This window comes from Rhizobium altiplani (genome assembly GCF_001542405.1).
GTDB lineage: Bacteria > Pseudomonadota > Alphaproteobacteria > Rhizobiales > Rhizobiaceae > Rhizobium > Rhizobium altiplani.
Genome location: NZ_LNCD01000065.1, coordinates 57,188 through 112,724 on the forward strand (window position 1 = coordinate 57,188; position 55,537 = coordinate 112,724).

The window sequence follows — 55,537 nt, forward strand, 5'->3', positions numbered from 1 at the left end:
GTCGGCTTCGGCCTTGAGCTTGCGGGCATGCCCGAGGCCGAGCGCAAGAAGCGCGTGGGCGAACAGCTCGAACTGGTCAACCTGACCAAATGGGCGGACCGCAAGGTCAATGAATTGTCCGGCGGCATGCAGCAACGCGTTGGCCTCGCTCGTGCCTTCGCGACCGGTGCGCCGATCCTGCTGATGGACGAGCCGTTCTCGGCGCTCGATCCGCTTATCCGCACGCGCCTGCAGGACGAGCTTCTCGAGTTCCAGCGGCGGCTGAAGAAGACGATCCTCTTCGTCAGCCACGACCTGGATGAGGCCTTCCGCATCGGCAACCGCATCGCCATCATGGAGGGCGGGCGCATCATCCAATGCGGCACGCCGCAGGAGATCGTCAAAAACCCCGCCGACCGGTACGTCGCCGATTTCGTCCAGCACATGAATCCGATCACCATGCTGACGGCCCAGGACGTAATGCAGCCAGGCCTCGGCCACGCCGCCGCTGGCGCAAGCGTCAGCGGCACCGCGCGCGCCGAGACGCCATTGATCGACATTCTCGATGCACTGTCGCGCCAGCCCGGCAGTATCGGGGTGGTGGAAAACGGCGCGATCATCGGTACCATTTCGGCCCAGGATATCGTTGAGGGTCTGACGCAGCATCGCCGCAAAGAAGAAGCTTGATCCGACCGTCCGCTTCGGTCAGAAAAGTGGACATGAAAGATCAAGCTTCCGTTCTCAGGGAAACGGACGGAGAAGCCCGCAAGCTCGCGCGCACGCTTCTCCGCTCCGCCCGTTATGCTGCAATCGCCGTCCTCGATCCCGAGACCGGCTTCCCATTTGCCAGCCGGGTACTTCTCGGCACCGACATCGATGGCGTTCCCGTCATTCTCGTGTCGGGCCTGTCGACGCATACCCGCGCGCTCGACGCCGATCGCCGTGCGTCGCTTCTGACGGGCGAGCCCGGCAAGGGCGATCCGCTGGCCTATCCGCGCTTGACGACCCAATGCCTTGCCGAACCGGTCGAGCGCGACAGCGTCATCCATGCCCGGATTCGCAGCCGCTTCCTCAACCGGCATGCCAAGGCAAAGCTCTATATCGATTTCCCGGATTTCCGCTTCTTCCGGCTGGTTCCGCAATCCGCGAGCCTGAATGGTGGGTTTGGTCGCGCCTATCTTCTTGATGGAGACGACCTGACGATTCGATCCCCCGGCAACGAGAACGTGGCGGCGCAGGCCGATGCGATAGTGCAAGAATTACTAGGTACAAGCCCCGATCTCGCCGCCATGACCGCAGCGAGCTTGAAGGCCGGCAACGGCGGCGATTGGCGCATTTGTGGAGTGGACTGCGCCGGTTTCGATCTGATTTCGGGTGATTTGCTTCTGCGTTGCGAATTCGTTGCCGTCGCAGAGGACATCGAGGACGTTTATTTCCATATATCTAACATAAAATCCGCAATACCTGAAATTTAGCTATATACAATCTTGACGCCGTATTGATAGTTTTCGCCGTCCGGCATTGAGCGGGAACATGCGTTTTTGAAATTAGTTTCACATCGGGAAGAAGATATGGACACAATCGATTTAACCGCCAATGCGAATATTGCCGCTGCGCTCTTGTCCGCAATGGCAAACCCGAAAAGGCTTCTCATTCTCTGCAACCTCGTGAAGGGCGAAATCCCGGTCGGTGCGCTGGCGCAGGAGGTTGGCTTGAGCCAGTCCGCGCTGTCGCAGCACTTGTCAAAGCTGCGCGCCCAAAAACTGGTGAAGACGCGCCGCGACGCCCAGACGATCTACTACTCCAGCAACTCCGAGCCGGTCCTCAGGATCCTCGAAGCCCTCACCGACATCTACTCTGTTCAAAGCCAGGCAAAGTCCGCGGCGTAAGGACAAGCTGACATAATGTCAGCCGATAAGCCCCACTGCCGTGAAATGCATCCGGAATAGTGTGGCAACCTCATTTCAGCACGTTTACATACTTTTAGACCGGCAGCGATGCCGGTCTATTTTTTGCGCGTATCTCCGATGCAGCGGCCTGACGGCAATGTCAGCGGCTTGACGCCCGAAGAACCGCTGATAATTTGACCAGGCAGTAAAAAAACCGCATCAGCCAATACCGGGAACGGCCTCCGAAACGGCCATGGAGAACAGCATGTCCAATCGCCTCAATACCACGCCAAACGACCTTCGGGCCTTTTGGATGCCCTTCACTGCGAACCGCCAGTTCAAGAAGGAGCCGCGTCTTTTCGTCAGCGCCAAGGACATGTACTACCAGACCCATGACGGCCGTCAGGTGCTCGACGGCACCGCCGGCCTCTGGTGCGTGAATGCTGGCCACTGCCGGCCGAAGATCACCGAAGCGATCCGCGAACAGGCTGGTGAGCTCGACTACGCGCCGGCCTTCCAGCTCGGCCACCCCAAGGCGTTCGAACTCGCGAACCGCCTCGTCGACATCGCGCCCGAAGGCATGGACCACGTTCTCTACACCAATTCGGGGTCTGAATCGGTCGAGACGGCGCTGAAGGTCGCCCTCGCCTACCATCGTGTGAAGGGGAACGGCTCGCGCTTCCGTCTGATCGGCCGCGAACGCGGCTATCATGGGGTCAACTTCGGTGGCATCTCCGTCGGCGGCATCGTTTCCAACCGCAAGATGTTCGGCACGCTGCTGACGGGCGTCGACCACATGCCCCACACGCATCAGCCGGGCAAGAACGCCTTCACCCGCGGCCAGCCCGAGCATGGCGGCGACTTGGCGACCGAGCTCGAGCGCATCGTCACGCTACACGACGCTTCGACGATTGCCGCCGTCATCGTCGAGCCGATTGCCGGTTCGACCGGCGTGCTGATCCCGCCGAAGGGCTACCTGCAGAAGCTCCGCGAAATTTGCACCAAGCACGGCATCCTGTTGATCTTTGACGAAGTCATCACCGGCTTTGGCCGCCTCGGCGCGCCGTTCGCTGCCCAGTACTACGACGTCAAGCCGGACATGATCACCACCGCAAAGGGCCTGACCAACGGTGTGATTCCTATGGGCGCGGTCTTCGTGACTGCAGAGATCCATGACGCGTTCATGAGCGGCCCCGAGCACATGATCGAGTTCATGCACGGTTACACCTACTCCGGCAACCCTATCGCCTGCGCCGCAGCACTCGGCACGCTCGACACATACAAGGAAGAAGGCCTCCTGACCCGCGCCGCCGAGCTCTCGGATTACTGGGCCGACGGGCTGCACTCCCTGAAGGACTGCCCGAATGTCATCGACATCAGAAACACCGGTCTGATCGGCGCGATCGAGCTCGATCCGATCGCCGGCGAGCCGACCAAGCGCGCCTTTACCGCCTTCCTGAAGGCCTATGAGAAGGGCCTGTTGATCCGCACTACCGGCGACATCATCGCGCTCTCGCCGCCGCTCATCATCGAAAAGCACCACATCGACGAGCTCTTCGGAAAACTGCGCGAAATTTTGCAAAATAACATCTAAACGACGCGTTTTCGGGGCCCGCTTTTGTCAAATCAGGCAAAAGCGGGCCCTATTTCTTTATCTTCTTGCGAAATCGACGGTAAATTCCTAAGAAACTTGCAAAGCGTCCGTCGAAGCCAAATATGGAGGGCGGGTGTTTCGGCGCGCGGCTGCTCATCGTCTTTTGGCGCATCCCCCTGCAAGGGCTGTTGACGATCTGGGCTCGCCGCCGCGGCACTTAAATCGCGGGTTTTGATACCCACCCAAGGAGAAAGAAAATGAGTCTGAAGACTTTGTCGGCGGCCCTCGTCGCCTCGCTTGCCTTTGCGCCGCTCGCCCATGCTGACGTCACCATCGGCCTCATCGCGCCGCTGACTGGCCCCGTTGCCGCCTATGGCGATCAGGTGAAGAATGGCGCGCAGGCTGCTGTTGACGAGATCAACAAAAAGGGCGGCATCCTCGGCGAGAAAGTCATCCTCAAATATGCCGACGATGCCGGCGAACCCAAGCAGGGCGTTTCCGCTGCAAACCAGCTCGTCGGCGACGGTATCCGCTTCGTCGTCGGCCCGGTCACCTCGGGCGTCGCGATCCCGGCTTCCGACGTTCTTGCTGAGAACGGCGTGCTGATGGTCACCCCGACGGCAACCGCACCAGACCTCACTAAGCGTGGCCTCGCCAACGTCCTGCGCACCTGCGGTCGCGACGACCAGCAGGCCGAAGTCGCCGCCAACTACGTCCTGAAGAACTTCAAGGACAAGCGCGTTGCGATCATCAACGACAAGGGCGCCTACGGTAAGGGCCTGGCCGATTCATTCAAGGCCACACTGAATGCTGGCGGCATCAAGGAAGTGCTCGACGACTCCCTGACCCCTGGCGACAAGGATTTCAGCGCGCTGACCACCCGTCTGAAGGCCGAGAACGTCGATGTCGTCTATTTCGGCGGCTATCACCCGGAAGGCGGCCTGCTGGCCCGCCAGCTGCATGACCTGTCCGTCAAGGCCGTCATCATCGGCGGCGACGGCCTCTCGAACAGCGAGTTCTGGAACATCGGTACCGACGCAGCCGGCGGCACGATCTTCACCAATGCCATGGATGCGACCAAGAGCCCGGATTCGCAGGCAGCTGCCGATGCGCTGAAGGCCAAGGGCATCCCGGCCGAAGCCTTCACGCTCAACGCCTACGCCGCAGTCGAAGTCCTGAAGGCAGGTATCGAGAAGGCTGGCAGCGCTGAGGATTCCGAAGCAGTCGCCAAGGCGCTGAAGGGCGGCGAAGCGATCCCGACGGCAATCGGCAAGCTGACCTACGGCGAAACCGGCGACCTGACTTCGCAGAGTTTCGCGCTCTACAAGTGGGAAGCTGGCAAGATCGTTCCGGCCGAATAAGCCTTCGATCTCCCGATTTCGATCGCCGGGCGTCCCTCTGGGGCGCCCGGTTTTCGTTTGTGGACCGGCCGACAAAGCCGATCTCGCTTTGTCAGACACATGGGCTATAACTGGTGAAACGCCAGCACGAGGATGCCATGACCGCCAATCTCGAACGCCTTATCGACCAAGGGACGGGCCGCCTGCCCGCCGACATCGTTCTGAAAGGCGGACGCTTCTTCGACCTCGTGACCGGCGAACTGGTGGCATCCGATGTCGCGATCGCACAGGATCGTATCGTCGGCACCTGCGGCAGCTACGACGGCGAAACCGAGATCGATATCTCTGGTAAGATCGTGGTGCCGGGCTTCATCGATACGCATCTCCACATCGAGTCGTCGCTGGTGACGCCGCACGAATTCGACCGCTGCGTCCTGCCCTATGGCGTAACGACAGTCATCTGCGACCCGCACGAGATTGCAAATGTTCTCGGCACCGAAGGCATTCAGTATTTCCTCGATTCGTCCCTCGAAACGATCATGGACATCCGTGTCCAACTCTCCTCCTGCGTGCCCGCCACGCATCTGGAAACATCGGGCGCAGATCTGCCGATCGAACGTCTCCTTCCATTTCGCCATCATCCGAAGGTCATCGGCCTCGCCGAGTTCATGAACTTCCCCGGTGTGATCCACAAGGATCCCATCTGCATGGCCAAGCTCGATGCCTTCCAGGGGCAGCATATCGACGGCCACGCTCCCCTGCTCTCGGGCAATGACCTGAATGGCTACCTCTCCGCCGGCATCCGCACCGAGCATGAATGCACCAGTGCTGCCGAAGCGCTAGAAAAGATGCGCAAGGGCATGCATATCCTCGTGCGCGAGGGTTCCGTGTCGAAGGATCTGGCGGCCCTGATGCCCATCATCACCGAGCGCCTGTCGCCGTACCTCGCCCTTTGCACCGATGACCGCAATCCCCTCGACATCGCCGAGCAAGGCCATCTCGACTACATGATCCGGACCGCGATCAAGAACGGCGTCGAGCCGCTGGCCATTTATCGCGCCGCGTCGATCTCGGCTGCCCGTGCCTTCGGCCTGAGGGACCGCGGTCTCGTAGCCCCCGGCTGGCGTGCAGACCTCGTGGTCATCGACAGCCTCGAAAACTGCCGCGCAGATCTCGTTTTTGCCGCTGGGCGCCAAGTGACCCCAGAGCTTTTCGCCACGCGCAAGCCCGTCGAACCGGTCGGCCTTGATAGCGTCAAGGCCCGGTCCGTCAACGCCGCGCACTTCGGCGTTCCCGTCGCCGACGGCGAAACCCCTGTGATCGGCGTCACGCCCGGCAAGATCATCACCGAACATCGCCGCTACCGGCTACCGGTGAAGGGCAACCAGACTGACGTCGATCTCGGCAATGACATCATCAAGGTCGCCGTCATCGAGCGGCACGGCAAGAACGGCAACCATGCCAATGGTTTCGTCCAGGGCTTCGGCCTGAAGAAAGGTGCGATCGCCTCGACCGTCGGGCATGACAGTCACAACATCTGCGTCGTCGGCGTCAGCGAGGATGACATGGCCCTCGCCGCCAATCGCCTCGGCGAAATCAACGGCGGCTTCGTTGTCGTCGAGGATGGCAAGGTCACCGGCGAGATCGCCCTGCCCATTGCCGGCCTGATGAGCCTCGAGCCCTACGAGACGGTGCGCGACACGCTCCACCATCTACGCAAGGCCGCCTACGCGCTCGGCACGACGCTTGAGGAACCCTTCCTGCAGGTGGCCTTCCTGCCGCTCCCGGTCATTCCGCACCTGAAGATCTCGGATCGCGGAATGGTGGACGTCGACAAGTTCGCCTTCATCGGGTGAGCGTCTAGCCAGCCACCCGTGCGCAGAGTGCATCGAGTGCGGCCAGCTTGATTGGACCGGTTCCGGCTGCCGCCGCGAAGCCCGGTATCGCCAGCCGTTCTCCGATCACCATTCCGGCCGGCGGGATGAACTGCGCGGGCTTGCGCGTCAGGTTGAAGACGAAGAGCAGCTTCTCGCTTCCCTTGCTGCGCGTGAAGGCGAGAAGGTCCTGATTGGTGCCGATGAATTCCATAGTGCCGTTGAGCAAAGCCGGGTGGCTTTTCCGGAAATTGAGCGTCTGCCGGTAGTGGTGCAACACGGAATTCGGATCGCTCTCCTGCGTATCGACGGAAAGCGCCGCCTGCTCATAAGGCACCGGCAACCATGACTTCTCGGCGCTCGTAAAGCCGGCATGCGCCTTGGCAGCCTCCCAGGGCATCGGAGTGCGGCATCCGTCACGTCCCTTGAACGCCGGCCAGAAGCGGATGCCATAGGGATCACGCAGATCCTCGAAGGCGAGCTCGGCCTCGGGAAGCCCAAGTTCTTCTCCTTGGTAGAGGCAGATCGAGCCGCGCAGCGTCGCCAGCACAGACATGGCGAGCTTGGCGATCACGGGCCGCTCTGCTGCCGTCTTGGCAAAGCGGCTCAGATGACGGTTGACGTCGTGGTTCGAGAACGCCCAGCATACCCACCCATCGGCAACCGATTTCTGGAAGGCATCGACGCAGTTTCGAATATGCGTCGCGGTAAAGTCCGGTCCGAGCAGGTCGAAGGTGTAGCACATGTTCAGCTTGTCGCCGCCGCCCGTATAGGCGGCGACGGTCTTCAGCGAGCGGGCACCGTCGCCGACCTCGCCGACCGTCGCGCGCGCCTCGTAGCGATCAAGCAGCGCCCGGAACCGCCGGAGGAAGCCGACATTCTCCGGCTGCGTCTTGTCGTAGAGGTGGTTCTGCATGCCGTACGGGTTGGTATCCGGCGCATCGAGACCGGTATCGCTCTCATCGGGCGCATGCGGAGGGTTGTCGCGAAGCAGCCTGTCGCAGAAGTAATAATTGACAGTGTCGAGGCGGAAGCCGTCGACGCCGCGGTCGAGCCAGAACTTCACGGTGGCAAGCACGGCATCCTGAACCTCCGGACTGTGGAAGTTGAGATCCGGCTGCGAGGTCAGGAAGTTATGCTGGTAATACTGCCGGCGCACGCCGTCCCATTCCCATCCTGGTCCACCGAAGATCGAGAGCCAGTTGTTGGGGGCCGTCCCATCCCGTTTCGGGTCCGCCCACACATACCAGTCCGCCTTGGGATTGGTCCGGCTCGAGCGGCTTTCGACAAACCAGGGATGAACATCGGAGGTATGGGAAATGACCTGATCGATGATGATCTTGAGGCCGAGCCCATGGGCGGCCGCCATCATTTCATCGAAATCATCAAGCGTGCCAAAGATCGGGTCGACATCGCAATAATCCGAAACATCGTAACCCATGTCGGCCATGGGTGACTTGAAGAACGGCGACAGCCAGATCGCATCTACGCCAAGGTTGGCGATATAGGGCAATCTCCGGGTAATGCCCTTCAGGTCTCCGAGACCATCTCCGTTGGTATCCTGAAAGGATCGCGGATAGACCTGATAAATGACAGCACCCCGCCACCAGTCCGCCGTCTTGCCTGCAACCGACATCAGCCAATCATCTCCCGCATCACGCAATCATGCCAAGACTAAAGCGGGCGCGCCAAAAAACAACCTTCAGCCGGGATCCGTCGCACATCCAAGTTTCTGCATTCTGCGCTTTATCTTGTCGCGGCGCTTGATGTCCTTGCTCGGTAGCTTGCCGCCCACGGAGTTGCGCTCCTGCATGGCGAGTGTCTGGCAATCCATCTTTCGGCCCTTGCCTCCGCCGCGTGCGAAAGCGGGAATAGCTGAGAGGGATAGTCCCGCGACAAGTGAAATGGCGATCAGAGAAACTGGGATCTTCTGCATGAACATATCCCCATAGCTACGCGGGTCATTATGCGCCCCGTCCACACGGTCAACAAATCCGGCCTAATGCCGCAGACACATGCCGCTCGCGGCTTGTCAGGAAGGTGCTCTGCGCGTATCAGCGAAACGGGAAAATTCAGGGAGGCTTTCTGTGAGCGGGCGTTTTTTATCGATCGGTGAATGCATGGTGGAGCTTTCGCAGGCAGGCGCCGGATTGCTACGCAAGGGCTTTGCCGGCGATACGCTGAACACCGCCTGGTATGCCCGCGCCTGCCTGCCGGCAGATTGGTCGGTGGAGTATTTTACCGCGCTCGGCGACGAAGCCATGTCCGATGAGATGATCGCCTTCTACAAGCAGGCTGGCATCGGCACGGAATTTATCAGGCGCATCAAGGGTAAGGCGCCCGGTCTCTACATGATCAGCCTCAAGGACGGCGAGCGCTCCTTCAGCTACTGGCGCGACAACTCGGCCGCCCGCCAGCTGGCAGCCGATGCGGAGCTCCTGCGCGAGGCGATCGAGGCATGCGACGTCATCTATTTCTCCGGCATCACACTTGCGATCCTGTCTCGCAATGACGCCGATACGTTGCTCGCCGAAGTCCGTCGCGCCAAGGCCGCCGGCAAGATCGTGGCCTTCGACCCCAATATCCGCCCGCGGCTTTGGTCCGGCTATGACGTGATGCATGCGACGATCAGCGAAGGTGCGCGCGCCTCGTCCCTGGTGCTGCCGAGTTTTGACGACGAAGCAACGCACTTCGGCGACGTCTCGATCGCTGCGACGATCCAGCGGTATCGCACGCTTGGCGCGACCGATGTGGTCGTTAAGAACGGCGCTGAGGGAGCGACCCTGAGCTTCGACGGCGTCGAGAGCTTCGTCCCAGCCGAAAAGGTCGAACAGGTCGTCGACACGACCAGCGCCGGCGACAGTTTCAACGGCGCATTTCTCGCCCGCTATCTCGAAACGAAGGACGCCCCTGCTGCAGCGGCGTTTGCCGCGAAGGTCGCCGCACGCGTGGTTAGCGAACACGGCGCCCTCGTCGCATGGGAAAAACTCGGCATCGACAAGACCTGAGCAACATCGAACGATCGGCGCAGTGCGACTGTAATATTTCCATCATCGACGACCGCCAGAATGTGAGGCGCGGGAATCGAGTCTCCGGGTCAGCCGGGAATTGGGCCGGCGCCCCCGCGGGCGCGGCATGGATGGGATTGGGGCGTGCTGCAACATATGTCGGATGTTGGAGGCAACGAAGGCCGGTATGCATCTCGGCTGGGCATGGCGGAACGGCTCGTGATTGTCAGCGATGCCTGGCATCCGCAGGTCAACGGCGTCGTCCGTTCGATCGAGAACACCAATCGCGAACTGGCGAAGATGGGCATTGACGTGGCGATGGTGACGCCGCAGGGCTTTCACAGCGTGCCCTGCCCCACGTATCCCGAAATTCGTCTCTCGATAGCGAGCTACCGCCGCGTCGCGCGCGAGATCAAGAAACAAATGCCCTCCTACGTTCATATCGCGACGGAGGGCCCGTTGGGACTGACGGCGCGGCGCTGGTGCCTGAAGAATCGCATGCCTTTCTCCACCAGCTACCACACCCGCTTTCCGGAATACGTTTCGGCTCGCCTGCCCATACCGAAGAGCTGGCTTTACGCCTTCGTTCGCTGGTTTCACAACTCGGGCGCCGGTTGCATGGTCGCGACCCCAAGCCTCGCGCGCGAACTCTCCGAAAAGGGCATTCGAAACCTCATGCCGTGGAGCCGCGGCATTGATGCCGATCATTTCCGCCCCATGCCCCCGGAAGATGCGCCGTTCAGCCTTACCCGCCCGATCTTCATGACAGTCGGCCGCGTTGCCCTGGAAAAGAACCTGCCGGCCTTCCTCGATCTCGACCTGCCCGGATCGAAGGTCGTCGTCGGTGACGGGCCGGCCCGCACGGAACTCGAGAAACGCTATCCCGATGTGCATTTCACCGGCCTAAAAGTCGGCGAGGAGCTGGCAAAGGCCTATGCCCAGGCCGATGTCTTCGTCTTCCCGTCGCTGACGGATACGTTCGGCAATACGATCCTCGAGGCCCTCGCGTCAGGCGTTCCCGTGGCCGCCTACCCTGTCACCGGCCCGTTCGACATCATCGGAGACGACAACGAAGTCGGAGCACTCGACGACGACCTGAAAACGGCCTGCCTGACGGCATTGTCTGCTTCCCGCGAGAAAGCACGCGAACTCGCGCTTCAATATTCCTGGGAAGCGGCAACCACGCAGTTCATCAACAACATCCGCGCTGCCAACGGTGTCATTACGCCGAAATGGAAAAAGGCCTGGCAATTTGCCGCCAAGTCGCTGCCAAGAACGAAAAAGCCCGGCGAAGCCGCCGGGCCTGTCTCTTCGGGAACCTGAAGGCGTTACTTGCTGAGCGCCTCGCGCAGCGTCTGGCTGGCGACCGAGACCGCGCTGCGCACTGCCGGTGTCTCGGCAATGGCGTTCAGAAGCACGAAGTCATGGATCGTACCGTTGTAGCGGATGGAGGTTACCTTGACGCCGGCTTGCGTCAGCTTGCGGCCATAGGCCTCGCCTTCGTCGCGCAGCACGTCGTTCTCATCGGTAATAATCAATGCCGGCGGCAAGCCCTTCAGTTGGTCGAGCGATGCCTGGAGCGGCGAAGCGGTCGGCTCCTTGCGCTTGGCTTCGTCAGGCAGATAGGCGTTCCAAAACCACTTCATGGCCTCCTTGGTCAGCCAGGGACCATTGGCGAACTGGTTGTAGGAGCCGGTCTCGAAGTTGGCGTCGGTCACGGGATAGAACATGACCTGCTGATCGATTGCGGGACCGCCCCGCTCCTTGGCTAGAAGGGTCACTGCTGCCGTCATGTTGCCACCGACGCTATCGCCGGCCACTGCCAGGCGGCTCGCATCGACGTTGAATTCCTTCTGATGCTCAGCGACGTATTTCGTAGCGGCATAGGCCTGCTCGATCGCGATCGGATAGCGTGCCTCAGGCGAGCGCTCATAATCAACGAAGACGACGGCGGCCTTGGCGCCGTTGGCGATCTCGCGAACGAGCCGGTCATGCGTCTCGGCATCGCCGAGAACCCAGCCGCCACCGTGGAAATACATCACGACGGGCAACTTGCCCTTCGCGCCTTCCGGACGGACGACGCGCAGCTCGATGCTGCCGGTCGGACCAGCCTTGATCGTGAGGTTGTCTTCCTTGGCGGCGAGTTTCTTGACAGCGCCCTTCTGCGCTCCGGCAAGTACGTCGCGGGCGTCGGACGGAGACAGCGTGTAGATCGGCTTGGCGCCGGCCAGCGCGTCGATGAACTTCTGCGTCGTCGGTTCCAATACCGGATCGGCAGCGGCGCCGAATGTGGTGGCTGCCAGGATCGTGGCTGCGGAGAGTGCGGTCTTGATGGTCGACATTGTCCAGTCCTCTTGGTTGCGGTTCGTCGTGAACACGCAATTTGTTTATCGCACGATTGTTTATCGCACGATAAATATTCTGGCATAGCTCCTATGCAACAAACTTGGTTGCGATTATTTATTGCGCGATATAACTAGATCAATTTCGGAGAACACGACATGAGCGACGATCTCAACCTCGACGATTTTATGTGCTTCGCCCTCTACACCGCGAACCACGCGATGAACCGCGTCTACAAGCCGATGCTTGACGCACTGGATCTCACATACCCGCAATATCTGGTAATGGTCACTCTCTGGAAGGAAGACAGACAGACTGTCGGCGGCATCGGCGAGAAGCTGCATCTCGAGTCGAGCACCCTTACCCCCCTCCTCAAACGCCTGGAAGCGACCGGCTACATCAAGCGGCAGCGCGGCAAGGAGGACGAGCGTGTCGTCATTATTGGCCTGACTGAGGAAGGCCGCGAACTCAGGAAGCGTGCGGCATCCATTCCCGGCTGCATTCTGGATGCATCGGGCCGGGAATTTGCAGAACTGAAGCGGCTGGCGGCAGATGTCATCACACTACGCGATACGCTGTCGCGTTATGAGACGTAAGATTGCTCGCTTGATCAGCTCCGTCTTTTCTTCGATTCGTACGGATTTTCGGGCGAGCGGTAGTGAATGCGGATCGGCACGCTCGGCATGTCGAAATCGTTGCGCAAGCCATTGATCAGATAACGCGTATAGGATTCCGGCAACGCGTCCGAGCGCGTGCAGGAGATCATGAAGGCCGGCGGGCGAGCCTTCACCTGCGTCATATACTTGAGCTTGATACGGCGACCGGAGACTGCCGGTGGCGGATGCTGAACCTGCTGCTGCTCCAGCCAACGGTTGAGGCGAGCGGTCGAGATGCGCTTGTTCCAGACCTTGTCCGTATCGATGATCGACTGCATCAGCTTGTCGAGCCCGCGACCCGTCTGGCCGGAGATCGGTACGGCGCGGATTCCTCGCGCCTGCGGCAGCAGCCGGTCGGTCTTTTCGCGCAGGTCCCCGAGAACCGCCTGCGGCTCCTCGATCATGTCCCACTTGTTGAAGGCGAGCACGGCAGCCCGGCCCTCGCGCAGCACGAGATCGACGATGTGCAGATCCTGTTTCTCGAAGGGAATCGTCGCGTCAAAGACGATGACGACAAGTTCGGCGAAGCGGATGGCGCGGAGCGTATCTGCAACCGAAAGCTTTTCCAGCTTCTCGATCACCTTGGCCTTGCGGCGCATACCTGCCGTGTCGAACATCTTGATGGTGCGGCCGCGCCAGTCCCATTCAACCGAGATGGAGTCGCGTGTGATTCCGGCTTCCGGTCCGGTCAGCAACCGGTCCTCACCCAGGAAGCGGTTGATCAGGGTCGACTTGCCGGCATTCGGGCGGCCGACGATCGCCACACGCAGCGGCTTGGTGTCGTCGTATACGGCTTCTTCCTCTTCCTCGCCTTCCTCGCCGGACGACTGAGGGATATCGACGTCGGTGACGGCGACATCTTCCTTCGGCGGAAACGCCCGGTCTTCGCCAAGCGCGGCAACGATCGCATCCCTGAGATCGAGCATCCCCTGCCCGTGCTCCGCCGAGATCGGAGTCGGCTCGCCAAGGCCGAGCGAATAAGCGTCGTAAAACCCAGCGTCCGAGCCGCGAGCTTCCGACTTGTTGGCCACGAGCACGACCGGCTTGCCGCGGCGACGCAGCATTTCCGCGAGCGCCGTGTCGACAGGCGTCAGGCCCGTCTTGGCATCAACGACGAACAGAGAAAGGTCGGCTTCATCGATCGCCGCTTCGGTCTGGGCGCGCATGCGGCCCTGCAGGCTCTCTTCATGGGCCTCTTCAAGACCGGCGGTATCAACGATGGTGAAACGCAGGTCGACGAGCCGCGCCTCGCCGGGGCGACGATCGCGGGTGACACCCGGCGTGTCGTCGACAAGCGCCAGCTTCTTCCCAACCAGGCGGTTAAAAAGCGTCGACTTGCCAACATTCGGGCGACCGACGATGGCGACCGTGAAGCTCATTGATAGTCCTTACTTTCAGCCCTGTGCGGCGGGCGCCTTGCCGGATGCGGTGATGTTATCAAGCATCATCTGGGCGCGATTGGCAACATTGCGCGGGCTCTGCACGTCGTCGACGATCGCCTGGAACCACTGGCGTGCCTGCGGCATGTTGCCAGCCTTGTAGGCAGCAAGGCCGAGTGCTTCGCGGGCGGAGTGACGGAAGGCGTTGCCGGGAACAGCCATTTCCTCAACCTGGGCCGAGACCTGTTCGTAGGTGCCACCTTCGATCAGCAGCCAGCCGGCGCGCATTCTGGCGGCATCGCGCACAGCTGCCGGCGCGGCGTTATCCTTGCCGATCACCTCAAAGGCCGCCACAGCACCCGCCGTATCGCCCTTCTGGGCGAGAACGCTTGCGGCACGCATCCGCGCGAGGATCGGATAGGCTCCGTGGCCTTCCTTTTCGAGCGTCTCAAGCGCTGCCAGCGCCTCGTCGTGCTTGTTCTCGTCGGCGAGTTTCATGGCAGCGATAAACTTGTCACCCGCGCCGGAGGACTGGTTGTCGTCCCAATATTCATAGACCTTGTAGCCGACGGTGCCGAGAACGATCAGGACGGCGAGCGCGATCAGGTAGCGGCCGAACCGGCGCCATGCGCCTTTCACCTGGTCGGAACGCAGTTCCTCATTAACTTCACGAATGAAGCTGTCGTCGTTGAATGCCATTCTCGTCTCCGGCCGCGGATATGCTTCGGCATGCGGGTTGCACGCACATTGTGGGGCCTTCTACCCCATTTTTCAGCAGTTGTAAGGGGGATTGGAAAGATTCGTCACATAACGATCGGAGCCACGCCAATCAATAGCTCGTGTAGCTTGAACGTGATGAGCGCCCAGGCGATCGCGCCGATGATGACGGCATAGAGATCATACTTGCCCGAGACGAACGGACGAAGGGTGAGCTCGCCGGCGCGCTCACGACGCTTCAGCGCAATCCGCAGGATCACACCCCATGCCAGGAAAGCACAAAACAGCAGTACCGAAGAGGTCTCGCCATTGGCCAGCGGGTGCGAGAAGGCCCAGATCTTCACCGAAAGCACCATCGGATGCTTCGCCTTGACGGCGATATACCCCGCCGGCAGCAGCGAGGCGACCAGACAGATCATTGCGAGCAGCATCAGGGTCAGGGTGATGTGCGCCATCCAGACCGGCGGCGTGTAGAGCAAGCCGGTCACCTGACGGGCCTGACCAAAGCCGTAAATCAGCAGGATCAGCGCGAGAATGCTGACGATGGAATACGCCAGCTTCCAGCCGTTCTCGCCGAGACTATCGATCATGGACTGGCGAAAGCCGGGCGCGATGACGCGTATGAGATGAAGTCCGAGGAAAATGATGATGCCGACGATAAGCAATGTCATGGCGATCTCCTGTGCGTTTTCCGAGACTTAGCCGGAGCCGCGCAAAAACGCCAGCGTCACCGCAGCTTCGCCGCATTTCTGTAACAGGAAAGCCGCAAACAAATTTTCGTGGTGTCCATGTTTCGTTCTTTTTTCCAGGCCTCCCTCGCCCTCTCTTTGTGTATTCCAGGCACAGCGGGCGCTGTCGACCAGCCGAAACAGCTGGTGATGATCTCGTTCGACGGTGCGCACGACAATGCGCTCTGGCAGAAAAGCCGTGAGATGGCCGCCAAGAACGGCGCCCGCTTCACCTACTTCCTCTCCTGCACCTTCCTGATGAACCAGGCGGCCAAGAAGGCCTATCAGGCGCCGCACCAGAAGCTTGGCAAATCCAATGTCGGCTTTGCCCAGGGCGACGACGAGATTCGCGAGCGGCTCGGCAACATCTGGCACGCCCACCTCGAGGGGCACGACATCTCGAGCCACGCTTGCGGCCACTTCGACGGACGACAGTGGAGCGAGGCAGATTGGGGCAAGGAGTTCGCCACCTTCCACGCCACCTTGAAGAATGCCTGGAAGAGCGTCGACCTCGAAGAACCGAAGGGCTGGCAGGACCTGGTCGACCATGGCATCCACGGCTTCCGCGCGCCCTATCTCTCGGCAACGCCGGGCGCCGATATGATCGCCGCGGAAAGGAAGGCCGGTTTCACCTATGACGCCAGCCTGGTGACCAAGGGGCCGACCCTGCCGGTCGAGGAAAGCGGCATCATCCGCTTCGGCCTGCCACTGATCCCCGAGGGCCCGCGCGAAAAACCGATCATCGGCATGGACTACAACCTCTTCGTTCGCCACTCCAACGGCGAGGAAGACAAGGCCGATTCGAAGGCATTCGAAGACCGCTCCTATGCCGCCTTCAAGGAAGCCTTCGACAAGCAGTATTCAGGCAGCCGCATCCCGCTGCAGCTGGGCTTTCACTTCGTCGAGATGAACGGCGGCGCCTATTGGCGCGCGCTCGACCGGCTGGTCAGCGATGTCTGCCGTCGCGCGGACGTAGCCTGCGTCAGCTATTCGGAGGCGATCCCGATGATCGAAGCGCGGGGTAAGCTGCAGGACCAGACGCAAACATCGGGTCTGTAAGCAGGCATTGCCATCCCTTCCGCCTTTTGCCGGCGCGGCCATCTGGTCCGTTTGCAATTAGCGCTTACGCGACTACCTTCTGTCCTACGCCACCCTCCTCGTAGTGGCGGAGAGAAGACGACCGGGAGCTAGTCATGTGTCGGAATATCAAACCCCTCTTCAATTTCGATCCGCCAGCAACGGACGAGGAGATCCATGATGCGGCGCTTCAGTTCGTGCGGAAGCTGAGCGGAACGACCAAACCATCGAAACGCAATGAGGCGGCGTTCGAACGTGCGGTCAATTCGATCGCGAAATGCGCCCACGAGTTGCTTGATTCACTGGAGACTTCCCAGCCTCCTCGTGACCGTGAAGAAGTGGCCGCAAAGGCTCGCGCGAGAACAGCGATGCGGTTCGCCTAGGAGGGCCTCACAGCCGACGACTCTAGCCGTCGGCGTGAACGATGCCAGCCTCGCGCTCCAGATAGCGTTGGTCGATATCCGGCAGCGGCTCGCCTTCGATCGCGGATTCGAAGGTGCGAAGGCGCTTGTAGATCGACAACAGCTCGACGATGGTCGTCCAGGAATTGACGAGATACTGGAACGAGCCGCGCACCTGGTCGAAGACGTTGTTGATCTGCGTCATCAAGCCGAGCGTCAGCTTGCCGGCGACGATCGACGGCACGAGCACGATCAGGCTGAAGAGGTTATCCGCCTGCAGATAGAAGATGCGGGCGACGTTGAAATACATGTAGTGGAAATAGAGCCGGAAATAGTTGCGGCGCACATTGGCGAAAAGCTCGGCGACAGTCGGCGGCGTCGCGCGGTCGGCATGGTCTTCGCCGTAGACGAGTTCCTTGCGGTAGGAGGCTTCGACGCGCTGGTTGCGGAACTCGAGGCCCGGCAGCTTGATGCCGACCAATCCGAGGAAGACTGTTCCGAAGATCGACCAGAAGATTGCGGCCCAGACGAGCGCGTGCGGCACCTCGCCGATCAGCGGCAACTCGGTGATATTAGCGCCGATCTTGAATAGCACCGGCAGAAAGGCGATCAGCGTCATGACCGAGCTGACGAGGCTGACGCCGAGGCTTTCGACCGTGGAGGAAAAGCGCATTGTGTCTTCCTGGACACGCTGCGAGGCGCCCTCGATGTGCCTGAGCTTCGGCCAGTGCGCCATGTAGTATTCGTTCATCGCCGTGCGCCAGCGGAAGATCCAATGGCTGACGAAGAAGAGGTTGAGCACGCCGACGGTGATCGCCACGAAGGCGATGCCGGCAAAGCCCAACATGCCGAGGTAGAGTTGCATTGCGGTCACCGGCGCCGTCTTTGCGAGCGCCTGCTGGATCAGGTCATAGAACGGTCCATACCACGCATTGATGGCGACGCTCACCTGAACCGAAAAGTAGGTGTTGAAGATGATCAGTGCCGAGCCGAGCACCGACCACATCTGCCAGCGATGCGGGCTGTAGGTAAACCAGAAGGCGGCGAAGAGCGCCACGGCCAAAGCATAATAGATGTAGAACCACAGGAACGGAGCCGACCAGAAGACCGAAACACCGATTGGAGCCTCCGCCCCTGGAGCCAGCGGCGGGAGGCCGATCACCGAGCCGAGGCCGGAACCCACGAAATACCAAAAGAGAACGGCCAGAAGTGCCCAAGCAACAGCTGAGATGAAGAAAAGCCTGGGCCTGGGGAAATACGATACGAACACGGGAGAGCTTGCTTTCCTGAACTGGAGTCTTCGGTGTCTCTAAACAGACAGATTGCGGCGAAAACTACGGCAGTTCGCAAAGAGCGGCAATGGCCTCACCCCATTGTTACGCACTTGTAACGCGCTATGACAGCTTTTTGGCGACCGGCATCACCAGCATTGCGCACACCAGCAGCGCCGCCGCGGCAGCGTAAGTCGGCGTCGTAAAGCTGCCGGTTCGCTCTGCCATCCAGCCAGCAACAATGGGGCCCACAATCTGCCCGACTCCGAATGCTGCCGTCATCGTCGCCAATATCCGGCGCGGGCTGGCCGGCGAAAGTTTACGGCCGATCTGCAGGCCATAGGCGGTGATCGCGAGGAAGGTCGCTCCAAACAACGCTCCCCCAATCAGCGGCGCAACAGAGTGCGGCAGTAGAACAGTCGCCAACACACCGACCGCCTCGATAAACAGCGCCGCCACGTAGACCCAGCCCAATCCTAGCGGACGGACGAACGGCTTCCATGCAAAAAGCGCGACCGAAGCTGTCAGGCCGGCGATGAACCAGCAGAGAAACTCAACCATCGGCCCGGCGGCATCCATGCGCGCGATCGTCACCAGAAATGTGCCTGTAATCACATAGCCGAACCCGAACAGGCCATAGGACGCCGTGACAAGCAGCATCGGCAGGCTCCAAGCGATCCGCGGTTCCTTGCCGGTCTGTGCCGCGGCAGCCGGGCCCGACGGCAGCAGCCACCAGACTGCCAGCAGGCTGAGAGCCGAATAGATCGCGCCTCCAACCCAGGACGCCCGCCAGGCGTCGCTGCTTCCATCAAAGAACAACCCGACCAGCAGCACCATCACCGATGAAAGCGCGATGCCGGCACCCGGGCCGCCGAAATGGGCTGCCTGCACATGGTCGTTACCGGCCATGGCTCCGTGGCTAAGTACGATCTGCGAACTGAATACGAGAGCAAAGGCACTCGCAACACCCGCCAGGAAGCGGATGACTGCAAAGACCATGACGGATGTCGTCGTCGCCATCGCAGCAAGAAGCAATGCTGTCGCCGCAAGCGCAAGGAGTGCGACCTTGCGCTCACATCCTGTTGCCCACCCGTAGGCGGCGAGAACAGCGCCCACCAGATAGCCGACGAAGTTCGCAGAGGCGATGAAGCCGGCATCGGCGGCCGAGAGCGGCACGCCGCTGATCATGCTCGGCAGGATCGGCGTGTAGGAAAAGCGTCCAAAGCCCATCGCGGCGGCCATGGCGATGGCGCCTGCAAGGCCAGTTCGAAACAAGTTTTCGGGGAAAGTTTCATTGCGTGCCAACATGGCGTGTTTATCGCGCTGCAGCACGGCGCCGACAATCAAGAATTTCTGATCGATTGATCAATCTCACGAAATGATACCGCCAGCCCTTGAAAGGGACCATCTTACGATATATGTTTTACGACATAGTGAAAGATACATCTAAGGAGTGACCTATGAGAGGTTTTAGAGGCGGAATGATGGGTGGTGGCGGTTTTCGCATGGGGCGGAAATTCGCATCAGGCGACCTGCAACTGGTGATCCTGGCCCTGCTGGTGGAGCAGCCCCGCCACGGCTACGAGTTGATCAAGCTCTTGGAAGAGCGTTCGGGCGGTTTCTATGTTCCAAGCCCCGGCGTAATCTATCCGGCGCTAACCTACCTGGAAGAAACCGGCCTTGCCGACGTGGAGAGCGAAGGCACCAAGAAGCTCTACCGGATCACGGAGAGCGGCCGCCGGCTCGTCGAGGAGAACCAGTCGATGATCGACATGACGCTCGGAAAGCTGGAGAAAATCGGCGCGAAGATGGCGCATGTCCGCAAGATTTTCGACCCAGAAAGCCGCAATGGCGATCGGGACGAGGACGCATTTCCGGAAGACAAAAGCGAAGTCGCAGCTGCACGAATGCTGCTGAAATCGGCCCTCCGGCTCCGCTATCCCTGGTCGAAGGACGAGGCCAAGCGCATCGCCGGCATTCTGGAGCGCGCGGCCGGCGAAATTCTTGCCGGCGGACGTTCGGGCGAGTGAGGCCTCAGCCTTCCGGCAGCGTCAGGATCAGCGGGCCATTTCGCGTGGCGACGACCGTGTGCTCGTATTGCACGGTCGGGGCCTCCGGGTCCGCGTAGAGCGTCCAGGCGTCGTCGCCGCCTTCCGCCCATGTTGCGCCGAGCGAGAGGAACGGCTCGACCGTGAAGACGAGGCCTTCCGTGATCATTCGCTTCTCGGACGGATCCGGCCAGGTCGAGAGCTCGGCCGGCTCCTCGTGCAGCGAACGGCCGATCCCGTGGCTCGCCAGATTGGCAACGAGCGTATAGCGATTCTTCAGGGCGAAGGCGCCGACAGCCTGCCCGATCTTGGCGAGCGGCTCGCCCGGTTTCACCTGGTTAAGCCCAACCCACAGCGCCCTTTTGCCGTCGCGGCAGAGCTTTTCGATCTTGGACCTGTGCGGCGGAACACTGAACGACGCGCCGGTGTCGGAAAAGAATCCGTCCTTCTCCGCTGAGACATCGATATTGACCAGATCCCCCGGGCGAATGACGCGCGGGCCTGGAATGCCGTGGGCGATTTCCTCATTGACGCTGATGCAGGTCGCACCGGGAAACTGGTAGCAAAGTTCGGGCGCAGAACGCGCACCGGCATCTTCCAACACTTTGCGGCCGATCTGATCGAGCTCCAGGGTCGTGATACCCGGTTCAAGCGATGCGCTCATCACTTGCAGGGCATTGGCGCAGATTCGCCCGATTTCCTTTAGCTTGAGGAGTTCGTCTTCGCTTTCAATGATCATGAATGTCTACCCGGCCTTCTTCGGCCGGTCGGCCGGCTCTCGATCAGGATGAGAGCACGACGGCGTTCAGAATCCAATTCATCCTTTACGGCATCATGCTCCAGCTTCAGGCGGTGGCTTTCGCCTCTTCGTCGCTTTCAGTCAATGCCTTTCTGACGAGCGGCGCGACTTTCGTGCCGTAGAGTTCGATCCCGCGCATGATCTGGTCGTGGGGCATCAAGCCGATCGCCATCTGCAGCAGGAAACGGTCGTTCTTGAACAACCGATGGTGCGCGATGATCTTCTCCGCGACCAATTCCGGATCGCCCACGAAGAGCGCGCCGCTAGGTCCGCGGGACATGTCGAAATGCGCCCTGTTCGTCGGCCCCCAGCCGCGCTCGCGGCCAATTCGGTTCATGACCTCGGCCTGCGGGCCGTAGAACTGAGCGGCAGCAGCGTCCGTCGTATCGGCGATGAAGCCGTGCACGTTGATGCTGGTCTTGAGCTTCGATGCCTCCTGCCCGGCTCGGCGAGCCGCCTCGCGATAGAGGTCGAACAGCGGCGCGAAACGGCGCAGCTCGCCGCCGATGATCGCCAGTGCCACTGGCAAGCCCATCGCGCCCGCGCGCGCAACCGATTGCGGCGTGCCACCAACGGCGATCCACAAGGGCAAGGGGTCCTGCAGCGGCCGCGGGTAAACGCCACGCCCATTGATCGGCGCACGCAATTCACCCGACCAGGTGACCACTTCCTCGTCGCGGAGGGCCATCAGCAGGTCGAGCCTTTCCTCGAACAGTTGGTCGTAGTCCTCGAGATTGTAGCCGAACAGCGGGAAGGACTCGATGAACGAGCCTCGTCCGGCCATGATCTCGGCACGCCCGTTCGAAAGCAGGTCGAGTGTTGCGAACTGCTGGAAGACCCGAACCGGATCGTCTGAACTCAGCACGGTCACTGCGCTGGTCAGCCTGATGTTCTTCGTTTTCATCGCAGCGGCCGCGAGAGCGACGGCCGGAGCCGAGGCCGCATAATCGGGCCGGTGGTGCTCGCCCAATCCGAATACGTCGAGCCCCACCTGGTCCGCGAGTTCGATTTCATCGATCAGATGCTTCAGCCGCTCGGCCCCTTCCTCACCCTTGCTTCGGCTCGGGTTCGGGTTCACGTCGGCAAAGGTGTAGAGGCCCAGTTCCATCGCTCGCATCCCGTTGTATCTACTGATGGAGATAAGGACTGAGCGGCCTCAGGGCAAACATAAATTCTGGAACCGATCGTTCGAAAAATATCGATAAGCAGTACCGCCGCGACCTGGGATCGCGGCGGAACTTTGATTCTGAAATCAACGGTTTCAGCGCCTGAATGGAATCATTTTCCGAACGGCTTCGTATCTGAGATAAAGGCCACCCCATGCAATGAGCCCGAGATAGCCGCCGAACAGCAGATGGGAAAAGACCGGGCTCCCGACACGCAGATGCGTCGCGATCGCGCCTCCGAGCAGACCGGTGAGTAGGATTGCGCCGAGCACCGACGTCCGCGGAATTGCATAGAGCAGCGCGCACAACAGCGTCAGGGAACCGAGGCCACGAGCAAGCATCGGGTCGCCCGAATAACCGAGCGCCGCCATAGTCTCCGTGACCGGCACGATCGGCACCAGCTTGATCGCGCCGTCGAACACCAGGAAGGCCACGATCAGCCCGCTCATGACAGTGCCGGTGACGGTCTGCCAGCGCGGAAGCCCGGCAGTTGAATCAACAATTGCAGACATGCCTCTATCCCCCTGTTTCGATTCTAGTCTCAGATCGCGGGCAGCAGCTCGGCGAGCTGGTCGGCGCATTTGCCCCAACCTTCGTGGAAGCCCATCTGCTCGTGCTGTTCCTTGTCGGCCGCAGTCCAGTGCCGCGCCTTCGCGGTATATTTCGTCCGGCCGTTGCCGAGGTCTTCGAGCAGGATGATGCCGACGAAGAACGGCTTTTCGGATGGCACCCAGGCGCTGGTGAACGCATCGGTGAAGACGATCTTCTCGTTTTCGACGATCTCCAGATAGACACCGCGGTTCGGAAATTCCTGGCCCTCGGGGCTGCGCATGACGATGAGGTTCGAGCCGCCCGGCCGTGCATCGACTTTCACATCAGCAAGGGTCCAGGGACGTGGTACGAACCATTCCTTCATCAGGACAGGATCGGTCCAGGCCTTGAAGATCTTCTCGCGCGGAGCGTCGAATTCCCGGACGAGAACCAGTTCGTGTTGGGCTTCTGCGGTCATCTCGGCATTCCTCCTATTGAGTGAAACCTGTTTTCGATCAGGTTGTTACAAGGACGTGGGAGGTTTTCCGGTTCCGACAACCCGGCGCAATTATTTCTGGAATTATTTGGCGATCGGCTGCGCGGCCCCATGGGCGAGGCTGTCGATCTGCTGGCGGATATGCGCGGCTTCCGCTGCCGAATGAGCAAGTGCTATGGCGCGATCGAAGGCCTCGTGCGCCTCGCGGGCACGACCGATCTGCTTCAGCAGACCGCCACGCAGGCCGTGATAGTAGAAGTAGCCATCGAGCTTCTCGCCAAGCGTTTCGACGAGTGCCAGCGCCACGTCCGGCCCTTTGAGTTTGGAGACGGCGACGGCGCGGTTGAGCGTAATGACCGGCGACGGTTGAACACGCTCCAGCGCCCGATAGAGCAGCTCGATCTCTTCCCAGTCCGTATCCTCGGCGCGCCTGGCCCGCGAATGCAGGGCAGCGATCGCCGCCTGCAGCTGGTAAGGCCCCGGTTGGCGATGACGGATCGCCTTGTCGAGCAGCGCCAGCGCCTCGTTGATCAGCTCGCGGTTCCACAGCGAACGATCCTGATCCTCGAGCAGCACGATATCGTCCTCACCGTTGAAACGGGCCTGGCGCCGCGAGATCTGTAGGAGCATCAATGCGAGCAGACCCATCAGTTCAGGCTCGCCGGGGAAGATGCGCAGCTGGAGCCGCGCGAGCCGGATCGCCTCGTCGCTGAAGGCACAGGCGTCGTGCTTCGGATCCGCCTGGCTGTAGCCCTCGTTAAAGATCAGGTAGATCATCGTGCTGACGATCGAGAGCCGCTCGGCCCGCTCCTGCGCGTCCGGCGTCTCGAAGGGCACGCCGGCCTTGGCAACGCGAGCCTTGGCCCGCGTGATCCGCTGCTCCATCGCGCTTTCGCCAACAAGAAAGGCACGCGCGATCTGCTGTACGGACAGGCCCGAGACGATGCGCAGCGCCAATGCGATCTGTTGCGTCGCCGGCAGATCCGGGTGGCAGCAGATGAAGAGCAGCCGCAAGATATCGTCGCGATAGTTGGAATCATCAAGCCGTTCGGCAATATCGCTCTCGGCATCGCTGGTATCGGAGATCAGTTCTTCATCCGGAAGTGCCTGCGTCTTCGAACGCTTGCGCACGGCGTCGATGCCACTGTTGCGGCCGACGAAGATCAGCCATGCCGTCGGATCGCGCGGCGGCCCCTTATCCGGCCAGGTGCGGATGGCGCGCAAACAGGCCTCCTGGAAGGCCTCCTCCGCGATATCGAGATCGCGGAAGTACCTGAGCAGCGCACCAAGCGCTTTCGGTCGGGCCGAAGCAAGCGTCACGTCGATCCAGGCAATGTCTGTCATGCCGAAGAAACTCCCGGTCGGAACACGTAGAACGGCCGAATTTCGTAAGAGGTAGAACCCGGGTTGACCGTGGAGAGCTCCTTGGAGAACGCAACGGCCTCCTCCAGACTGTCGAAATCAACCACGTAAAAACCGAGGAGTGCTTCCTTCGTTTCTGCGAAGGGGCCATCGAGAACGAGCGGTTCCTCCTTGCCCTTGCGCACGGTGGTCGCCGCCGTCGTCGGCATCAGCCGGCCGACAGGACCAAGCTTGCCGCGCTCGGCCAGAGGTGCCTGAACCGCATAAAGCTTCGCCATTACGGCGTCTTCCTCCTCCTTGGTCCAGGAGAACACCGTCTCTTCATTGGCGTAGCAAAGGATTGCATAAAGCATGTCTTACTCCTCTTCCTGAATGACGAAGGAGTAGCGCGACATCCGACAGGACGCAGCAAAAAATTGCAGCGCGCAAAAGGAGATGCCGCGGTTCCGCCGGCAGCGGTCGGCGTGCCGAATGCTGCAAACGGACAACGCCTTTCGCAAGCCCTCCTTGCTAAAACGGTCGGGCCTGAGGAGCGCCAGCTATCTCCGCTCCATCCAGTCAGCCTGATTCGACGCTGATGGCCTCCTGTACGGCCAGCTCCGCCATCGCCAACGCAGCCTCGCGAGTCTTGGCTGCGGCGACGAAGCGGCCGTTGTGGCAGAAGGTTGCGCCCTCGACGCCGCAGACGGCCTCCAGTTCGTGATTGGTCAGGCCGGCCCAGGCAGCAGGCAGATCCGCGCGAAGTGCGAACCCCTCGTCCCCGCGGCGAATGCCGGTGACGCACCAATCCCTTTCTCGCGGATGAACGACAAAGAGCAGGTGATCGGCGCCCGCCTTGACGATCGCGGGACGGAAAGGCATTCCCATCGGAAGTTCGAGTACGCGCCCCTGACCCGTACGCTCTATTGCCTGAAGCACGAGTGTCTCGGCCCGCAATTTGGCAGCGCTTTGGGCGACCTTCGCCTCGACAAAGCTGCGGGCGATGGCGACGGCGTCCTGAAATCTGCGATCATCGGCATTCGCGTCCGTTTCGTCGAACACCGGCTTCAAGGTTTCCAGCAAGGTCGGCAGCGTCAGTCCTGCCAGCGGTCCCGACGGGCTGAGCGCACCATTGTCAGTCAGATCGATCGGCAACACGAAGGAAAGGTCGAACGAGGCATGCAATGCCGCGACGTGAGCCTCTGGAATGCCGGTGACAACAAGATAGTCGTGGCCGTAGTGCTTCCAGACCAGGCCGAACGAACTGTAGGGCTGCCCATCGTCACGCAGCGGTGCGCCACGCTGATGGTGGTCGAAGATACGCTGAGAGGCATCATACGCGCCGCCGACGTCATAGATGATGCGGTCGGCGCCCGGCCTGATCCACTCCGGCGCCCTGCTGCGGATCACTCGAGCCTGCGGGAAGAGCCGGGTGAGGATGACGCTCGACAGCACCTCATCCGCATGGAAGCCACCGGAATGAGTGACGAGGAACTCTGGAGTCATGCAGGATGCGCCCTTGTTGGTTTGCGGAAGCCGCTTGCGGTCGGCAGCTCATAGCCCTTGCTGGCGGTCATCTCAACCCGTCACTGCCCGTCGTGCCCGCTTCAGTTCCGGCTATAGGGCCTAGTCTAGGCGGCATGCTCAATCGAAACTGCAACCCCACGCCCCAGCGAATTGGCGACCATGCAGACCTCCTTCGCCCGTTCGATCACACGTTCGGCGCCGTCGCCATCCTGCTTTTCGCAGAGAACGGTCATCTCGGCCGATTTGGCGAGCTGCGGGCTCCCCTCGAGCTCCAGGACTACCGAGACCGCAATCCTGCCAAGCAAGACGCCCATCTCTTCGGCGACATAGCGCAGGTCGTTGCAGAAGCACCCGCCGAGCGCCAGCGCCAAAAGCTGCGCGCCGTTGAAGCCGAGCCCCTGCCCACCGGCCTTCCCCTCCGGACGATCGACAACGATGGTGTGCGAACCGGCCCACCCCATCGCCGCTTGCGTACCCTCGACATTCCGCAGCTCCACCGTGATCGCAACCATGCCAACTCTCCGTGACTGAAACAGGCAAGTCCGAACACGCCGCAGTTTCGCGCGACCTGACGGGAAACTCGGTGCATATTATCCGCATCGATCCGACGGGAGACAAGGACATGACGCCTCCACCGTATTTGAATGACCCCAAGGTCTACATCGATACCGACACCTTCATTGACCTCGTCAGCAAAAAGACACGGTGCCTGATCTGCTGCGAACCCCTCGACAGTAAAGTGGTCAACCGGGAACACGTCCTGCCCAAGTGGATCCTGCGGAAGTACGACCTCTACGACAAGGAGGTCAGCCTGCCGCACGATTACCATGGCCGGCGATACGGTCGCCACACGATCCCCTGCTGCAAGGACTGCAATTCGATGCTCGGAAGAAAGCTTGAACAGCCGGTGCGGCGATTAATGGAAGGCGGACACTCGAAACTTCTGCGCCATCTCGACGGTGACGCACAACGCCTGCTGTTTGCCTGGCGTTCCTGGATCTTCCTGAAGTTCCTGATCAAGGACGGCGCCATCCCGATCAACCCCGATCACCGCGTGGAAGCGGTGATGCAAGACAAGAACACCGACTGGGCGACGCTGCATCACATTCATTGCCTCGCCAGATCCCCCTACACCGGCGCGCATATCGCGCCAGAGGTGTTGGGCTCGATCGTCATCCTCGCGATTGACGACGATCGCTATCGTGAGGACTTCGACTTCGTCACCGTGCACGAAACGCAAACCATCATGATCCGTCTCGGCGATCTCGCCATCATCGCCAACCTGAGCGACAGTGGCCGCTCGATGGACATCATGCACCGGTTTGTTCTGCCCACAAGACAGGAGAGGTTTACGATCCTGCAGGCGCTTGAAATCTGCGCCGACATGTCGGCAACGACAACGCGGATCAAAGGCAAGCCAGTCTATTCCACGCGCATCGAACAGGCCACGGGCCGCCCCTCGATCCACGCGGACCTACCCGTCTACGAGGCCAACCCTGTCGATCCGGGCACACGCGCCGCAATATTCGAACTCGTTTACCGAGAGCATCTGCCACACCTGAAGATAGCGGGCAGCGACATGTCCGCCCTGCAAGCCATCAAGGAGAACCGTTTGACTTTTCTCGAGCATCGCATAAGCCGAGCCGCTGGCGAGATCGAGGAATAGCCGACCTACCTGCACCCTCAGCGAACGGGACCACGCTCGTCAGACGTCGGCAAGCGTGCGTTTGATGGCACTCCGCCATCCCTTCAGCTTCGCCGCACGCGTCTTCTCGTCCAAGCTTGGTTCGAAACGGCGGTCGCGTTTCCAACTCTTGGCAAACCCAACGCGGTCCGGCCAGACACCGGCCTTGCTGCCGGCAAGCCAGGCAGCGCCAAGCGCCGTGGTTTCGAGAATGACGGGCCGATCGACAGGCGCGTCGAGAATGTCCGCAAGCCGCTGCATCGTCCAGTCGGAGGCGACCATGCCGCCATCGACACGAAGGACGGTGCTCTCCACGCCGCCCTTCCAATCCTTGTGCATGGCATCGAGCAGATCGCGGGACTGGTAGCAGACCGCCTCGAGCGCGGCCCGAGCGAATTCCTTCGGCCCACTGTTGCGCGTCAGGCCAAAGATCGCCCCACGGGCGTTGGCATCCCAATGCGGCGCGCCGAGGCCGGTGAAGGCGGGAACCAGGTAGACCTCTTGTGTCGGATCCGCGGCATCGGCCAGCTCGCCGGTGCGCGAGGCGGTATCGATGATGCCAAGCCCGTCGCGAAGCCACTGCACCGCGGCTCCCGCGATGAAGATCGAGCCTTCGAGCGCGTAGGTGGTCTCGCCATTCAGCCGATAGGCGATCGTCGTCAACAGCCGGTTCTTCGAGCGAACCATGTCGCTGCCGGTGTTGAGCAGCGCGAAGCAGCCGGTGCCGTAGGTCGACTTCATCATGCCCGGCTCGAAGCAGGCCTGCCCGATGGTCGCGGCATGCTGATCCCCGGCGACGCCGAGGATCGGGATCTCCGCTCCGATGATTGCTTTCTCGGTCGTGCCGAAATCGTCGGCGCAGTCCTTTACCTCGGGCAGCATGGCGACCGGAACGCGCAGGATGTCGAGGAGATCCCTGTCCCACGTGTTGTCGGCAATGTTATACATCAGCGTGCGAGAGGCGTTCGTCGCATCGGTCGCGAACACCTTGCCGCCGGTCAACCGCCAGATCAGGAACGTATCGACCGTGCCGAAGCACAATTCGCCCTTGGCGGCGCGTGCCCGTGCGCCCTTGACGTTCGCGAGCAGCCACGAAAGCTTGGTGCCGGAGAAATACGGATCGAGGAGAAGGCCGGTTTTCTTCGTAAAAGTCTTTTCGAGATCCTGTCTCTTCAGCTTGTCGCAATAGCTTGCGGTGCGGCGATCCTGCCAGACGATCGCGTTGTGGATCGGCTTGCCGCTCTCGCGTTCCCAGACCACAACCGTCTCGCGCTGGTTGGTAATGCCAAGCGCCGCAATGTCCTTTGCCGTGATCCTGGCCTCACGGATCGCCATCTTGATCGTCGAGATGACGGAATCCCAGATTTCCTCTGGATCGTGCTCGACCCAACCGGATCGCGGATAGATCTGGCGGAACTCCTTCTGGCCCGCACCGGCGATCTTCATCTCGCCGTCGAAGACGATCGCCCGTGTCGACGTCGTCCCCTGATCGATTGCCAGAACATACCCGCTCATGCCAGCCCTCCCGCTGATCGTGATTGTCGGGAGAAATCAATAGGACAGGAGGGCGATTGAGGAAAGAACCCGCCATCGCTTCGACACAGGAGTTTTGCCTTGACCGCAATTGCCAGCAGAGATGCTTTGCGCATAACCTCAGCTCTATTGCGTCGCAAAACACCCTGAGGAGAAGCGCATGGCCAGAACAGTCGTCGTCACCGGATCCACCAGCGGCATCGGGCTTGCGATCGCGACAGCCTTTGCCGGCAAGGGCGACAACGTCGTCATCAACGGCTTCGGAAAGCCCGAGGAAATCAAGGCGATAGTCGAGAAGCTTGAATCAGTCTCGGAGGCAAAGGCGATCTACCATCCGGCAGACATGACAAAGCCGACCGAAATCGCGGATCTGATTGAAACGGCCGCCAAGACCTTCGGCAGTGTGGATGTGCTGGTCAACAACGCGGGCATTCAGCATGTCGAGAAGATCGAAGACTTCCCGATCGAAAAGTGGGACCAGATCATAGCCATCAATTTGTCCAGCTCGTTTCACACGATGCGGGCGGCGATTCCGTTGATGAAGGCAAAGAAGCTAGGCCGCGTCATCAACATCGCCTCCGCGCACGGGTTGGTCGCCTCACCCTTCAAATCCGCCTATGTCGCGGCAAAGCATGGTATATTGGGCCTGACGAAGACCGCCGCGCTCGAACTTGCCGAATTCGGCATAACCGTGAACGCGATTTGCCCAGGCTACGTGCTGACGCCCCTCGTCGAGGAGCAGATCCCGGATACGGCCAAGGCGCGCGGCATCACCGAGGAACAGGTCAAGACCGAGGTGATCCTAAAGGCGCAACCAACGCATGAATTCGTCAAGGCCGAAGAGATTGGCGCGCTCGCTCTCTACCTCGCAAGCGACGAGGCTCGGCAAGTGACCGGGACCCACATCTCGATTGACGGAGGCTGGACCGCGGCATAACCATTCAAAACAAAGATAAAAACCAGGGAACAATATGAACGACAGCATCCGCTTCATCCTGAATGGCGAGGACATCACGCTTGGCGATGTCCGGCCGACCGAGACGCTTCTCGATTATCTCCGGTTGAAGCGCCGGCTGACCGGCACGAAGGAAGGATGCGCGGAGGGCGATTGCGGCGCCTGCACCGTCCTTGTCGGACGGCTGATAGACGGCAAGCTACACTATGAGTCCGTCAACGCCTGCATTCGCTTCATGGGGTCGCTGAACGCCACCCATGTCGTCACTGTCGAGCATGTGGCCGCCAAGGACGGCACGCTTCATCCGGTACAGCAGGCGATGGTCGATTGCCATGGATCGCAATGCGGCTTTTGCACGCCGGGCTTCATCATGTCGATGTATGGCCTCTGGCTTTCCAACGACAAGCCGAGCCGCGCAGACATCGAAAAGGCACTGCAAGGCAATCTCTGTCGTTGCACCGGCTATGAGCCGATCGTGAAGGCGGCCGAGCAGGTGAGCCACACCCGCCCGAGCGCGCTCTTTGATCCGCTGGAGAAAACCCGCTCCGAGATCATCTCGCGCCTCTGGGCGATGCGAAACAGTGAGACCGTCACGATCACCACGGTGGAGGGCCGACTGATCCTGCCCGGATCACTGGACGCGCTGGCCCGTGTGCTGTCCGAAGAGCCGAACGCCACGATCGTCGCCGGATCGACCGACGTGGGCCTCTGGGTAACCAAGCAGATGCGTGCCCTGGACCCCGTCGTCTTCATCAACCATCTGACCGATCTGCAGTCGATCACCGCTGGCGACGGCGGCTTCACGATCGGCGCGGGTGTCACCTACAGCCGCGCCTTCGAGACTATCGCCGGTAAGGTTCCGACGCTTGGCCGCCTCATCAACCGCATCGGCGGCGATCAGGTGCGCAACATGGGTACTATCGGTGGCAATATCGCGAATGGTTCGCCGATCGGCGATATGCCACCACCGTTGATTGCCCTTGGAGCGACGGTGAAGCTGCGCTCCCTGGCCGGAACGCGCATGCTGCGGCTGGAAGATTTCTTCATCGACTACGGCAAGCAGGATCGGCGCCCCGGCGAATTCGTCGAGAGCATTTTCGTGCCCTACCCGGCAGAAGAAACCCAGTTTGCGGTCTACAAGATCACCAAGCGCCGCGATGAAGACATCACGGCGGTTCTCGGCGCCTTCTATCTGACGCTGGACGGCGAAGGCGACGTTAACGACATCCGCATCGCCTTCGGCGGCATGGCCGCAACGCCGAAGCGTGCGCGCAACGTCGAGAATGCGCTCATGGGCCGGCCATGGAACGAACAAACGATCGAAGAAGTGCGTGCAGAGTTCGACGCCGACTTCCAACCGCTGAGCGATTGGCGCGCAACGGCCGAGTATCGCCAGTTGACGACGAAGAACCTGTTGACGCGCTTCTTCCTGGAAACATCCGGCGCACCAGCTGAGCTCCACCGCTTCGAGGAGGTGGCATAATGGACAAGTCGACTTTCGCCGATCCCAAATTCATCATCAACGGCGCGATGCACGATGCCTTGCGCCACGATTCCGCGCACAAGCATGTGACCGGATCGGCCGACTACATCGACGACCTTCCGGAGCCCGCCGGCCTGTTGCACGGCGCACTCGGCCTGTCCGAACGGGCGCACGCCGAAATCGTCAGCATGGATCTCTCGGAGGTCACGGCGACGCCCGGCGTTATCTGGGTTCTCACCGGCAAGGACGTTCCCGGCGTCAATGATGTCAGTTCCAACGGTAGCCACGACGAGCCGCTGCTCGCCGAGAAGAAGGTCGAATTCCACAACCAGCCGATCTTCGCCGTCATCGCCGAGACGCGCGAGATTGCCCGGCGGGCCGCCCGCAAGGCGAAGATCGAGTATCGCGACCTGCCGCATTGGAGCGATATTGACGGTGCGCTCGAGAACGGCAGCCCACTCGTCATCACGCCGATGACCCTGCAGCGCGGCGATGCGAAGGCGGAAATGGAAAATGCCCCGCGCCGACTGAATGGCCAGATGCGGATCGGCGGCCAGGAGCACTTTTATCTGGAAAGCCATATCGCCGTGGCCATCCCCGGCGAGGACGACGACGTTGTCATCTGGTCGTCCACCCAGCATCCGAGCGAAATCCAGCATATCGTGGGTCACGTGCTGAATATTCCGTCGAATGCCATCACCGTCAATGTCCGCCGGATGGGCGGCGGTTTCGGCGGCAAGGAAACGCAGGGCAACCAGTTCGCGGCCCTGGCAGCGATCGCCGCCAAGAAACTGAAGCGTGCCATCAAGTTCCGACCTGATCGCGATGAGGACATGACGGCCACCGGCAAGCGCCATGACTTCCTTGTCGACTACGAACTCGGCTTCGATGATGACGGCCGCATTTACGCGGTCGACGCGACCTATGCGGCGCGCTGTGGCTTTTCTTCCGACCTTTCAGGCCCGGTCACGGACCGCGCTCTTTTTCATGCGGATTCCAGCTACTTCTATCCGCATGTTCATCTAAGCTCGAAACCGCTGAAGACGCATACGGTCTCCAACACTGCCTTTCGTGGTTTCGGCGGACCGCAGGGCATGCTCGGTGCCGAGCGCTTCATCGAAGAAATCGCCTATGCGACTGGAAAGGATCCGCTGGAGATCCGCAAATTGAATTTCTACGGCCAGCCCGGCTCTGGCCGCACGCTGACGCCTTACCACCAGGAAGTCGAAGACAACATCCTCGAACGCATCGTTGGCGAACTGGAAGAAGGCGCCGAGTACCGGGCGCGCCGCAACGCCATCATCGAGTTCAACCGCAATAGCCGCTACATCCGCAAGGGCATTGCCCTGACGCCGGTGAAGTTCGGCATCTCCTTCACCATGACCGCCTTCAACCAGGCGGGCGCGCTCGTGCATGTCTATCAGGATGGCTCGATCCATCTGAACCACGGCGGTACGGAGATGGGCCAGGGTCTTTACACCAAGGTCGCGCAGGTGCTGGCCGACAGTTTCCAGGTCGATATCGAGCATGTGAAGATCACGGCGACGACAACAGGCAAGGTGCCGAACACCTCGGCGACGGCAGCCTCCTCGGGTTCCGACCTGAACGGCATGGCCGCCTACGATGCCGCGCGCCAGATCAAGGAACGGCTGGTCGCATTTGCCGCCGACAAGTGGGGCGTCCCTCCAACGGACGTCGTCTTCCTGCCAAACCGCGTGCGCGTTGGCGACAAGGAGTTCGCATTTGCGGATTTCGTCAAGCAGGCATACCTCGCCCGCGTCCAGCTTTCGGCTGCCGGTTTCTACAAGACCCCGAAGATCCACTGGGATCGGGCCGCCGGCCGCGGCACGCCCTTCTACTACTATTCCTATGGCGCAGCCTGCTCGGAGGTATCGATTGATACACTGACGGGCGAATACCTCATCGACCGCACCGATATCCTGCACGACGTCGGGCGTTCTCTGAACCCGGCGATCGACATCGGACAAGTCGAGGGCGCCTTCGTGCAGGGCATGGGTTGGTTGACGACGGAAGAATTGTGGTGGGATGAAAAGGGCCGGCTGCGCACGCACGCACCATCAACCTACAAGATTCCGCTCGCCTCTGACCGACCGAAGGTCTTCAACGTACGGCTTGCCGAATGGTCGGAGAATGCCGAGCACACGATCGGCCGCTCCAAGGCAGTCGGCGAACCGCCTTTCATGCTGGCGATTTCGGTGCTCGAGGCCATTTCGATGGCTGTCGCCAGCGTCGCAAATTACAAGGTCTGCCCGAAGCTCGATGCACCGGCAACGCCCGAGCGGGTGCTGATGGCCGTCGAGCGGATGAAGAGGGCCTGACATGACGGGCAGCACGTCGCGGTGCTGCCATCGTTCCCATCCCGGGCCCTACCGCTAGAACTCCCTGTCGTAGCGCGGCTCGCGTCCATCCATGAAACCAAGGTCGCGCTTCACGCGATCCGGCATACCCTCGAGCTCCAGCCTGTCCCATTCCGAAAGCCGGCGCAGCAGCCTTCGGCCAAAGCCGGAGAGCCAACTGGAAGTCCCGGCAGCCCTTGCATGGCTCTCTTGTTCGATAACGGCGCAATCCATAACTTCACCTCAATAATCTGATCCGTTGAGTTGCAGATTGCGCCAATAAATGCTGCAATTCCAATCGAACAATCGTCGGAACACATAAAGAGAACTTATCCATGAAGCTGTCGAAGCAGTTTCCGTTGAACGCCCTGCGGGTCTTCGAGGCGGTCGCGCGGCTCGGCAGTTTTACGCGCGCGGGCGAAGAACTCGGCATGACTCAGACTGCCGTGAGCTACCAGATAAAGCTTCTGGAGGAGAATGTCGGCGAGCCGCTGTTCCTGCGTCGTCCACGTCACATCAGTCTGACCGAGACTGGAGAACGGCTGGCTCCACAGGTCACAGAAGCCTTCGAAATGCTGCAACTCGCGATGGCCGAGGCACGCGGCGAAACGGAGGTAACGCTACAGATCACCTGCCTGGCGACATTCGCGTCCCAATGGCTTGCGCGTAAGCTCGGCAATTTTCAGCTCGCCAATCCGAATATCGCCGTACGGCTCAGCACTTCGGATTCGCTGGTCGATTTCGGCCGCGAAGCGGTCGATGTCGGCATACGCTCAGGCAGGGGCGAGTGGCCCGGCCTGCGGGCGGACAAACTGATGGACGTCTACTTCACGCCTATGCTGAGCCCGGCACTCGCGGAAAGCATTGGCGGCATTCATGAGCCCGCCGACCTATTGAAGCTTCGGATTTTCGATCCCACTGATCCTTGGTGGCACCAATGGCTGGAAGCAGCTGGTGTACTGATTCCCAGCCTCGAGAAGCGAAGCACAAGCTTCTACGGCGCCCAGGCCTATGAGGCCGCGGCTGCCGTCGCCGGCCAGGGTGTCGCGATCCTGACGCCCGACTTCTATCCGGAAGAACTTGCAAGCGGGAAGCTGATCCGCCCATTCGAACTGCAATGCACCGATGGCCGAGGCTATTGGCTCGCCTATCCGGAGAACCGTCGCAACGTCCCTAAGATCAAGGCATTCCGAAATTGGATTCTTGCGGAAATGAACGCCGCCGGGATCGACGGCAGCTAATAGCCCATCTGTGGCGCGTAGAAACAGCGCGGCGTATCCTCGTTCGGGAACAGGCAGAGATGGTAGTCGCCATCGCCCGAACGCATCGCCTTGCCCATGGGAAGAAGGAACACATGCGCATGCGTGACAAGCCGGTGATCCCCCGGCAGCAGCGTCACTCGATAGCCGTGCGGCGTGATCGCTACGCTCTTTGGTGGGATCATCTGGCAGTCGCCGGTCTCGCTGTCACCATTGCAACAGAACGGCTCATAGCTCCAGCCCGACGGCGCATCATGCGCGTAAGCACAGGATGCGAATGCAATCATCACACACACAAGAATGCTGCGCATGGGCATCATCTCCGTTGATGAAAGCGCCGCCGGGACGAAGCGGTTTCCACCTCAGCCCGACGGCCTCAAAATGAAATTGTAATCGAAACGTGACATTTCAAGCCACTTTCCATGCTGCACAGCGGCGCTGACAGCCCCCTTTGTTCGGGGGCGCCGTACCATTTCGCGCGCCCACCTCTCGACAGCCGGCAAGCGGTCTCTAGAGTGCCGAGCGTCGCCGGCACAGAGAGCATCCAATGAAAAAACGTCGACATGTTGGCCTAGTATGCTTTGTCTCGATGCCGCTCGCGCTGCATGCCCAGGAGCGCAGGCTTCAGGTAGAGGATCTGATGGCGATCGACGTCGGCGAGGTCCGCAAGGTGAGCAGCCCGTAAAACGGCGTTGATATGGTTTATGTATTGCAGCCTTATCAGGATCGGGTTTTCTTCGCGTTCGAGGGCCGGGACAGCTCAATGAGACACTCGACACGATCGGTTACAAGGGCAACGAAGGCAGTTGGGCGGTGCTGTCCATCACCGGCTCCCACGTCGACATGCTCCGGGTAGGTCGCTCCCGCAACCTTGATCTCCTCAACGAACATGAAGGGAACCACCTGGCTCTACCGGCAGGTTTCGAGCCTCGAGCGTGCGCGGACGGATCGCACGCCGCCTTTTCAAAAGTTCGTTACCGTGATCGGCTCTACGTTATTCTCGGCAATAGCTCCGAGTAACCGCAATCCTCTTTCCTCCGGGCGCGTCTTTCTGCAAAGTGACGAGTCGAGGGAAGAACAGGGGAACTCTATGTATGAATATGCCATAGCGTGGGAATGGTTGGCTTTTGCGGCCCGCTGGTTTCACGTCATTACCGCGATTGCGTGGATCGGCTCGTCCTTTTATTTCATTGCGCTCGACCTCGGCCTAGTGAAGCGGCCGCACCTTCCGCCCGGCGCCTATGGCGAGGAATGGCAGGTTCACGGCGGCGGCTTCTATCACATCCAGAAGTATCTGGTGGCGCCCGCGCAGATGCCCGAGCACCTGACCTGGTTCAAATACGAAAGCTATTTTACCTGGCTCTCCGGCTTCCTGATGCTCTGCATCGTCTACTATGGCGGCGCCGATCTCTTCCTCATCGACCGCCATGTGCTCGACATTACCGCTCCGGTCGCGATCCTGATCTCGCTCGCCTCGCTTGCGGTTGGCTGGGTCATCTACGACCTCTTGTGCAAGTCGCCGCTCGGCAAGAACACCTGGGGCTTGATGGCGGTTCTCTACGCCGTGATCATCTTCATGGGCTGGGGCTACACGCAACTCTTTACCGGCCGCGCCGCCTTCCTGCATCTCGGCGCCTTTACGGCAACGATCATGTCGGCCAACGTTTTCATGACCATCATCCCGAACCAGAAGATCGTCGTCGCCGACCTGATCGCCGGGCGCACGCCCGATGCCAAGTACGGCGCGATCGCCAAGCAGCGCTCACTCCACAACAACTACCTGACGCTGCCCGTGATCTTCTTCATGCTGTCGAACCACTATCCGCTGGCCTTCGGCACCGCCTATAACTGGGTAATCGCCGCCCTCGTCTTCCTGATGGGCGTCACCATCCGCCACTGGTTCAACACGACGCATGCGAGGAAGGGCCGCCCGACCTGGACCTGGATCGTCACCGTGATCCTTTTCATCCTGATCATGTGGCTGTCCACGGTGCCGCAGGTGCTAACCGGCGAGAAGGATGCGCAAGCGGTTGCCCCCGCCTTTCAGCAATTCGCCGGCGACCCGCATTTCCCCGCGGTCAAGCAGCTTGTCGGCACGCGCTGTTCCATGTGCCATGCCGCCGAACCGGTTTATGAAGGGCTAGCGCGGCCGCCAAAGGACGTCGTCCTCGAAACCGATGCGGAAATTGCCGCTCATGCGCGCGAGATCTATATACAGGCGGGCCGCAGCCACGCCATGCCGCCCGGCAACGTGACCGATATCACCCCGGATGAGCGCGAGCTGCTCGTCGCCTGGTTCGAAAGCGCAGTCGAAGGCAAACAGGAATGATCTCAGCCGCCCTTCGCGCCCTGCTCCTCGCCGCCACCCTGACCGCCTGCGGGCAGAGCGGAGCGGATGCTTCGGGATCGGAGGGCGGCGCGGCACCAGCCGCTGGCAATTTTTCCGGCGATCTGAACGCCCTTGGCACCGAGCCCTTCTGGGCGATCAAGATCCGCACCGACGGGCTCACGTTCAGCCGTCCAGGTATCGAGGACGTCAAGAGCGCCAACTCCGGTCCGGTCATCGAGAACGATCGCGCCACGTGGACGATCGCCGACGGGCCGGCACCCTTCAAGCTGACGCTGACCAAAGGGGATTGCTCAGACGGCATGTCCGATCGTCACTACACGCTGAACGCGGTTCTGGCATTCGGAGACAAGACCATGTACGGCTGCGCCGACACTCCGGCGGCCATTGCCGCCCAGCCGGCGCCCTGACGCCAACGGCGCAACAAGAAGACAATCGACAGAGACAGAAAGCCATGACACATACCCTCCTCCGCGGCCGCCTGCTTTCCTTCCTGCGCGCACCCCAAGATCTTAGCGATAGTGGAAGCTATCTCTACGAAAGCGACGGCGCCCTCCTGATCAAGGATGGCCTGATCGTTGCCTGCGGCGCCTATGACAAGGTGAGCCCGCACGCCCCCGCCGATGCCGTAACCGTCGACCATCGTCCGCATCTGATCATGCCTGGCTTCATCGACATGCACCTGCATTTCCCGCAGATGCAGGTCATTGCCTCCTATGCGGCAAACCTGCTGGAATGGCTGAACACTTATACTTTCCCCGAGGAATGCCGCTTCGTCGAAAGCGATCACGCCCAGCGCATCGCCACGCATTTCTACGATGAGCTCGTGCGCCACGGCACGACGACGGCCGTCGCCTACTGCTCCGTCCACAAGACCTCCGCCGACGCCTTTTTCGCAGAAGCGCTGAGGCGCAGCATGCGCATGATCGGCGGCAAGGTGATGATGGACCGCAACGCCCCGCAGGGGCTGCTCGACACACCTCAGATGGGCTATGACGAGACCCGCCAGATCATCGCAGACTGGCACGGCAAGGCGCGCTGCCACGTCGCCATCACCCCGCGCTTCGCGATTACCTCGACGCCCGCACAGATGGAGGCCACCCAGGCGCTTGCCCGCGAGTTTCCCGACCTCCACATCCAGACTCACCTCTCCGAGAACCACGACGAGATCAAGTTCACCTGCGAGCTTTATCCCGAGGCGATCGACTACACCGACATCTACGCGCGCTACGGCCTGCTCGGCGACAAGACGCTCTTCGGCCATTGCATCCATCTTTCGGATCGCGAGGCCGATGCGATGAGCGAAGCAGGCTCGGTCGCGGTGCATTGCCCGACGTCGAACCTCTTCCTCGGCTCGGGTCTTTTCCCGCTGAAGGCGCTTGCGCGCCGCGAAAAGCCGGTGCGCATCGGGGTCGCGACCGACATTGGCGGCGGCTCCAGCTATTCGATGCTGCGCACGATGGATGAGGCCTACAAGATCCAGCAGCTGCTCGGCGAACGCCTGAACCCGTTGGAGAGCTACTACCACATAACATTGGGCAACGCCCGGTCGCTGTCCCTTGCCGACAGGATCGGTACGCTCGATGTCGGCTCCGACGCCGATATCGTCGTCCTCAACGCCGCCGCAACGCCCGCCATGGCGCTCAAGATGGAGGTCGTGAAGACGCTGCCGGAAGAACTCTTCCTGCTGCAAACCATGGGCGACGACCGCGCGATCGTGGAGACCTATGTGGCAGGCGTCGCCGCCAAGAGTGCCATCTGAGATCTGCCCGTTGAGGTCGGCATCGGTCCGCAGCGAGCAGGCGAATTTCGTATGCCTCACCCCCGGTAGCGAAGCGCATTGACCAGCAGGGCGAAGGCCGGCGACGTCTGCCGGCTGCTCGGATAATAGAGATGATATCCGGGGAACGGCGCACACCAATCCTCAAGGACGCGAACGAGCCGTCCATCGGACAGTGGCTGCCACACCAGCGCCTCCGGCATAAACGCCAGACCGAGGCCAGAAAGCGCTGCGTTCAGCCGTAACTGCGCGTTGTTGAACACCAACTGCCCCTCCACCCGCACCTTTACCTCTCGCCCTTCTTTCTCGAACTCCCAGGCATAGACCCCGCCATAGGTCGGCAGGCGCAGGTTGATGCAGTTGTGGTCGGTGAGGTCGGCAGGCGCCTGCGGCTTGAGCTGCCGGTCGAAATAGGCAGGCGCTCCGACGACAGCCATCCGCATGTCCGGCCCGATGCGCACAGCGATCATGTCCTTCGCCACCTGCTCGCCAAGGCGGACGCCGGCGTCATAGCGCTCGGCGACGATGTCGGTCAGCCCGTAGTCGACGATGATCTCGACATTGATATCGGGATAATCAGGCAACAGCCTCTCCAGCGCGGGCCAGAGTATGGCCTCAGCGGCATGCTCTCCCGCCGTGATGCGGATCGTACCCGCCGGCTTCTCGCGAAATTCGCTGAGCGCAGCCAACTCGCTCTCGATCTCATCGAAACGCGGCCCGATCGAGCTCAGCAGACGCTCGCCTGCCTCCGTCGGCGACACGCTGCGTGTCGTGCGCGTCAGCAGCCGCAGGCCGAGGCGTGTTTCAAGGCCGCGGACGGTATGGCTGAGCGCCGATTGCGACACGCCGAGCTTGGCCGCGGCCTTCGTGAAGCTTCTCTCCCGCGCCACGGCCAGAAAGGCGATGAGGTCGTTGATCGATTGCCGCGTCATTCATGAATCTCACTCATAAGCTTATGCCGTTTATACCATCTAATCGCAGGAAAGCATCCGCACTAGATCTTCTTCCGAACGTCAGCCGAGCAGCACGCTCCTGAGCTCACGAAAGGACGAAAGATGAAAATCAAGCGAAACGGCTCCGATCCATCCGCCAAGGGACCGGCGGATTATTTCACTGGGACGGTCCGCATCGATGCGCCGTTCAACGGGGCGGCGCCAGCACGCGTCGGCGGTACAACGGTGACCTTCGAGCCCGGTGCCCGCACCGCCTGGCACACCCATCCGCTCGGTCAGACGCTGATCGTCCTCTCCGGTACCGGCCGCGCACAGCGTGACGGCGGACCTGTGGAAGAAATTCGCGCCGGCGACATCATCTGGTTCGAACCGGGCGAAAAGCACTGGCACGGCGCATCCGCGACAACAGCCATGACCCACATCGCGATCGCCGAAGCCCTCGACGGCAAGGTGGTCGACTGGATGGAAACGGTCACCGACGAACAATACCAGGGCTAGGAAAGGGAAATTCCATGCAGAAGCGCACACTCGGAAAAAGCGGCCTCGAAGTCTCCGCGCTCGGCCTCGGATGCATGGGCTTAAGCTATGGCTACGGCCCGGCAATGGACACCGCGGACGCGATCAAGTTAATCCGCGCCGCCTTCGAACGCGGCGTCACCTTCTTCGACACCGCGGAAGCCTACGGTCCCTACAAGAACGAGACCCTGCTCGGCGAGGCGCTGGCGCCATTCCGCGACAAGGTCGTCATCGCCACCAAGTTCGGCTTCAACTTCGGCCCGGATGGCGGCCAGAGCGGCATGAACAGCCGCCCTGCTCGTATCAGAGAGGTTGCCGATGCGGCGCTGAAGCGCCTCAACACCGACGTGATCGACCTCTTCTACCAGCACCGCGTCGATCCTGACGTGCCGATCGAGGATGTCGCCGGCACGGTCAGGGACCTGATCAGCGAAGGCAAGGTCAAGCACTTCGGCCTTTCGGAAGTCGGCGCCAGGACGATCCGCCGCGCGCATGCAGTGCAGCCGGTCGCCGCGCTGCAGAGCGAATATTCGCTGTGGTGGCGCGAGCCAGAACAGGACATCCTGCCGACGCTCGAGGAGCTTGGCATCGGCTTCGTTCCGTTCAGCCCGCTCGGCAAGGGCTTCCTGACCGGCGCGATCAATGAGACGACCACCTTCGACAGCAAGGATTTCCGCAACGTCGTTCCGCGCTTTTCCGCCGAAGCCCGCAAGGCCAATCAAGCGCTCGTCGACCGCCTCGGCGAGATCACCCGCGACAAGGGCGCGACCCCGGCACAGATCGCGCTTGCCTGGCTGCTGGCCCGCAAGCCCTGGATCGTTCCGATCCCCGGAACGACAAAGATGCACCGTCTGGAAGAGAACATCAGCGCCGCTGCCGTGCAGCTGACGGCGGAAAACCTTGCCGCCATCGAAACCGCGCTCGCCGGCATAAAGGTCGAGGGTGACCGCTATCCGGCACACCTACAGGCAAGGGTCGACCGCTGAGCGGTGACCAAGCGAAGGGAAAGGACCTGTCATGACTGACGGTATCAAGGACAAGGTCGTCGTGATCACCGGCGCGAGCAGCGGCCTTGGTGAAGCGGCGGCCAGACGCCTGGCGCGAGACGGCGCCAAACTCGTTCTCGGCGCCCGGCGTCTCGACCGGCTGAATGCGATCGCCGACGAACTCGGCCTCGGCAGCGACGCCGTCGGCGAGACCGACGTAACTAAGGTCGATCAGGTCAAACGCCTGGTCGACCACGCCGTTCGGCTGCATGGCCGCGTCGATGTCATCATCAACAATGCCGGCCTGATGCCGCACTCTCCACTGGAGCGCGGCAAGGTCGAGGATTGGGACCGCATGATCGACGTCAACCTCAAGGGCGTGCTCTACGGCATTGCCGCAGCGCTGCCCTATATGAAGCAGCAGAAGAGTGGCCATGTCATCAACGTCTCGTCGGTCGCCGGCCACAAGGTCAATCCGGGCAGCGCCGTTTATGCCGCGACCAAGCATGGCGTGCGCATCATTTCCGAAGGGCTGCGGCAGGAGGTAAAGCCCTACAACATCCGCACGACGATCATCTCGCCGGGCGCCGTTGCGACCGAGCTGCCCGACAGCATCACTGAACCTGACGTCGCCGAGCGCGCCCGCAAGGTCTACGCAATGGCGATCCCGGCCGACTCTTTCGCGAGTATGGTTGCCTTCGCCATGAGCCAGCCGGAGGATGTCGACGTCAACGAGATCCTGTTCAGGCCGACCAAGCAAGAATATTGACTAGGGGCGGCCGGCTCAGGCCGCCTCTTAGCCCCAACCACCTGCGCTATTGCCCACGGAAATGCCCGCAGCTGCTAGCCGGACCACGGAATCGACTTCAGCGCCTCCATCACAACCCGGATGATCGGCACGTTGCGGATGTCGGCATGGACGACGAGCCAGAACTCCCGAGTCAGCGGCTGCCGCTGAGGAATAGCCTCGACGAGATCATCACGACCCGCCAGCATGAAATTTGGCAGCATGGCGATGCCGCCGCCAGCGCGCGCCGCCGCCAGCTGGAATTCCAGCGTCGTTGCCCTTAGTGCCACCTTCCTTCCCTCAGTCGCGTCGGCGAGCCGGACCGACTGCGGTGCGCTCGCCATCGTTTCATCGTAGGCGATGAAAGTCCGCTGTTCCTCCAACGTCGCGGCCAGATAGGCAGCCGTGGCATAGAAGCCGAAGCCGACATTCCCAAGCTTGCTGATGACGAAATTGCCCTGTTCCGGCTTCGTCATGCGGACCGCAATATCCGCCTCCCGCCTGTCGAGTGACGCATAGCGGGTCTCGCCGACGATGGTGATACCAATATCTGGGTGGCGGGCTCGCAAGGCGACCAGCGCTGCCGGCAGCATTGCAGCCGCGAGCGTCGGTGGCGCGCTGATCCTGACCTCGCCGGCAAGCGTCGCGCCGGCCGCAAGCCCCAAGCGTTCGATGGCCTGCGCCTCCTGCCCCATCCGCTCCGCCATGCCCGCCACCCGCTCGCCCTCCGGCGTCAGCACGATGCGCCGACCGCGCCGGTCGACCAGCTTCACACCCATCTGCTCCTCGAGCCCGGCCACTCGACGGGCAACTGTCGCGTGCTCCACTCCGAGGGCGCGCGCAGCTCCGAGCAGCGTGCCGGCACGAGCGAACGCCGCGAAGTAGCGAAGGTTTTCCCAATCGATCATTGTTCATTTTTTCCCATGCAATGAGAAACGATAGGGAATTTTCGACCATAACGCCATGGGCGATGATGGCTGCAGCAGCAATCGGAGAGCACGTTTCATGGATAAGGCCGTTACGCTTCTCGCACCAGGAGGCATCGAGCAACTACAGGTATCAGAACAGCAGCCGCAGGAGCCTGGCGCAAACGAGATCCGCATCCGTCACGACGCGATCGGTATGAATTTCCTCGATATCTACCACCGTCGCGGGCTCTACGCCCTGCCGGCCTATCCCGCCGTACTCGGGGTCGAGGGAGCAGGCACTGTCGAAGCCGTTGGAAGCGCCGTCACGAGACTGAAACCCGGCGATCGCGTAGCCTATGCCGGCGCGCCTGTCGGCGCCTATGCCGCGACAAGGCTCTTGCCGGCGGCCCGCGCCGTTCTCCTGCCCGATGGCGTACCTTCAAAGGTTGCGGCCGCGTCCATGCTCAAGGGGCTGACAGCGTACATGCTCTTGACGAAGACCTATCGCGTCGAGCCCGGAACGACCGTTCTCATTCATGCCGCCGCCGGCGGGCTTGGAAGTATTCTCGTGCGGTGGGCAAAGTATCTCGGCGCTACAGTCATCGGAACCGTGAGTTCGGAGGAGAAGGCCGATCTCGCCCGCAGCTACGGTGCGGACCATCTGACCATCGGCCGAGACGCAGATGTCGTCGCCGCAGTGAAGCGGTTGACGGACAGCCGCGGCGTCGATGTCGCGTATGACGGCATCGGGGGCGGCATGCTGGCAAAATCCATAGCGGCCGTTCGTCCCTTCGGTGTCGTCGCCACAATCGGACAGGCCGGCGGGCCGATCCCGCCTGTCTCAGTTGATGAGCTTCGCCCCGGAAAATCGCTGACACATCCCAGCGTCATGGTCTACATCACGGACACTGCAGCCTACCTGACGGCAGCTGAAGCCGTGGTCGGAATGCAGGCTTCAGGCATAACGTCGACAATTGCCCGCGAATACCCTCTAGAGGCGGCTGCGGAAGCCCAGCAATTCCTTGAGGAAGGACGGGCGGCAGGCAGCCTGATTCTTGTCCCATAGGCGACGAAAGAGATACACAAAGCCTCGGAAATCATGTTAAGGGCCATGGCGTTATTCAGATGTGAAAGTCTTATCCATGGCCACTCCTCTCACAATCGCCGACCTCAAGAGCCTCGCCCAGCGCCGCGTCCCGAAGATGTTTTTCGACTATGCGGATTCGGGTGCCTGGACGGAGTCGACCTACCAGGCGAACGAGAGCGATTTTGCCAAGATCAAGCTGCGCCAGCGCGTCCTCGTCGACATGACGAACCGGACACTTGAAACGACCATGATCGGCCAGAAAGTGTCGATGCCAGTGGCGCTCGCCCCGACTGGCATGACTGGCATGCAGCACGCAGACGGCGAAATGCTGGCAGCCCGTGCTGCGGAAGAAGCCGGCGTTCCCTTCACGCTGTCGACGATGAGCATCTGCTCGATCGAGGATGTCGCCTCGGTTACCACCAGGCCATTCTGGTTCCAGCTCTACGTGATGCGCGACAAGGATTTCGTGCTCAACCTGATCAACCGCGCCAAGGCGGCGAAGTGCTCGGCTCTCGTATTGACCGCTGACCTGCAGATCCTCGGCCAGCGCCACAAGGACCTGCGCAACGGTCTCTCCGCCCCCCCGAAATTCACGCCGAAGCACATCTGGCAGATGGCGACACGCCCCTTCTGGTGCCTCGACATGCTGCAGACCAAGCGCCGCAGCTTCGGCAACATCGTCGGCCACGCCAAGAATGTTTCCGATCTCTCGTCGCTCTCCTCCTGGACCGCCGAACAGTTCGACCCGCAGCTCTCCTGGGCCGACGTCGCCTGGATCAAGGAGCAGTGGGGCGGCCCGCTGATCATCAAGGGCATCTGCGACGTCGAGGACGCCAAGGCAGCAGCCGAAACAGGCGCCGACGCCATCATCGTTTCCAACCATGGTGGTCGCCAGCTCGACGGCGCCCCCTCTTCGATCAGCATGCTGGAGCCAATCGTCGATGCGGTCGGCCACAAGATCGAAGTGCATCTCGACGGCGGCATCCGCTCCGGCCAGGACGTGTTGAAGGCAGTCGCCCTCGGCGCCAAGGGCACCTATATCGGCCGCCCCTTCCTTTACGGTCTCGGCGCCATGGGTAAGGACGGCGTTACACTCGCGCTCAGCATCCTCCGCAAGGAGATGGACATCACCATGGCGCTCTGCGGCAAGCGCGACATCAACGACGTCAATTCTTCCATACTGCTCGGTCGGCAGTAAGAAAAGAAGCTACGGCATCCAACCGGTCGCGAGCGCGCCTGCCCAATCCGGGCGGGCGTTTTCATTTGCGAGGCGCGACATGGCCATGTAGTCGTAGGCGACCGTGCGGAAGGCAGGGAGCCAGCCGGTCTCGCCCTTTTCCAGGATACAATAGGACGCCAGCGGGTGGCCGGTCTCGACCTTGTGGTAATGCGGTCGATCGTCGTCATAGGCCGGGCAGCCGACGCTGCCGGGATTGACGATCAGCCTGTCATCGCTGAGGCGAACCAGTCGCGGGATATGGCTATGGCCACAGAGGATCAGCGGGAAATCCGCGCCCGTGGCCAACGCCTCGATCTCTGCAAGCGGCTTCAGGAAGACATGGCCTTCCGTAGACACGGATTCCAGCCAATAGGTGCTGTCGTTCGCAGGCGTCGCGTGGCAAAGGTAGACCTCGCTCCGATAAACGGCGCTCGTCGGCAGGCCGCGCAACCATTGCAGGTCGTCCGCCGTCAGCTGATCAAACGCTGCCGTGTCCGAAAGATGCATGGCCTCGCGCTGCTGTTCGATCAGATAGCGATCGTGATTGCCGCGGACGGTTAGCATGTCTCGCTCCCGCAGAAGCTCCGCAGTTCGCCCTGCCGTCAGCGGGCCGCTGAAACAATCGCCGAGATTGACGATCTCGGTAACGCCCTGCGCCGCGATATCGGCCAGCACCGCCTCGAGCGCCAGATGGTTGCCGTGTACATCCGCGATCGCCGCAAACCGCATCACCTAGCTACCGCGATAGGTCGAATAGCCGTAAGGCGAGATCAACAAGGGCACGTGGTAATGCGCGGTGACGTCGGCAATACCGAAGCGGATGGGCACGAGATCCAGAAAGGCCGGGTGTGGCAGAGCAATACCCTCGGCGCGCAGATAGTCTCCGGCATGAAAGACGAGTTCATAAGTCCCCGCCTTGAAGCTATCGCCGATCAGGATCGGCCCGCCGTCGACGCGGCCGTCGGAATTGGTCTTGACCGTCTTCATATGGCGACGGACCTCTCCTTCAAGGTGAAAGAGATCGATCCGCAATCCCTCGGCCGGCTTGCCGGACGCGGTATCTAGTACGTGGGTGGTCAGTCCGGTCATAGGCTCGGCTCGCTGATGATGAAGGGCCTTTCGAAGAAGTATTCTTCCAGATTGTTGCCGGGTCCCTCGCGGTCGACAACAAGGAAATCGCTTACGGCGCCAAGCGACATCAACGGGTGGTGCCAGGTATTGCGGCGATAGTTCACGCCCTGATCGCCCCGCGCCAGAAACACCCGCGGACGACCGGGCCTGCCGCCCTCGTCCTCGGAGACGACGACGAGATAGGGGCGGCCGGAGATAGGCGAAAAGCTCTGGCTGCCGAACGGATGCCGCTCCATCATGTCAACTTCATAGGGAAAGTGACGCGGCTGGCCGCGAAACAGGTTGATGACGACGCGCGCGCCCTCGCCTGCCGCTTCGGCAGCGGCAAGCGCATGGAAGCGCTCGGTCGTTCCGTTGTTGATATAGCGCATCGTTACCGGATCGGCTTCGATGATATCACCGAAGGGCGCAAAGGCGGATTTGGTCAGCGGAACAATATCGAGGATTTGAGACATGTCTTTATTCGCCTTCGGCACGCCAATTGCGCACGAGGTCAAGTCTGTAGAGCAGGTCGGGAACATCGTCTTTCGCGGTCGCCCAAACCTTGTCGAGATCGATGTCGAAATAGCCATGAGCAATACGATTGCGCATGCCTCGCATCGCGCCCCAAGGGAACTCGGGGTGCTCTACCATAAACTCGGGATGGATCTTTATGAGTTGTGCAGCGATCTCCGAAGCCATCAGGAGGCTCATTCCGACCGCCCGCTGAAGGATGATATCAGCCAGAAAGTGCTCCTTACTGACATCGGTGACCATTTGATGGGCATCGGTAGCGGCTTGCCGCATGCGCTCCAGCAGGTAGGAAATTCGCTCGAGGTTCATATGGGCTTCGCTTCCGAAAGGACACGGATACGCACGGGTTCGGGAAAGTCGCCGGGCGTCAGCAGATGGATGGACGTACCCAGCATCATCTGTTCCAGTGCGTCCTGCAAGCCGCCCAGCGTCAACAATGTGCTGCCCGGCAGCGCATCCACCAGAATATCCAGATCGCTGTCCGGCCGGTCCTCGCCGCGCGCCACGGAGCCGAAGACACGCGGGTTCGCCGCGTTGAAGCGCTTCGTCACTTCGCGGATCGCCTGCCTGTTCTTCTCCAGCACTTCGGATGGCCTCATGGCGCAACTATAAGTCACGGGCGCAAAAGAGAAAAGCACCAAGGAGCTGCCTGTCTCAACGCCCCGGCAGTATCATCTCAAGGCGCAGAAACGCGATACGCTCGACCTGTGCGGTGGCTGTTTCGAACTCTTCATCGCGCGTGTTGTCGATGCGCTTTTCGAAGGCAGCCAGAATGTCATCCTTGTTCAGGCCCTTAACCGCGATGATGAAGGGAAAGCCGAACTTTTCGACATAGGCCGTGTTGAGCTCGGTGAAGCGGCCATGTTCCGCGGCGCTCAGCCGATCGAGCCCGGCGCCTGCCTGCTCTTTCTTGCTGTCTTCGGTAAGCTCACCCGCTATCGCGAGACGTCCGGCAAGATCGGGATGGGCACGCAGCACGCCGAGCCGCTCCTCCGGACTCGCCGCCCGGAAGATGGCGACGAGCGCCGTGTGGACACGATCCACCGTCAGTTCGTCGCCGACGAAACCGTCGTCATAGGCACGCTCAGCAATGAACGGCGAATGTTCAAAGACACCGCCGTAGCGTGACACGAACTCGTCCCGCGAAAGCATCAGATTGTCTCCGGCTTGTGGTGGGCATGCCAATGCTGCGCGATCTCGATTCGCCTGGGTATCCACACCTTGTCGTGCTTCAGCACATATTCGATGAAGCGTTTCAACGCTGCGGCGCGACCGGGACGACCGACGAGACGGCAATGCAGGCCGACCGACATCATCTTCGGGCTGCCGGCCTTCCCCTCTTCATACAGCGTATCGAAGGCATCCTTGAGGTAAGTGAAGAACTGATCGCCGGAATTGAAGCCTTGCGGCGTTGCAAAGCGCATGTCGTTCGTCTCGAGCGTATAGGGTATGATCAGGAACGGGTTGTCATCGACACCCTTCACCCAAAACGGCAGATCGTCGGCATAAGAGTCAGAGGAATAAAGGAAACCTCCCTCTTCCATGACGAGGCGCAGCGTGTTGTCCGAAGGCTTGCCTTGGTACATTCCGTAGGGACGTTCGCCGGTCAGTTCCGTGTGGAGGCGCACGGCTTCCTGGATATGCTTGCGCTCGACGTCTTCCTGGAAGTCCTTGTACTCAAGCCAGCGGTACCCGTGGCTGGCGATCTCCCAACCGGCTTCCTTCATGGCCGCGACCGCCTCCGGGTTGCGCGCCATAGCAAGCGTCACCCCATAAACGGTGGCCTGAACCTTGAGCTCCGTGAACATGCGCCACAAGCGCCAGAACCCGGCGCGCGAGCCATATTCGTAAATCGATTCCATATTGAGGTTTCGCTGACCCGGCCAGGACGCGGCACCGACAATTTCCGACAGAAGGTTTTCGGAGGCAGGATCGCCATCGAGAATGCAGCTTTCGCCGCCTTCTTCGTAATTGATAACGAACTGAACGGCCACGCAGGCATCGCCCGGCCACTTCGGGTCGGGCGTGTTGCGACCGTAACCGATCAGATTGCGCGGATAAGTTTCGGATACCATGAAATCACCTTCCTGAAAGTCGGCGAAACGGTAGCATCCAGAGTAGGAATGTCGAGACGGAAAGTACGCAACAGAGTTTTGCCTTTGCGGCGCAAACTCTTAGGCCAGTGTAGGAACACGATCTCGACGTGCGCTGACCTTGCCCATCGGATGCAGCGAATGCACGCTAAACGGCCCGCCATTCCCCTCTTCGACCATCAGCGCGACATTGGCGACCTTGACGGGATCGGCGAGGACTGGCTCGAAGGCGTTCCGAAGCGCCTGCTCGACCCGTGGCATGTCGCAGTGGCTGACAGGACCGGTCAGCGGCATATGAAAGCGAAACTCGTCCATCACAAAAGGGCTGCCCCAGCGATACAGATTGGCGAACTGCGCCGCCGACAGGCCACCCGGGTCCGTCCGCTCGATTTCTGCCTCGCTCAACGGCGCCCGGAATCGGTCGAACTCTTGAACGACGGCACTGGAAAGATAGTGGACATGTTCGCAAGGCCGCGACGGAACGAGACTGTAGAATACACCGAGCCTCGCCACCTCAAGCTGATGGATGTGAAACGGCGTCAGCGTTCCACAGAAGCGCATCAGATCCCGCAGAAGTTGCGCCTCCGTTACGTCGGCGGCGAGGCGGAAGGGCGCCTTCAGAACACCTTGGAAGCCATAGCGGCGCGGTAGCGCCGTATGGAAGGCAATCTCGTGAATGCTCAGGCCGCGGATCGCTGTCGGCTCGACCATCTCGCCAGAGAACACGTTTCGACCCAACCAGTTTGCAGCCACGTGCGAAAGCGGGTCGCTCGCAGCGGGTGTAAAGCAAATGGCATAGCGCATCCAATTTCCTCCGTCGAACAAACGGCACAGCCCTCCGTCGGCGCCGCGGTTGCGCTAGCAGATAGGTGATTTGCATGACAGAATAACGAAAGGCAGGAGGTGCTAATTCACGTTTAGCGTGAAGCGACGCAGATGTGATTGGCGAGCAAGAAGCTTTCCGGCAGCGCGAAGGGCGGCTGGCGGCCGGCCGCGAGGTGGATCGCTGCCGCAGCCAGACGGTGCGCCAGGCCGAAGCTGACCTTGAAGCCGCCGGTCAATGCGATCAGGCCGGCATGGTCGGGATGGACGCCGATCATCGGATCACGATCGATCGCTTTCGGCCGCAGACCGGCCCACCGCTCAACAACGGGCGCGCCTCGCAACGCCGGCACCAATTGGGCAGATGCCTCAAGCAGCGCGTCGAGCTGCTCGTCCGTCGAGAATGGTTCGTCGAAGCGATTCTCGCTGGTGCTGCCGACGGCGACATGGCCGCCCTCATGCGCAACGATATACAGCCCGTCGCGAAAGATCGTCGGCAAGGACGGGGCTATGTCGACTTTCAGCAGGGCTGCCTGGCCTTTGACAGGCTGGCCCAGCGGCTTCACAAGGCCACCCGTATACCGCTGCAGCAATGGAAAGGATTGGTGGCCGGCAGCGACAATGCACTGTCTGAAAGCAATGTCACCTGCACTGGTAATCGCAACCTTGCGCTCAAGATCGAGATCATCGACCGAAACGTTTTCGGCAACGCGGACGCTCCGTGCGTCGCGCAGTGATGCCGCTAGCAGCGCGATGAGCGACCGCGGCGCGACTCTGGCGGCAAGCGTGTCGTGCACGAAGCCGCTTTCACCTGCCGCTGCGTCCAGCCAGTTGTCCTGGGGAGGCTTGTCGAGCACGCGCCAGTGGTAGCGCTGCTCGCCGGCGATCCAGCGATGCTTGGCATCCCGGGAATGACCGAGCGCGATCTCGCGCAAATGCGGCTTCGGCAGCGGAATGAGGCGGCCCGAGCGCCGATAGCCGGCGGAAAGACCGGTCTGCCGTTCCAACGCTGCAATCTCCGCCTCCAGAGAAACGAGCGCATCGAACTGAAATTGCTTCTTGGCATTCCACTTGTCCGGCATGTGCGGCATCAGCGCCCCGAGCAGGCCGCCGCTCGCGCCGTGACCAAGCCGGCCGGCTTCGATGAGCCATGCATTGATGCCCAGGCGTTCCGCCTGAACCGCTGCCCATAGCCCCATGATACCGCCACCGATGATCAGCAGGGCAGTCGATGATTGACCGGAACGCGCGGTCGGACTATCGGCTTTTGGCATGACAGATACTGATCCCGAAAAGAGTGCTGGCCCCCACCAGCCGCTGGAGTGGCGCGACGGCGATATGCCCTATTCACCGGCCTTTGGCGACCATTTTTATTGCCAGACCGATGGCCGGCTGGAATGCGGACACGTTTTCCTCGCCGGCAACGGCCTGCCGCAGCGCTGGCAGGATAACGGCGACTTCCTGATCGGCGAGCTCGGCTTCGGCACAGGTTTGAATTTCGCCGAAACGTGGCGGCAATGGAAACTCTTTCGGCGCAACGGGCAGCAACTGCACTTCATGTCGTTTGAACTTTATCTGATGCGGCGTGGGGAAATCGACCGTGCGCTTTCTCATTGGGCCGAGATCGACATCGAGCGGCAAGCCCTGGCGGCCGCCTGGCCGGAAACGCCGGAAGCAAGCGTCTTCCTGCGGCTCGATGACCAGACGTCGCTCAGCGTAATCCGCGGCCATGCTCTCGAAGGCGTCGCGGCCGCGCAAGCCGGCTTCGATGCCTGGTATCTCGACGGCTTCGCCCCATCGCGCAATGCCGACATGTGGTCTGAGGAATTGATGCGCCTCGTCTGCGAGAAGACGAAGCCAGGCGGAACCTTCGCGACCTATGCGGCGGCCGGCTTTGTCCGACGAAACCTGATCGCCGCCGGCTTTGCGGTGGAGCGTCGTGCCGGCTTTGCCGGAAAACGCGAGATGCTCTGCGGCATCAAATCCTAGACCCCGCGTGCTGCTCGCTCGCGCGCAGCCACTGCGCAAGCTTCTCTTCGAGCAGTTCCGGGCTGATCGGTTTTGACATGTAATCGTCCATTCCGGCGTCCAGGCAGAGATCGCGGTCGACCTCCAGCGTATGCGCCGTCACTCCGATGATCGGCACGCGATGACCTTGTACGCGTTCGCGATCGCGTATTGCGCGCGTCGCGTCGTGGCCGTTCATGACAGGCATCGAGACATCCATCATGATGATGCGTGGTGCGCAGCGATCCCATGCCTCAACCGCCTCCTCGCCGTTGCCGACGACGAGAAAACTGAGGCCGGTTTCCTGCAATATCTGCGTAAAGACGATCTGGTTGACTTCGTTATCTTCCGCAACCAGCACGTCGATGAACTCCGCCGGCGGCCATTCGGAAGGCTCAGCTTTGGCGAGCGGCGGCGGCGCTGCCTCCGGAACCGTCTTCCCCGCCGCAGCGATCTGTGTCGTGCGACTTGCCCGCACGACGTCAACGATGGTGTTTCGCAGCACGTTGGCCCGCGCCGGCTTCATCAAATAGGCTTGACCGTTAAGCGCGGCGAACTCTTTCTCCGTCCCGGAAATGTCCATTGAGGTCAGGAAGATGATCGGCAGCCGTTCAAAGCGGCTGTCGGCGCGCAGCTTCCGTGCGATGTCGGCGCCGTTCATGCCCGGCATCTGGTAATCCAGCACGACCGCATCGATCTCGATGCCCAACTCGTTCGCTGCGGCGATTATTGCCATGGCCGCCGGTCCGTCCTCGGCGGCGGCCCCATCGAAGCCCCAGAGGTCCAGCTGCTCGGCCAAAATCTGTCGGTTGACCGCGTTGTCGTCGACGATGAGAACGCGCGCACCTGTCACGTTGACCGGCAAGGGCTTTGGAGCAAGGCGCGCCGCTGCCACGGTGAGAGGCAGGTTTACCGTAAAGACCGAGCCCTCCCCCGGTTCGCTGTCCACCTCGAGGTAGCCGCCGAACAAGTCGACCAGCCCTGCCGTGATGGCAAGGCCAAGCCCGGTTCCCTCATGGCGACGCGTGGAGGATGAGTCGATCTGCGAGAACTTGTCGAAAATGGAGTCGAGCTTGTCGCCCGGGATGCCGATGCCAGTATCCTCGACCCGGATGCGCGCCATGATTTCGTCTTCCGCGCCCGGCGTAAAGCCGACGTCCACAAGGACGTGACCGCGCTCGGTGAACTTTATGGCATTGCCGACGAGATTGGCGATGATCTGGCGGAAGCGGCCGGCGTCACCGATCACGGCCGACGGCAAATCGGGTGCCGCGCGCACCAGCAGCTCTATGTTCTTCTCAGCCGCCGGCGAAGACAGGAGCGTTGTAACGTCCTCGATCGCCTCGACCAAATCGAACGTCGTGCGCCTGAGGGTCATCTGGCCGGCGTCGATCTTGGAGAAGTCGAGAATGTCGTTGATAATCGTCACCAAGGCGTTGCCCGACTTGGCGATGATATCGATGAACGTCTTCTGGCGCGTGTCGAGATTGGTCTTCGCCAGCAATTCGGCCATTCCGAGAACGCCGTTCATCGGCGTTCGGATCTCATGGCTCATATTCGCCAGGAACTCCGACTTGACGCGATCGGCGGCTTCCGCCCGGGATAGCAACCGCTCAAGCTCGGCCTCACGCTGCTTCGCTTCGGTGACATCGGTGAACAGCGCAACCCAGTGCTGCCGCTCGCTGATCGTCGCATCCAGGTTAACCCAGCGCTCTCCGGCGACATGGAACGGCGTCGAAATCGGCTTCTTGGCCGCGATGTTATCGCGCCAGCTCTGCAGGATTTCATCTTCCTGCCCGTGAAAGTCGCCACGTTCGGCGCAAAACCGGAACAGATCGATCCACCCCCGTCCAACTGCGAGATATTCAGGTGGTATGGCGAGGATCTCGCTGAGTGGCTCGCTGGCAAGCAGGATGTTGCCGTCCTGAACGATCAAGAGGCCCTGCGACATCGCCCGTGTCGCGTCCTCCATCAAGTCGCCGAGATGCGCGAGAGCCGCCCGCGTTTCGTGAATTTCCTTCTCCCGCTGGCGGACCGCAGTGACATCAGTATAGGAAAGCAGGACGCGACCGTTGGAAAGGCGGCCGCCCTCGAACAGGACCCGCTTGCCGTTAACCCAGCCCAGTTCTATTGGCGGCTGCTGTTCCGCAGCAAAATGCTTCTCGCGCCGGGCAAGGATCTGCTCCGGCGTGAGCCTGTCCCCATAGCGACCGAGTTGGTGATTGCGACGGATGACGTCGATGAAGGCCAAGCCGTCGAAGCGGTCGTCACGTGGTAGATCCCAGACATCGTAGAACTCGTCATTGGCGTAGAGGACGTTGCGCTCTTCGTCGAGGATCATGACACCGACTGGGAGAGCACGAAGAATGCCTTCAAGATCGTCCGTCAGCGCCCGGCTGCGAGCCAAGTCGGATGCCGAAAGGGTCGGCTTGGCCCCTGTCAGCTGATCGCCGCCGTCTTGATGTGGAGCTGTCCTTTCAAAAATACCGAGTACATAGACGCAATCTTCGGACGGCGAGAAACTCTCGATCCGCACCCGCTCGCGCCCGAAGCCCCTGCTGTCGAAACAAACGGCACTTTCCTCACTCGCGAAGACGAGTGCGCGCCGCTCCTTGTCTTCGCGGGCCTCCTCTTCCGGCGTATCGATAAGTTCTCGGCTCCGGCAGCCGATGAAATCAGGGATCTCCCTTCCGAAGAAGGATGCATAGGCCTCGTTGACGGCCACATAGCGAAGCTCGCTGTTCTTGACATAGGCGGGGCGCTCCAGATCCGCGATCCGGCGGCAGGCCAGCTCGAGAAGGTCCCCGCTCGATGTCAAAGTTGGTCCTCAGTCAGGAAAAGCTTACTCATCGAGCAAGTATAACGGGCGCTCTTTAACAACCCTTTAACCATAATGCAGCGGCACCCTGCAGGACGCAGGCAACCTGTGCTCTAGCGCCGGCGCGGCCGCTGC

General features: G+C 61.2%; 58 protein-coding genes (1 of these 58 only partly in view). 27 read left to right on the plus strand and 31 right to left on the minus strand.

Annotation, left to right across the window (positions count from 1 at the left end; all coding sequences use genetic code 11):
• The 6 genes from choV to ade form a co-directional block, all read left to right on the plus strand.
• Window positions 1-666: the 3' portion of a choline ABC transporter ATP-binding protein gene (gene choV / locus AS026_RS14490; RefSeq protein ID WP_062370305.1), read on the plus strand. Its footprint begins 387 nt before the window's first position; the window shows 666 of its 1,053 coding nt (coding positions 388-1,053); its start codon lies off the left edge, out of view; its stop codon occupies window positions 664-666.
• 32 nt (window positions 667-698) lie between these two features.
• A complete protein-coding gene (locus AS026_RS14495; protein WP_062370307.1) occupies window positions 699-1,454 on the plus strand; it encodes a HugZ family pyridoxamine 5'-phosphate oxidase in 756 nt (251 codons plus the stop codon).
• A 96-nt stretch (window positions 1,455-1,550) separates the two neighbouring features.
• Window positions 1,551-1,868, plus strand: coding sequence for an ArsR/SmtB family transcription factor (locus tag AS026_RS14500; protein ID WP_025660424.1), 318 nt, complete (start codon window positions 1,551-1,553; stop codon window positions 1,866-1,868).
• Between the two features lie 265 nt (window positions 1,869-2,133).
• Complete coding sequence (aptA, locus tag AS026_RS14505; RefSeq protein WP_018857564.1) at window positions 2,134-3,462, plus strand: omega-aminotransferase AptA; 1,329 nt, start codon at window positions 2,134-2,136, stop codon at window positions 3,460-3,462.
• A 257-nt stretch (window positions 3,463-3,719) separates the two neighbouring features.
• On the plus strand, window positions 3,720-4,823 hold the full coding sequence (locus AS026_RS14510) for a branched-chain amino acid ABC transporter substrate-binding protein (RefSeq protein ID WP_018857563.1): 1,104 nt from the start codon (window positions 3,720-3,722) through the stop codon (window positions 4,821-4,823).
• 137 nt (window positions 4,824-4,960) lie between these two features.
• A complete protein-coding gene (gene ade, locus AS026_RS14515) occupies window positions 4,961-6,658 on the plus strand; it encodes an adenine deaminase (RefSeq protein WP_062370309.1) in 1,698 nt (565 codons plus the stop codon).
• A 4-nt stretch (window positions 6,659-6,662) separates the two neighbouring features.
• Here the strand turns inward: ade and bglA are convergent, their stop codons facing one another.
• Window positions 6,663-8,312, minus strand: coding sequence for a beta-galactosidase BglA (gene bglA, locus AS026_RS14520; RefSeq protein WP_062370311.1), 1,650 nt, complete (start codon window positions 8,310-8,312; stop codon window positions 6,663-6,665).
• A 66-nt stretch (window positions 8,313-8,378) separates the two neighbouring features.
• A complete protein-coding gene (locus AS026_RS14525; protein WP_062370401.1) occupies window positions 8,379-8,612 on the minus strand; it encodes a hypothetical protein in 234 nt (77 codons plus the stop codon).
• A gap of 151 nt (window positions 8,613-8,763) precedes the next feature.
• Here AS026_RS14525 and AS026_RS14530 point away from each other — a divergent pair, with 151 nt between their 5' ends.
• Window positions 8,764-9,684, plus strand: a complete 921-nt coding sequence (locus tag AS026_RS14530; RefSeq protein ID WP_018857559.1) for a sugar kinase — start codon at window positions 8,764-8,766, stop codon at window positions 9,682-9,684.
• Window positions 9,685-9,840: 156 nt separating this feature from the next.
• On the plus strand, window positions 9,841-11,007 hold the full coding sequence (locus tag AS026_RS14535) for a glycosyltransferase family 4 protein (RefSeq protein ID WP_082728538.1): 1,167 nt from the start codon (window positions 9,841-9,843) through the stop codon (window positions 11,005-11,007).
• 5 nt (window positions 11,008-11,012) lie between these two features.
• On the opposite strand, the gene AS026_RS14540 is transcribed toward AS026_RS14535, so the two are convergent.
• A complete protein-coding gene (locus AS026_RS14540; protein ID WP_062370315.1) occupies window positions 11,013-12,026 on the minus strand; it encodes an alpha/beta hydrolase in 1,014 nt (337 codons plus the stop codon).
• A gap of 159 nt (window positions 12,027-12,185) precedes the next feature.
• Here AS026_RS14540 and AS026_RS14545 point away from each other — a divergent pair, with 159 nt between their 5' ends.
• The gene (locus AS026_RS14545) at window positions 12,186-12,623 is read left to right on the plus strand and encodes a MarR family winged helix-turn-helix transcriptional regulator (protein WP_062370317.1); all 438 of its coding nucleotides are present in this window, start codon (window positions 12,186-12,188) and stop codon (window positions 12,621-12,623) included.
• A gap of 14 nt (window positions 12,624-12,637) precedes the next feature.
• Here AS026_RS14545 and der read toward each other — a convergent pair whose 3' ends face one another.
• The 3 genes from der to AS026_RS14560 form a co-directional block, all read right to left on the minus strand.
• Window positions 12,638-14,062, minus strand: a complete 1,425-nt coding sequence (der, locus tag AS026_RS14550) for a ribosome biogenesis GTPase Der (RefSeq protein WP_062370319.1) — start codon at window positions 14,060-14,062, stop codon at window positions 12,638-12,640.
• A 15-nt stretch (window positions 14,063-14,077) separates the two neighbouring features.
• On the minus strand, window positions 14,078-14,761 hold the full coding sequence (locus AS026_RS14555; RefSeq protein ID WP_062370321.1) for a tetratricopeptide repeat protein: 684 nt from the start codon (window positions 14,759-14,761) through the stop codon (window positions 14,078-14,080).
• A gap of 104 nt (window positions 14,762-14,865) precedes the next feature.
• The gene (locus AS026_RS14560) at window positions 14,866-15,450 is read right to left on the minus strand and encodes an NnrU family protein (protein WP_062370324.1); all 585 of its coding nucleotides are present in this window, start codon (window positions 15,448-15,450) and stop codon (window positions 14,866-14,868) included.
• A gap of 117 nt (window positions 15,451-15,567) precedes the next feature.
• Here AS026_RS14560 and AS026_RS14565 point away from each other — a divergent pair, with 117 nt between their 5' ends.
• Both AS026_RS14565 and AS026_RS14570 read left to right on the plus strand, forming a co-directional pair.
• On the plus strand, window positions 15,568-16,566 hold the full coding sequence (locus tag AS026_RS14565; RefSeq protein ID WP_062370327.1) for a polysaccharide deacetylase family protein: 999 nt from the start codon (window positions 15,568-15,570) through the stop codon (window positions 16,564-16,566).
• 134 nt (window positions 16,567-16,700) lie between these two features.
• The gene (locus AS026_RS14570; RefSeq protein WP_018857551.1) at window positions 16,701-16,967 is read left to right on the plus strand and encodes a DUF2277 domain-containing protein; all 267 of its coding nucleotides are present in this window, start codon (window positions 16,701-16,703) and stop codon (window positions 16,965-16,967) included.
• A gap of 22 nt (window positions 16,968-16,989) precedes the next feature.
• On the opposite strand, the gene bacA is transcribed toward AS026_RS14570, so the two are convergent.
• Both bacA and AS026_RS14580 read right to left on the minus strand, forming a co-directional pair.
• The gene (bacA, locus tag AS026_RS14575; RefSeq protein WP_018857550.1) at window positions 16,990-18,255 is read right to left on the minus strand and encodes a bacteroid development protein BacA; all 1,266 of its coding nucleotides are present in this window, start codon (window positions 18,253-18,255) and stop codon (window positions 16,990-16,992) included.
• Between the two features lie 124 nt (window positions 18,256-18,379).
• A complete protein-coding gene (locus AS026_RS14580; RefSeq protein WP_062370403.1) occupies window positions 18,380-19,588 on the minus strand; it encodes a YbfB/YjiJ family MFS transporter in 1,209 nt (402 codons plus the stop codon).
• A 128-nt stretch (window positions 19,589-19,716) separates the two neighbouring features.
• Between AS026_RS14580 and AS026_RS14585 the strand changes: the two genes are divergently transcribed.
• Window positions 19,717-20,286, plus strand: coding sequence for a PadR family transcriptional regulator (locus AS026_RS14585; RefSeq protein ID WP_062370329.1), 570 nt, complete (start codon window positions 19,717-19,719; stop codon window positions 20,284-20,286).
• A 4-nt stretch (window positions 20,287-20,290) separates the two neighbouring features.
• Here AS026_RS14585 and map read toward each other — a convergent pair whose 3' ends face one another.
• The 8 genes from map to AS026_RS14625 form a co-directional block, all read right to left on the minus strand.
• Entirely contained in the window at window positions 20,291-21,043 is a 753-nt protein-coding gene (map, locus tag AS026_RS14590; RefSeq protein ID WP_062370331.1) for a type I methionyl aminopeptidase, read from the minus strand.
• A 106-nt stretch (window positions 21,044-21,149) separates the two neighbouring features.
• The gene (locus AS026_RS14595; RefSeq protein WP_062370333.1) at window positions 21,150-22,211 is read right to left on the minus strand and encodes an LLM class flavin-dependent oxidoreductase; all 1,062 of its coding nucleotides are present in this window, start codon (window positions 22,209-22,211) and stop codon (window positions 21,150-21,152) included.
• A 153-nt stretch (window positions 22,212-22,364) separates the two neighbouring features.
• Window positions 22,365-22,781, minus strand: coding sequence for a DoxX family protein (locus AS026_RS14600; protein ID WP_062370335.1), 417 nt, complete (start codon window positions 22,779-22,781; stop codon window positions 22,365-22,367).
• Window positions 22,782-22,810: 29 nt separating this feature from the next.
• Complete coding sequence (locus AS026_RS14605; RefSeq protein ID WP_062370337.1) at window positions 22,811-23,278, minus strand: SRPBCC family protein; 468 nt, start codon at window positions 23,276-23,278, stop codon at window positions 22,811-22,813.
• Window positions 23,279-23,380: 102 nt separating this feature from the next.
• Window positions 23,381-24,640: an RNA polymerase sigma factor gene (locus AS026_RS14610; protein WP_062370339.1), complete on the minus strand. Its 1,260-nt coding sequence runs from the start codon at window positions 24,638-24,640 to the stop codon at window positions 23,381-23,383.
• Window positions 24,637-25,011 (minus strand): YciI family protein, encoded by a 375-nt coding sequence (locus tag AS026_RS14615; RefSeq protein ID WP_062370342.1) that lies wholly within the window; start codon window positions 25,009-25,011, stop codon window positions 24,637-24,639. Before AS026_RS14615 ends, AS026_RS14610 begins: the two co-directional genes overlap by 4 nt.
• 205 nt (window positions 25,012-25,216) lie before the next feature.
• Window positions 25,217-26,143, minus strand: coding sequence for an MYG1 family protein (locus AS026_RS14620; protein ID WP_062370345.1), 927 nt, complete (start codon window positions 26,141-26,143; stop codon window positions 25,217-25,219).
• Between the two features lie 125 nt (window positions 26,144-26,268).
• Window positions 26,269-26,676, minus strand: a complete 408-nt coding sequence (locus tag AS026_RS14625; protein ID WP_062370347.1) for an OsmC family protein — start codon at window positions 26,674-26,676, stop codon at window positions 26,269-26,271.
• A 71-nt stretch (window positions 26,677-26,747) separates the two neighbouring features.
• Here AS026_RS14625 and AS026_RS14630 point away from each other — a divergent pair, with 71 nt between their 5' ends.
• Window positions 26,748-27,830, plus strand: a complete 1,083-nt coding sequence (locus tag AS026_RS14630) for a hypothetical protein (RefSeq protein WP_245307512.1) — start codon at window positions 26,748-26,750, stop codon at window positions 27,828-27,830.
• 39 nt (window positions 27,831-27,869) lie between these two features.
• Here AS026_RS14630 and glpK read toward each other — a convergent pair whose 3' ends face one another.
• Window positions 27,870-29,363 carry a glycerol kinase GlpK gene (gene glpK / locus AS026_RS14635; protein ID WP_018857538.1) on the minus strand — a complete coding sequence of 498 codons (1,494 nt, stop codon included), beginning with the start codon at window positions 29,361-29,363 and terminating at the stop codon, window positions 27,870-27,872.
• Between the two features lie 178 nt (window positions 29,364-29,541).
• Here glpK and AS026_RS14640 point away from each other — a divergent pair, with 178 nt between their 5' ends.
• Genes AS026_RS14640 through xdhB form a run of 3 tightly spaced genes read left to right on the plus strand, consistent with a single transcriptional unit; the run spans window position 29,542 to window position 34,158 of the window.
• Complete coding sequence (locus tag AS026_RS14640) at window positions 29,542-30,318, plus strand: 3-hydroxybutyrate dehydrogenase (RefSeq protein ID WP_062370350.1); 777 nt, start codon at window positions 29,542-29,544, stop codon at window positions 30,316-30,318.
• A 34-nt stretch (window positions 30,319-30,352) separates the two neighbouring features.
• Window positions 30,353-31,819: a xanthine dehydrogenase small subunit gene (gene xdhA / locus AS026_RS14645; protein WP_062370352.1), complete on the plus strand. Its 1,467-nt coding sequence runs from the start codon at window positions 30,353-30,355 to the stop codon at window positions 31,817-31,819.
• Complete coding sequence (gene xdhB / locus AS026_RS14650; RefSeq protein WP_062370355.1) at window positions 31,819-34,158, plus strand: xanthine dehydrogenase molybdopterin binding subunit; 2,340 nt, start codon at window positions 31,819-31,821, stop codon at window positions 34,156-34,158. Before xdhA ends, xdhB begins: the two co-directional genes overlap by 1 nt.
• A gap of 54 nt (window positions 34,159-34,212) precedes the next feature.
• Here the strand turns inward: xdhB and AS026_RS14655 are convergent, their stop codons facing one another.
• Window positions 34,213-34,410, minus strand: a complete 198-nt coding sequence (locus AS026_RS14655) for a hypothetical protein (RefSeq protein WP_037216974.1) — start codon at window positions 34,408-34,410, stop codon at window positions 34,213-34,215.
• Window positions 34,411-34,511: 101 nt separating this feature from the next.
• Here AS026_RS14655 and AS026_RS14660 point away from each other — a divergent pair, with 101 nt between their 5' ends.
• The gene (locus tag AS026_RS14660; RefSeq protein ID WP_062370358.1) at window positions 34,512-35,417 is read left to right on the plus strand and encodes a LysR substrate-binding domain-containing protein; all 906 of its coding nucleotides are present in this window, start codon (window positions 34,512-34,514) and stop codon (window positions 35,415-35,417) included.
• Here AS026_RS14660 and AS026_RS14665 read toward each other — a convergent pair.
• Window positions 35,414-35,746 carry a hypothetical protein gene (locus AS026_RS14665; RefSeq protein WP_018857532.1) on the minus strand — a complete coding sequence of 111 codons (333 nt, stop codon included), beginning with the start codon at window positions 35,744-35,746 and terminating at the stop codon, window positions 35,414-35,416. The genes AS026_RS14660 and AS026_RS14665 overlap by 4 nt on opposite strands.
• Window positions 35,747-35,982: 236 nt before the next feature.
• Between AS026_RS14665 and AS026_RS42045 the strand changes: the two genes are divergently transcribed.
• From AS026_RS42045 to guaD, 4 genes are all read left to right on the plus strand, one after another.
• The gene (locus tag AS026_RS42045; RefSeq protein WP_160330115.1) at window positions 35,983-36,120 is read left to right on the plus strand and encodes a hypothetical protein; all 138 of its coding nucleotides are present in this window, start codon (window positions 35,983-35,985) and stop codon (window positions 36,118-36,120) included.
• 405 nt (window positions 36,121-36,525) lie between these two features.
• Window positions 36,526-37,764, plus strand: coding sequence for a urate hydroxylase PuuD (locus tag AS026_RS14670; RefSeq protein ID WP_062370360.1), 1,239 nt, complete (start codon window positions 36,526-36,528; stop codon window positions 37,762-37,764).
• Window positions 37,761-38,192 (plus strand): COG3650 family protein, encoded by a 432-nt coding sequence (locus tag AS026_RS14675; RefSeq protein ID WP_018857528.1) that lies wholly within the window; start codon window positions 37,761-37,763, stop codon window positions 38,190-38,192. The genes AS026_RS14670 and AS026_RS14675 overlap by 4 nt, the downstream gene beginning before the upstream one ends.
• Before the next feature lie 44 nt (window positions 38,193-38,236).
• On the plus strand, window positions 38,237-39,544 hold the full coding sequence (gene guaD / locus AS026_RS14680) for a guanine deaminase (RefSeq protein ID WP_062370362.1): 1,308 nt from the start codon (window positions 38,237-38,239) through the stop codon (window positions 39,542-39,544).
• Between the two features lie 56 nt (window positions 39,545-39,600).
• On the opposite strand, the gene AS026_RS14685 is transcribed toward guaD, so the two are convergent.
• A complete protein-coding gene (locus AS026_RS14685) occupies window positions 39,601-40,494 on the minus strand; it encodes a LysR family transcriptional regulator (RefSeq protein WP_062370364.1) in 894 nt (297 codons plus the stop codon).
• Window positions 40,495-40,617: 123 nt separating this feature from the next.
• Between AS026_RS14685 and AS026_RS14690 the strand changes: the two genes are divergently transcribed.
• From AS026_RS14690 to AS026_RS14700, 3 genes are read left to right on the plus strand one after another with little or no spacing between them, the layout of a single operon-like run.
• Window positions 40,618-41,013: a (R)-mandelonitrile lyase gene (locus AS026_RS14690; protein ID WP_062370366.1), complete on the plus strand. Its 396-nt coding sequence runs from the start codon at window positions 40,618-40,620 to the stop codon at window positions 41,011-41,013.
• Between the two features lie 14 nt (window positions 41,014-41,027).
• Window positions 41,028-42,017, plus strand: a complete 990-nt coding sequence (locus tag AS026_RS14695) for an aldo/keto reductase (protein WP_062370369.1) — start codon at window positions 41,028-41,030, stop codon at window positions 42,015-42,017.
• A 31-nt stretch (window positions 42,018-42,048) separates the two neighbouring features.
• Window positions 42,049-42,786 carry an SDR family oxidoreductase gene (locus tag AS026_RS14700; protein ID WP_062370371.1) on the plus strand — a complete coding sequence of 246 codons (738 nt, stop codon included), beginning with the start codon at window positions 42,049-42,051 and terminating at the stop codon, window positions 42,784-42,786.
• Window positions 42,787-42,860: 74 nt separating this feature from the next.
• Here AS026_RS14700 and AS026_RS14705 read toward each other — a convergent pair whose 3' ends face one another.
• Window positions 42,861-43,712, minus strand: coding sequence for a LysR family transcriptional regulator (locus AS026_RS14705; RefSeq protein WP_062370374.1), 852 nt, complete (start codon window positions 43,710-43,712; stop codon window positions 42,861-42,863).
• Window positions 43,713-43,809: 97 nt separating this feature from the next.
• Here AS026_RS14705 and AS026_RS14710 point away from each other — a divergent pair, with 97 nt between their 5' ends.
• Together AS026_RS14710 and AS026_RS14715 are read left to right on the plus strand one after the other, a co-directional pair.
• Window positions 43,810-44,778, plus strand: coding sequence for a quinone oxidoreductase family protein (locus AS026_RS14710; protein WP_062370376.1), 969 nt, complete (start codon window positions 43,810-43,812; stop codon window positions 44,776-44,778).
• Window positions 44,779-44,854: 76 nt separating this feature from the next.
• Window positions 44,855-45,997 (plus strand): alpha-hydroxy acid oxidase, encoded by a 1,143-nt coding sequence (locus AS026_RS14715; RefSeq protein WP_018857521.1) that lies wholly within the window; start codon window positions 44,855-44,857, stop codon window positions 45,995-45,997.
• A 9-nt stretch (window positions 45,998-46,006) separates the two neighbouring features.
• Here AS026_RS14715 and AS026_RS14720 read toward each other — a convergent pair whose 3' ends face one another.
• From AS026_RS14720 to AS026_RS14760, 9 genes are all read right to left on the minus strand, one after another.
• A complete protein-coding gene (locus AS026_RS14720) occupies window positions 46,007-46,747 on the minus strand; it encodes a metallophosphoesterase family protein (protein WP_025660451.1) in 741 nt (246 codons plus the stop codon).
• Between the two features lie 3 nt (window positions 46,748-46,750).
• Window positions 46,751-47,107, minus strand: coding sequence for a hydroxyisourate hydrolase (gene uraH / locus AS026_RS14725; protein WP_018857519.1), 357 nt, complete (start codon window positions 47,105-47,107; stop codon window positions 46,751-46,753).
• A complete protein-coding gene (locus AS026_RS14730; RefSeq protein ID WP_062370378.1) occupies window positions 47,104-47,604 on the minus strand; it encodes an ureidoglycolate lyase in 501 nt (166 codons plus the stop codon). Before AS026_RS14730 ends, uraH begins: the two co-directional genes overlap by 4 nt.
• A gap of 4 nt (window positions 47,605-47,608) precedes the next feature.
• Window positions 47,609-47,971: a HepT-like ribonuclease domain-containing protein gene (locus AS026_RS14735; RefSeq protein ID WP_062370381.1), complete on the minus strand. Its 363-nt coding sequence runs from the start codon at window positions 47,969-47,971 to the stop codon at window positions 47,609-47,611.
• Entirely contained in the window at window positions 47,968-48,261 is a 294-nt protein-coding gene (locus tag AS026_RS14740; protein WP_025660454.1) for a nucleotidyltransferase family protein, read from the minus strand. The genes AS026_RS14735 and AS026_RS14740 overlap by 4 nt, the downstream gene beginning before the upstream one ends.
• Before the next feature lie 55 nt (window positions 48,262-48,316).
• The gene (gene uraD, locus AS026_RS14745; RefSeq protein WP_018857515.1) at window positions 48,317-48,814 is read right to left on the minus strand and encodes a 2-oxo-4-hydroxy-4-carboxy-5-ureidoimidazoline decarboxylase; all 498 of its coding nucleotides are present in this window, start codon (window positions 48,812-48,814) and stop codon (window positions 48,317-48,319) included.
• Window positions 48,814-49,737 carry an allantoinase PuuE gene (puuE, locus tag AS026_RS14750; protein WP_018857514.1) on the minus strand — a complete coding sequence of 308 codons (924 nt, stop codon included), beginning with the start codon at window positions 49,735-49,737 and terminating at the stop codon, window positions 48,814-48,816. The genes uraD and puuE overlap by 1 nt, the downstream gene beginning before the upstream one ends.
• A gap of 99 nt (window positions 49,738-49,836) precedes the next feature.
• Window positions 49,837-50,559 (minus strand): DUF1045 domain-containing protein, encoded by a 723-nt coding sequence (locus tag AS026_RS14755; protein WP_018857513.1) that lies wholly within the window; start codon window positions 50,557-50,559, stop codon window positions 49,837-49,839.
• Window positions 50,560-50,672: 113 nt separating this feature from the next.
• Window positions 50,673-51,851, minus strand: coding sequence for an NAD(P)/FAD-dependent oxidoreductase (locus AS026_RS14760; protein WP_025660456.1), 1,179 nt, complete (start codon window positions 51,849-51,851; stop codon window positions 50,673-50,675).
• Between AS026_RS14760 and mnmC2 the strand changes: the two genes are divergently transcribed.
• Window positions 51,850-52,566, plus strand: coding sequence for a tRNA (5-methylaminomethyl-2-thiouridine)(34)-methyltransferase MnmC2 (gene mnmC2 / locus AS026_RS14765; RefSeq protein ID WP_025660457.1), 717 nt, complete (start codon window positions 51,850-51,852; stop codon window positions 52,564-52,566). The genes AS026_RS14760 and mnmC2 overlap by 2 nt on opposite strands.
• Here mnmC2 and AS026_RS14770 read toward each other — a convergent pair.
• Window positions 52,556-55,402: a response regulator gene (locus AS026_RS14770; RefSeq protein ID WP_062370383.1), complete on the minus strand. Its 2,847-nt coding sequence runs from the start codon at window positions 55,400-55,402 to the stop codon at window positions 52,556-52,558. The genes mnmC2 and AS026_RS14770 overlap by 11 nt on opposite strands.
• Between the last annotated feature and the right edge of the window lie 135 nt (window positions 55,403-55,537).

Coding starts and splice junctions, on each gene's coding strand:
- AS026_RS14655 (WP_037216974.1), bottom strand. CDS start 34,410: ATGGATTGCGCCGTTATCGAACAAGAGAGCCATGCAAGGGCTGCCGGG.
- glpK (WP_018857538.1), bottom strand. CDS start 29,363: ATGAGCGGGTATGTTCTGGCAATCGATCAGGGGACGACGTCGACACGG.
- AS026_RS14715 (WP_018857521.1), top strand. CDS start 44,855: ATGGCCACTCCTCTCACAATCGCCGACCTCAAGAGCCTCGCCCAGCGC.
- AS026_RS14585 (WP_062370329.1), top strand. CDS start 19,717: ATGAGAGGTTTTAGAGGCGGAATGATGGGTGGTGGCGGTTTTCGCATG.
- AS026_RS14595 (WP_062370333.1), bottom strand. CDS start 22,211: ATGGAACTGGGCCTCTACACCTTTGCCGACGTGAACCCGAACCCGAGC.
- AS026_RS14555 (WP_062370321.1), bottom strand. CDS start 14,761: ATGGCATTCAACGACGACAGCTTCATTCGTGAAGTTAATGAGGAACTG.
- mnmC2 (WP_025660457.1), top strand. CDS start 51,850: ATGACAGATACTGATCCCGAAAAGAGTGCTGGCCCCCACCAGCCGCTG.
- AS026_RS14640 (WP_062370350.1), top strand. CDS start 29,542: ATGGCCAGAACAGTCGTCGTCACCGGATCCACCAGCGGCATCGGGCTT.
- AS026_RS14625 (WP_062370347.1), bottom strand. CDS start 26,676: ATGGTTGCGATCACGGTGGAGCTGCGGAATGTCGAGGGTACGCAAGCG.
- ade (WP_062370309.1), top strand. CDS start 4,961: ATGACCGCCAATCTCGAACGCCTTATCGACCAAGGGACGGGCCGCCTG.
- AS026_RS14690 (WP_062370366.1), top strand. CDS start 40,618: ATGAAAATCAAGCGAAACGGCTCCGATCCATCCGCCAAGGGACCGGCG.
- AS026_RS42045 (WP_160330115.1), top strand. CDS start 35,983: ATGAAAAAACGTCGACATGTTGGCCTAGTATGCTTTGTCTCGATGCCG.
- der (WP_062370319.1), bottom strand. CDS start 14,062: ATGAGCTTCACGGTCGCCATCGTCGGTCGCCCGAATGTTGGCAAGTCG.
- AS026_RS14525 (WP_062370401.1), bottom strand. CDS start 8,612: ATGCAGAAGATCCCAGTTTCTCTGATCGCCATTTCACTTGTCGCGGGA.
- AS026_RS14700 (WP_062370371.1), top strand. CDS start 42,049: ATGACTGACGGTATCAAGGACAAGGTCGTCGTGATCACCGGCGCGAGC.
- AS026_RS14720 (WP_025660451.1), bottom strand. CDS start 46,747: ATGCGGTTTGCGGCGATCGCGGATGTACACGGCAACCATCTGGCGCTC.
- AS026_RS14565 (WP_062370327.1), top strand. CDS start 15,568: ATGTTTCGTTCTTTTTTCCAGGCCTCCCTCGCCCTCTCTTTGTGTATT.
- puuE (WP_018857514.1), bottom strand. CDS start 49,737: ATGGTATCCGAAACTTATCCGCGCAATCTGATCGGTTACGGTCGCAAC.
- AS026_RS14495 (WP_062370307.1), top strand. CDS start 699: ATGAAAGATCAAGCTTCCGTTCTCAGGGAAACGGACGGAGAAGCCCGC.
- AS026_RS14710 (WP_062370376.1), top strand. CDS start 43,810: ATGGATAAGGCCGTTACGCTTCTCGCACCAGGAGGCATCGAGCAACTA.
- AS026_RS14605 (WP_062370337.1), bottom strand. CDS start 23,278: ATGACCGCAGAAGCCCAACACGAACTGGTTCTCGTCCGGGAATTCGAC.
- AS026_RS14705 (WP_062370374.1), bottom strand. CDS start 43,712: ATGATCGATTGGGAAAACCTTCGCTACTTCGCGGCGTTCGCTCGTGCC.
- AS026_RS14500 (WP_025660424.1), top strand. CDS start 1,551: ATGGACACAATCGATTTAACCGCCAATGCGAATATTGCCGCTGCGCTC.
- AS026_RS14665 (WP_018857532.1), bottom strand. CDS start 35,746: ATGCGCAGCATTCTTGTGTGTGTGATGATTGCATTCGCATCCTGTGCT.
- uraD (WP_018857515.1), bottom strand. CDS start 48,814: ATGCTTTCGCGGGACGAGTTCGTGTCACGCTACGGCGGTGTCTTTGAA.
- AS026_RS14510 (WP_018857563.1), top strand. CDS start 3,720: ATGAGTCTGAAGACTTTGTCGGCGGCCCTCGTCGCCTCGCTTGCCTTT.
- AS026_RS14685 (WP_062370364.1), bottom strand. CDS start 40,494: ATGACGCGGCAATCGATCAACGACCTCATCGCCTTTCTGGCCGTGGCG.
- AS026_RS14570 (WP_018857551.1), top strand. CDS start 16,701: ATGTGTCGGAATATCAAACCCCTCTTCAATTTCGATCCGCCAGCAACG.
- AS026_RS14600 (WP_062370335.1), bottom strand. CDS start 22,781: ATGTCTGCAATTGTTGATTCAACTGCCGGGCTTCCGCGCTGGCAGACC.
- map (WP_062370331.1), bottom strand. CDS start 21,043: ATGATCATTGAAAGCGAAGACGAACTCCTCAAGCTAAAGGAAATCGGG.
- xdhA (WP_062370352.1), top strand. CDS start 30,353: ATGAACGACAGCATCCGCTTCATCCTGAATGGCGAGGACATCACGCTT.
- AS026_RS14695 (WP_062370369.1), top strand. CDS start 41,028: ATGCAGAAGCGCACACTCGGAAAAAGCGGCCTCGAAGTCTCCGCGCTC.
- AS026_RS14740 (WP_025660454.1), bottom strand. CDS start 48,261: ATGAGGCCATCCGAAGTGCTGGAGAAGAACAGGCAGGCGATCCGCGAA.
- AS026_RS14675 (WP_018857528.1), top strand. CDS start 37,761: ATGATCTCAGCCGCCCTTCGCGCCCTGCTCCTCGCCGCCACCCTGACC.
- uraH (WP_018857519.1), bottom strand. CDS start 47,107: ATGACCGGACTGACCACCCACGTACTAGATACCGCGTCCGGCAAGCCG.
- bglA (WP_062370311.1), bottom strand. CDS start 8,312: ATGTCGGTTGCAGGCAAGACGGCGGACTGGTGGCGGGGTGCTGTCATT.
- AS026_RS14615 (WP_062370342.1), bottom strand. CDS start 25,011: ATGCTTTATGCAATCCTTTGCTACGCCAATGAAGAGACGGTGTTCTCC.
- AS026_RS14545 (WP_062370317.1), top strand. CDS start 12,186: ATGAGCGACGATCTCAACCTCGACGATTTTATGTGCTTCGCCCTCTAC.
- AS026_RS14760 (WP_025660456.1), bottom strand. CDS start 51,851: ATGCCAAAAGCCGATAGTCCGACCGCGCGTTCCGGTCAATCATCGACT.
- AS026_RS14535 (WP_082728538.1), top strand. CDS start 9,841: ATGTCGGATGTTGGAGGCAACGAAGGCCGGTATGCATCTCGGCTGGGC.
- xdhB (WP_062370355.1), top strand. CDS start 31,819: ATGGACAAGTCGACTTTCGCCGATCCCAAATTCATCATCAACGGCGCG.
- guaD (WP_062370362.1), top strand. CDS start 38,237: ATGACACATACCCTCCTCCGCGGCCGCCTGCTTTCCTTCCTGCGCGCA.
- AS026_RS14560 (WP_062370324.1), bottom strand. CDS start 15,450: ATGACATTGCTTATCGTCGGCATCATCATTTTCCTCGGACTTCATCTC.
- AS026_RS14755 (WP_018857513.1), bottom strand. CDS start 50,559: ATGCGCTATGCCATTTGCTTTACACCCGCTGCGAGCGACCCGCTTTCG.
- AS026_RS14670 (WP_062370360.1), top strand. CDS start 36,526: ATGTATGAATATGCCATAGCGTGGGAATGGTTGGCTTTTGCGGCCCGC.
- AS026_RS14730 (WP_062370378.1), bottom strand. CDS start 47,604: ATGTCTCAAATCCTCGATATTGTTCCGCTGACCAAATCCGCCTTTGCG.
- AS026_RS14620 (WP_062370345.1), bottom strand. CDS start 26,143: ATGACTCCAGAGTTCCTCGTCACTCATTCCGGTGGCTTCCATGCGGAT.
- aptA (WP_018857564.1), top strand. CDS start 2,134: ATGTCCAATCGCCTCAATACCACGCCAAACGACCTTCGGGCCTTTTGG.
- AS026_RS14540 (WP_062370315.1), bottom strand. CDS start 12,026: ATGTCGACCATCAAGACCGCACTCTCCGCAGCCACGATCCTGGCAGCC.
- AS026_RS14660 (WP_062370358.1), top strand. CDS start 34,512: ATGAAGCTGTCGAAGCAGTTTCCGTTGAACGCCCTGCGGGTCTTCGAG.
- AS026_RS14610 (WP_062370339.1), bottom strand. CDS start 24,640: ATGACAGACATTGCCTGGATCGACGTGACGCTTGCTTCGGCCCGACCG.
- AS026_RS14735 (WP_062370381.1), bottom strand. CDS start 47,971: ATGAACCTCGAGCGAATTTCCTACCTGCTGGAGCGCATGCGGCAAGCC.